The 57,671-nt window shown below is 66.4% G+C and carries 43 protein-coding genes (2 of these 43 cut by a window edge); 20 read left to right on the top strand and 23 right to left on the bottom strand.

Translation table 11 applies throughout. The annotated features are described in order from the left end of the window. Positions 1-1,517: the 3' portion of a PhnE/PtxC family ABC transporter permease gene (locus tag HOP59_RS08860; protein ID WP_234253614.1), read on the top strand. Its footprint begins 7 nt before the window's first position; 1,517 of the gene's 1,524 nt are visible here — the last part of the coding sequence; the start codon falls outside the window, past its left edge; its stop codon occupies positions 1,515-1,517. Between the two features lie 8 nt (positions 1,518-1,525). Here the strand turns inward: HOP59_RS08860 and HOP59_RS08855 are convergent, their stop codons facing one another. After that, on the bottom strand, positions 1,526-1,900 hold the full coding sequence (locus HOP59_RS08855; protein WP_234253613.1) for a RidA family protein: 375 nt from the start codon (positions 1,898-1,900) through the stop codon (positions 1,526-1,528). Between the two features lie 214 nt (positions 1,901-2,114). On the opposite strand from HOP59_RS08855, the gene modA reads away from it, so the two are divergent. The 3 genes from modA to modC are packed head-to-tail and all read left to right on the top strand — an operon-like array spanning position 2,115 to position 4,654. Further along, positions 2,115-2,891: a molybdate ABC transporter substrate-binding protein gene (gene modA / locus HOP59_RS08850; RefSeq protein WP_234253612.1), complete on the top strand. Its 777-nt coding sequence runs from the start codon at positions 2,115-2,117 to the stop codon at positions 2,889-2,891. A gap of 6 nt (positions 2,892-2,897) precedes the next feature. Next, positions 2,898-3,596: a molybdate ABC transporter permease subunit gene (modB, locus tag HOP59_RS08845; protein WP_234253610.1), complete on the top strand. Its 699-nt coding sequence runs from the start codon at positions 2,898-2,900 to the stop codon at positions 3,594-3,596. Beyond that, a complete protein-coding gene (gene modC, locus HOP59_RS08840) occupies positions 3,593-4,654 on the top strand; it encodes a molybdenum ABC transporter ATP-binding protein (RefSeq protein WP_234253608.1) in 1,062 nt (353 codons plus the stop codon). The genes modB and modC overlap by 4 nt, the downstream gene beginning before the upstream one ends. Positions 4,655-4,667: 13 nt before the next feature. Here modC and HOP59_RS08835 read toward each other — a convergent pair whose 3' ends face one another. From HOP59_RS08835 to HOP59_RS08810, 6 genes are all read right to left on the bottom strand, one after another. Then, the gene (locus tag HOP59_RS08835; RefSeq protein WP_234253606.1) at positions 4,668-5,036 is read right to left on the bottom strand and encodes a winged helix-turn-helix domain-containing protein; all 369 of its coding nucleotides are present in this window, start codon (positions 5,034-5,036) and stop codon (positions 4,668-4,670) included. 209 nt (positions 5,037-5,245) lie between these two features. After that, positions 5,246-6,100, bottom strand: a complete 855-nt coding sequence (locus tag HOP59_RS08830; RefSeq protein ID WP_234253605.1) for a universal stress protein — start codon at positions 6,098-6,100, stop codon at positions 5,246-5,248. An 18-nt stretch (positions 6,101-6,118) separates the two neighbouring features. Continuing rightward, a complete protein-coding gene (locus HOP59_RS08825; protein ID WP_234253603.1) occupies positions 6,119-7,609 on the bottom strand; it encodes a SulP family inorganic anion transporter in 1,491 nt (496 codons plus the stop codon). A gap of 344 nt (positions 7,610-7,953) precedes the next feature. Next, positions 7,954-8,850 (bottom strand): DMT family transporter, encoded by an 897-nt coding sequence (locus HOP59_RS08820; RefSeq protein WP_234253601.1) that lies wholly within the window; start codon positions 8,848-8,850, stop codon positions 7,954-7,956. Positions 8,851-8,915: 65 nt separating this feature from the next. Then, the gene (locus HOP59_RS08815; protein WP_010627105.1) at positions 8,916-9,716 is read right to left on the bottom strand and encodes a slipin family protein; all 801 of its coding nucleotides are present in this window, start codon (positions 9,714-9,716) and stop codon (positions 8,916-8,918) included. A gap of 45 nt (positions 9,717-9,761) precedes the next feature. After that, positions 9,762-11,261: an NfeD family protein gene (locus HOP59_RS08810; protein ID WP_234253600.1), complete on the bottom strand. Its 1,500-nt coding sequence runs from the start codon at positions 11,259-11,261 to the stop codon at positions 9,762-9,764. Between the two features lie 137 nt (positions 11,262-11,398). Here HOP59_RS08810 and HOP59_RS08805 point away from each other — a divergent pair, with 137 nt between their 5' ends. Genes HOP59_RS08805 through HOP59_RS08795 form a run of 3 tightly spaced genes read left to right on the top strand, consistent with a single transcriptional unit; the run spans position 11,399 to position 14,937 of the window. After that, on the top strand, positions 11,399-12,595 hold the full coding sequence (locus tag HOP59_RS08805; protein WP_234253599.1) for an ABC transporter substrate-binding protein: 1,197 nt from the start codon (positions 11,399-11,401) through the stop codon (positions 12,593-12,595). A gap of 15 nt (positions 12,596-12,610) precedes the next feature. After that, a complete protein-coding gene (locus tag HOP59_RS08800) occupies positions 12,611-14,305 on the top strand; it encodes an ABC transporter permease (protein WP_234253598.1) in 1,695 nt (564 codons plus the stop codon). Then, on the top strand, positions 14,302-14,937 hold the full coding sequence (locus tag HOP59_RS08795; RefSeq protein WP_234253597.1) for an ATP-binding cassette domain-containing protein: 636 nt from the start codon (positions 14,302-14,304) through the stop codon (positions 14,935-14,937). The genes HOP59_RS08800 and HOP59_RS08795 overlap by 4 nt, the downstream gene beginning before the upstream one ends. Positions 14,938-14,990: 53 nt before the next feature. Here the strand turns inward: HOP59_RS08795 and HOP59_RS08790 are convergent, their stop codons facing one another. Together HOP59_RS08790 and HOP59_RS08785 are read right to left on the bottom strand one after the other, a co-directional pair. Further along, a complete protein-coding gene (locus HOP59_RS08790) occupies positions 14,991-16,385 on the bottom strand; it encodes a hypothetical protein (RefSeq protein ID WP_234253595.1) in 1,395 nt (464 codons plus the stop codon). Positions 16,386-16,477: 92 nt separating this feature from the next. After that, positions 16,478-17,461, bottom strand: coding sequence for an SDR family oxidoreductase (locus HOP59_RS08785; RefSeq protein ID WP_234253593.1), 984 nt, complete (start codon positions 17,459-17,461; stop codon positions 16,478-16,480). 483 nt (positions 17,462-17,944) lie between these two features. Between HOP59_RS08785 and glgA the strand changes: the two genes are divergently transcribed. The 8 genes from glgA (at position 17,945) to HOP59_RS08745 (ending at position 32,950) form a co-directional block, all read left to right on the top strand. Next, a complete protein-coding gene (gene glgA, locus HOP59_RS08780; protein ID WP_234253592.1) occupies positions 17,945-19,561 on the top strand; it encodes a glycogen synthase GlgA in 1,617 nt (538 codons plus the stop codon). After that, on the top strand, positions 19,558-21,372 hold the full coding sequence (treZ, locus tag HOP59_RS08775) for a malto-oligosyltrehalose trehalohydrolase (RefSeq protein ID WP_234253591.1): 1,815 nt from the start codon (positions 19,558-19,560) through the stop codon (positions 21,370-21,372). The genes glgA and treZ overlap by 4 nt, the downstream gene beginning before the upstream one ends. Further along, positions 21,369-23,561, top strand: a complete 2,193-nt coding sequence (gene malQ / locus HOP59_RS08770) for a 4-alpha-glucanotransferase (protein WP_010627095.1) — start codon at positions 21,369-21,371, stop codon at positions 23,559-23,561. The genes treZ and malQ overlap by 4 nt, the downstream gene beginning before the upstream one ends. Next, complete coding sequence (gene treY, locus HOP59_RS08765; RefSeq protein WP_234253590.1) at positions 23,554-26,346, top strand: malto-oligosyltrehalose synthase; 2,793 nt, start codon at positions 23,554-23,556, stop codon at positions 26,344-26,346. Before malQ ends, treY begins: the two co-directional genes overlap by 8 nt. Before the next feature lies 1 nt (position 26,347). Then, positions 26,348-27,064 carry a DUF2934 domain-containing protein gene (locus HOP59_RS08760; RefSeq protein ID WP_010627092.1) on the top strand — a complete coding sequence of 239 codons (717 nt, stop codon included), beginning with the start codon at positions 26,348-26,350 and terminating at the stop codon, positions 27,062-27,064. Positions 27,065-27,143: 79 nt separating this feature from the next. Further along, positions 27,144-29,327: a glycogen debranching protein GlgX gene (gene glgX, locus HOP59_RS08755; protein ID WP_010627091.1), complete on the top strand. Its 2,184-nt coding sequence runs from the start codon at positions 27,144-27,146 to the stop codon at positions 29,325-29,327. 28 nt (positions 29,328-29,355) lie between these two features. Further along, on the top strand, positions 29,356-31,608 hold the full coding sequence (gene glgB, locus HOP59_RS08750; protein ID WP_234253589.1) for a 1,4-alpha-glucan branching protein GlgB: 2,253 nt from the start codon (positions 29,356-29,358) through the stop codon (positions 31,606-31,608). 43 nt (positions 31,609-31,651) lie between these two features. Then, a complete protein-coding gene (locus HOP59_RS08745) occupies positions 31,652-32,950 on the top strand; it encodes an MFS transporter (protein WP_010627089.1) in 1,299 nt (432 codons plus the stop codon). A 3-nt stretch (positions 32,951-32,953) separates the two neighbouring features. On the opposite strand, the gene HOP59_RS08740 is transcribed toward HOP59_RS08745, so the two are convergent. From HOP59_RS08740 to doeA, 12 genes are all read right to left on the bottom strand, one after another. Continuing rightward, positions 32,954-33,637, bottom strand: a complete 684-nt coding sequence (locus tag HOP59_RS08740; RefSeq protein WP_234253588.1) for a haloacid dehalogenase type II — start codon at positions 33,635-33,637, stop codon at positions 32,954-32,956. An 89-nt stretch (positions 33,638-33,726) separates the two neighbouring features. Then, positions 33,727-34,677 (bottom strand): cyclodeaminase, encoded by a 951-nt coding sequence (locus HOP59_RS08735; protein ID WP_010627087.1) that lies wholly within the window; start codon positions 34,675-34,677, stop codon positions 33,727-33,729. 27 nt (positions 34,678-34,704) lie between these two features. After that, on the bottom strand, positions 34,705-35,703 hold the full coding sequence (gene eutB, locus HOP59_RS08730; RefSeq protein WP_010627086.1) for a hydroxyectoine utilization dehydratase EutB: 999 nt from the start codon (positions 35,701-35,703) through the stop codon (positions 34,705-34,707). 154 nt (positions 35,704-35,857) lie between these two features. Continuing rightward, positions 35,858-37,282, bottom strand: a complete 1,425-nt coding sequence (locus tag HOP59_RS08725) for an aminotransferase (RefSeq protein ID WP_010627085.1) — start codon at positions 37,280-37,282, stop codon at positions 35,858-35,860. A 269-nt stretch (positions 37,283-37,551) separates the two neighbouring features. Continuing rightward, on the bottom strand, positions 37,552-39,051 hold the full coding sequence (locus HOP59_RS08720) for an NAD-dependent succinate-semialdehyde dehydrogenase (protein ID WP_010627084.1): 1,500 nt from the start codon (positions 39,049-39,051) through the stop codon (positions 37,552-37,554). A 190-nt stretch (positions 39,052-39,241) separates the two neighbouring features. Then, entirely contained in the window at positions 39,242-42,019 is a 2,778-nt protein-coding gene (locus tag HOP59_RS08715) for an aminotransferase class I/II-fold pyridoxal phosphate-dependent enzyme (protein WP_234253587.1), read from the bottom strand. A 67-nt stretch (positions 42,020-42,086) separates the two neighbouring features. Continuing rightward, the gene (locus HOP59_RS08710; RefSeq protein ID WP_035590399.1) at positions 42,087-43,070 is read right to left on the bottom strand and encodes a C45 family autoproteolytic acyltransferase/hydrolase; all 984 of its coding nucleotides are present in this window, start codon (positions 43,068-43,070) and stop codon (positions 42,087-42,089) included. 41 nt (positions 43,071-43,111) lie between these two features. Beyond that, positions 43,112-44,584, bottom strand: coding sequence for a biotin carboxylase (locus tag HOP59_RS08705; RefSeq protein WP_234253585.1), 1,473 nt, complete (start codon positions 44,582-44,584; stop codon positions 43,112-43,114). A 149-nt stretch (positions 44,585-44,733) separates the two neighbouring features. Continuing rightward, positions 44,734-45,603, bottom strand: a complete 870-nt coding sequence (locus HOP59_RS08700; RefSeq protein WP_010627080.1) for a carbon-nitrogen hydrolase family protein — start codon at positions 45,601-45,603, stop codon at positions 44,734-44,736. Between the two features lie 196 nt (positions 45,604-45,799). Then, a complete protein-coding gene (locus tag HOP59_RS08695; protein WP_234253583.1) occupies positions 45,800-46,276 on the bottom strand; it encodes an Lrp/AsnC family transcriptional regulator in 477 nt (158 codons plus the stop codon). A gap of 47 nt (positions 46,277-46,323) precedes the next feature. After that, positions 46,324-47,337 (bottom strand): N(2)-acetyl-L-2,4-diaminobutanoate deacetylase DoeB, encoded by a 1,014-nt coding sequence (doeB, locus tag HOP59_RS08690; RefSeq protein ID WP_010627078.1) that lies wholly within the window; start codon positions 47,335-47,337, stop codon positions 46,324-46,326. Positions 47,338-47,368: 31 nt separating this feature from the next. After that, a complete protein-coding gene (doeA, locus tag HOP59_RS08685; RefSeq protein ID WP_010627077.1) occupies positions 47,369-48,568 on the bottom strand; it encodes an ectoine hydrolase DoeA in 1,200 nt (399 codons plus the stop codon). A 214-nt stretch (positions 48,569-48,782) separates the two neighbouring features. Between doeA and ehuR the strand changes: the two genes are divergently transcribed. Both ehuR and HOP59_RS08675 read left to right on the top strand, forming a co-directional pair. Beyond that, the gene (gene ehuR, locus HOP59_RS08680; RefSeq protein WP_010627076.1) at positions 48,783-50,189 is read left to right on the top strand and encodes a MocR-like ectoine utilization transcription factor EhuR; all 1,407 of its coding nucleotides are present in this window, start codon (positions 48,783-48,785) and stop codon (positions 50,187-50,189) included. Positions 50,190-50,217: 28 nt separating this feature from the next. Further along, positions 50,218-51,153 carry a 2-hydroxyacid dehydrogenase gene (locus HOP59_RS08675; protein WP_010627075.1) on the top strand — a complete coding sequence of 312 codons (936 nt, stop codon included), beginning with the start codon at positions 50,218-50,220 and terminating at the stop codon, positions 51,151-51,153. A 52-nt stretch (positions 51,154-51,205) separates the two neighbouring features. Here the strand turns inward: HOP59_RS08675 and HOP59_RS23550 are convergent, their stop codons facing one another. Together HOP59_RS23550 and HOP59_RS08660 are read right to left on the bottom strand one after the other, a co-directional pair. Further along, entirely contained in the window at positions 51,206-52,837 is a 1,632-nt protein-coding gene (locus tag HOP59_RS23550) for a methyl-accepting chemotaxis protein (RefSeq protein WP_010627074.1), read from the bottom strand. A gap of 121 nt (positions 52,838-52,958) precedes the next feature. Further along, the gene (locus HOP59_RS08660) at positions 52,959-54,956 is read right to left on the bottom strand and encodes a methyl-accepting chemotaxis protein (protein ID WP_010627073.1); all 1,998 of its coding nucleotides are present in this window, start codon (positions 54,954-54,956) and stop codon (positions 52,959-52,961) included. A 371-nt stretch (positions 54,957-55,327) separates the two neighbouring features. Here HOP59_RS08660 and HOP59_RS08655 point away from each other — a divergent pair, with 371 nt between their 5' ends. The 3 genes from HOP59_RS08655 to HOP59_RS08645 all read left to right on the top strand — a co-directional run. Then, positions 55,328-56,011 (top strand): hypothetical protein, encoded by a 684-nt coding sequence (locus tag HOP59_RS08655; protein ID WP_010627072.1) that lies wholly within the window; start codon positions 55,328-55,330, stop codon positions 56,009-56,011. A gap of 84 nt (positions 56,012-56,095) precedes the next feature. Beyond that, positions 56,096-57,022: a LysO family transporter gene (locus HOP59_RS08650; RefSeq protein ID WP_010627071.1), complete on the top strand. Its 927-nt coding sequence runs from the start codon at positions 56,096-56,098 to the stop codon at positions 57,020-57,022. Between the two features lie 168 nt (positions 57,023-57,190). Beyond that, positions 57,191-57,671, top strand: partial view of an ABC transporter substrate-binding protein gene (locus HOP59_RS08645; protein WP_010627070.1) — the beginning only. It continues 785 nt past the right edge of the window; the window shows 481 of its 1,266 coding nt (coding positions 1-481); the start codon lies at positions 57,191-57,193; its stop codon lies beyond the right edge, outside the window.

Below are 57,671 nucleotides of genomic sequence, written 5' to 3'. Positions count from 1 at the left end.
ATAGTCTGGTCGACAGCCGTCCGCCCTCGGCACGCAGCTGGTGGCGCGGCGGCTCCCCCGGCCTGCGCCTGGCCCGTCACAGCCTGGGCCTGGTGGCGCTTGCCGTGCTGCTGGTGCCCTTCGCCGACCTGGCCATTCACACCCGCGACCCCTGGGGCGAACTCGGGCGCATGGCCGCCGGGCTGGCCTGGCCCGCCTGGAGCGCGCTGGAATCACCCTTCACGGCCCTGGGCCTGACCGTGGCGGTGGCCCTGTGGGGCACCCTGGCCGGGGTGGTGCTGGGCTTTCCCCTGGCGCTGCTGTTCGCCCGCTCACGCCTGGTGCGCGCCGGCTGCGCCTTCGTGCGCGCCATTCACGAGCTGTTCTGGGCACTGCTGTTCCTGCAGGTGTTCGGTCTCTCGGCACTCACCGCCCTGGCGGCGCTGGCGATTCCCTATGCCGGTATCTTCGCCAAGGTCTACGCCGAGATCCTCGAGCAGACGCCGCGCGCACCGCGCGACGCCCTGCCACCCGGCAGCGGACGGCTGGCACGCTTCGTCTACGCCGAGCTGCCGCTGGCCTGGTCCCAGCTCGCCGCCTATACCCGCTATCGCTTCGAGTGCGGCCTGCGCGCCAGCGTGCTGCTCGGCTTCGTCGGCCTGCCGACCCTGGGCTTCCATCTCGAGACTGCCTTTCGCGAGGGCCGCTATCACGAGGCGGGGGCGCTGCTGTGGCTGTTCTATCTGCTGATCGCCAGCCTGCCGTGGTGGGGCCACAAACGGCTGATCCCGCTGCTGCTGGTGGGGGGCGTCTGGCTGCTGGGGCCGTGGCCCAACGTGGACGGCGCGCTGCTGTGGCGCTTCGTCTCCGAGGATATCTGGCCGGCGGCGTTGCTGGCCGGCGACTGGGCGGGAGTGCTCGCCTGGCTGGCGCGGATCCCGGCGCTGGGACCGGCCATCGGCAATACCCTGCTACTGGGTCTGCTCGGCACCGTCGGCGCGCTCGCCGTGGCGCTGCTCCTGTGGCCGCTGGCAAGCCGGCACTTCGGCAATCGCGGCACGCGACTGGCCGGGCACGGCGTGCTGATCTTCCTGCGCTCGACACCGGAGCTGATGCTGGCGTTCGTCTTCCTGCTGCTGCTCGGCCCCTCGCTGCTGCCCGCCTGGCTGGCCCTGGCGCTGCACAACGGGGCCCTGATCGCCTTCCTGGTGGCACGCCACGCCGATGCCATCAACCCCGGCATGCCGGGCCTGCCGGCCAGCGGGCGCCTGGCCTACGAGCTGCTGCCGCGGGTCTACCCCGGGCTGCTGGCGCTGCTCTACTATCGCGCCGAGGTGATCCTGCGCGAAACGGCGATTCTCGGCATGCTGGGGGTGGCCACGCTGGGCTTCTATATCGAAGAGGGCTTCGACTACCTGATGTTCGACGTGGCCTTCTTCCTGCTGCTGGTCACCGCCGCGCTCAACATCGCCGTGGACGCCCTCTCGCGACGGCTGCGGCCGCGAGAAGCGCCGTTGGACGACCCCTGCGTGAGATAGGCGGGGCTTCAGTAGCTGTATTCGCCGCCGACGACTGCCGCCGTGACGGTGATCTCCACCTTGAGCTCATCGGCAGGCATGGGCGCGCAGACGCAGGTGCGCGCCGGGGCGTGGCCGGTGGGTACCCAGGCGTCCCACACCGCGTTCATGGCGGAGAAATCGCTGCCATCCTTGAGGTAGATCGTCGCCGTGAGCAGATGCTCGCGGTCGGAGCCGATCTCGGCCAGCAGCGCATCCACCCGCGCCAGCATGCTTTCGGTCTGCTCGGTGATGTCGCCGTGGCGCGCCTCGGGGCCGGCCACCTGACCGCACAGGTAAGCGATACCGTGATGGATCACGGCGCGGCTCATACGCGCCTTGGTGTCATGACGGACGATGGTCATCTGGTTCTCCTCGGAAGTTAAAGCCCGTCGATTCTACCGCATCCCCAGCGCTCAGCGTCGATGCCCCACCGGTATCCGCAGGGATACCTCCTGTGCGGTATATCCAGCCAACGTTATGCATGGCAGTATACGACGGATCGTTATATCCAGCGGGATATGACGATGACTCGCCCTCGCCGGACGAGCACAGAAGAACCCAACGGGGGAACGATCGATGAGCCGTGTTTTTCGTCTACTGGCCGGCGTGGCCGTCCTCGGCCTGAGCCTCACCATCGCAACGACCCTGGCCGACCCGCAGCCGACCCGTATTGCCGCCGCCTCGGACCTGCGCTTCGCCATGGACGAGATCCTGGAGAACTTCGCCGCCGATCATCCCGAGCATCCCATCGAGGTGCTCTATGGCTCCTCGGGGCGTTTTCGCAGCCAGATCGAGCATGGCGCTCCCTTCGATCTGTTCTTCTCGGCGGACATCGCCTACCCCCAGGCACTGAAAGAGGCCGGCCATGCCGCCGGCGAGGTGATCCCCTACGCCGAGGGCCGCATCGTGATTTGGAGCGACGGACTCGACGCCTCGTCGCTGACCCTGGACGACCTCGCCGACGAACGCTTCCGCCGCATCGCCATCGCCAACCCCCGCCATGCGCCCTATGGCGACCGGGCCCAGGAGGCCCTGCGTGCCAGCGGCCTGTGGGAGACGCTGGAGCGGCGGCTGGTGTTCGGCGAGAACATCGCCCACACCATGCAGCTGGTGCAGAGCGGTGCCGCCGAGGTGGGCATCATCGCCCTGTCGCTGGTCCGCCACCCGTCGATACTCGACCAGGGCGGCTACCATTTGATCGACGATTCCCTTCACGCACCGCTCACCCAGGGCTTCATCATCACCCGCCGCGCCGCCGACAACCCTACCGCCCGGCTGTTCGCCGACTACATGGGCTCGGCGGAAACCCGCAGCATCATGCGTGCCTATGGCTTCCAGCTACCCGATGAGTAAGGCGAGATGACCTGGTTCGGGATCGGCGAGGCCGACTGGATCGCGCTGCAGCTCACCTTCCGCCTGGCCCTGATCAGCACCGCCCTGTTGCTGGTGCTGTGCCTGCCGCTGGCCTGGTGGCTGGCCCATACCCAGCGCCGCATCAAGGTGGTGATCGAGGCGCTGGTCTCGCTGCCGCTGGTGCTGCCGCCCACGGTGATCGGCTTCTACCTGCTGATCCTGCTCGGCCCCCGCGGCGCCGTGGGCGGCACCCTGGAACGCCTGGGCGCGAGCCACCTGGCCTTTACCTTCACCGGGCTGGTGATCGGCTCGATGGTCTATTCGCTGCCCTTCGTGGTGCAGCCGCTGCAGAACGCCTTCCAGGCCATGGGGCGCCGCCCGCTGGAGGTAGCCGCCACCCTGCGGGCGGGGCCGCTGGATCGACTGGTGTCGGTGGTGCTGCCGCTGTCGCGCCAGGGCCTGCTCACCGCGGCGGTACTCTCCTTCGCCCATACCCTGGGCGAGTTCGGCGTGCTGCTGATGATCGGCGGCGGCATCCCCGGCCAGACCCAGGTCGCGTCCATCGCCATCTACAGCCACGTCGAGGCCATGGACTACGCCGCCGCTCACCGCCTGTCGCTGTTGCTGCTCGTGACGGCCTTCGTGATGCTGGTCTGCATCTATGCCCTCAACAAGCGCTTCAAGATCGTGGGAGTGGCGCCATGAGCCTGGCGTGCGAGTTTCGGCTGGAGCGCGGCGACTTCGTGCTGGACGCCCGGATGACCCTGCCCGAGCGCGGCGTCACCGCGCTGTTCGGCCGCTCCGGCTCGGGCAAGACCACCCTGCTGCGCTGTCTGGCCGGCCTCGAGAGAGCCAGGGGCTGGCTGACGGTGAACGACTGTCGCTGGCAGGATGATCAACGCTTCCTGCCGGTACATCGCCGCCCGCTGGGCTACGTGTTCCAGGAGGCGAGCCTGTTTCCCCACCTGCGGGTGCGCGACAACCTGCGCTACGGCTACCGGCGGGTACCGGCCGACCGACGCCGGGTCGACTTCGACGAGACGGTGCGACTGCTCGGCGTCGAGGCGCTGCTCGAGCGATACCCGCAAGCGCTCTCCGGCGGCCAGCGCCAGCGCGTGGCCATCGCCCGGGCCCTGCTCGCCAGCCCCCGGCTGCTGCTGATGGACGAGCCCATGGCGTCGCTGGACGCCACCAGCAAGGCGGAGATTCTGCCCTACCTGGAGCGGCTTCACGATCACCTGGAAATACCGCTGGTCTATGTCAGCCATGCTCTCGAGGAGGTGGCCCGGCTGGCGGATCACATGGTGCTGCTGGAAGCAGGCCGGGTGCTGGCCGCCGGCCCCTTGCAGGAGCTGCTGACCCGCAGCGACCTGCCGCTGGCCCATGCCGACAATGCCGCCGCGGTATTGGAAGCGCAGGTGCTGGAGTATGACGCCGGGCAGCAACTGGTCACGCTTGGCTGCGGCGACGTGCGACTGCGGGTCTCGCGGGAGCAGGCGCCAACGGGCTCGCGCCTGAGGCTCAGCGTCAGGGCCAACGACGTGGCGATCAGCCTGAGTCCCGCGCGGGATTCCAGCGTGCTCAACTGCCTGCCGGCGCGGGTCGCCGGGATCGACGACGACCCCCACCCCGGCCACCGGCTGGTGCATCTGAGCCTCGGCGACCAGACCCTGCTCGCGCGCATTCCCCGCGAGGCCGTGGAGCGCCTGGCACTCGCCCCCGGCATGGCAGTGCATGCCCAGGTGCGGGCGCGGGCGCTCTAGATTTAAAAGGCGATCAGCTGGACGGCGGCGAATCGGCGAACAGCGCAGTGAAGGCTTCCATCTCCTCGGCCACCGCCTCGCTGGCGATACGCTGCATACGCTGGTAGCGCTCCAGCACCTCCTCGCCCAGGGGCGTGATGCTGGCCCCACCGCCCCGCTTGCCGCCGGTAGCCGTGGCTACCAACGGCGCCTTGAAACACTGGTTCATGGTGTCCACCAGCATCCAGGCACGCCGATAGCTCATGCCCATCTCACGCGCAGCGGCACTGATCGACCCGGTGGCGGCAATGGCCTCGAGCAGTTGCGCCTTGCCCGGGCCGATGGCAATGGCAGGGCCCAACTGGATGCGCAGGCGGGGAATGGTCGGATCATGGGCGGCCACGATGCGCCTCCTTGGACTAGTCAGCCGGATGCTATCACTCCTTCCACCCCGCGGCATTTCGCCTTGTCTGCATTACCCAGCGTATGGATTCCGCGTTTCGCACACAAATTCGTCGGGAACGAATTTGAACAGCCTTTAGGCTGGCCCGAAGGGTAGCCGCCAGGGATGGCGGCTATAGCGCAGCGATTCGCTCGCGCAGGCATTTATTCTCAGCGAAGTAGCAGTACCGGCACCCTGGCCCGCCGCAGCATGGCGGTGGTAGTGCTGCCCACCAGCAGGTGGCGGATGCGCGAGTGGCCATAGGCGCCCATCACCAGCAGGTCGATGCCGTGCTCCTCCTTGTAGGCACGCAGGCTCTCCTCCACCTCGCCGGCACGAATCGCCCCTTCGGCCTCGTGGCCGGCCTCGCGCAGCGTGGCCAGCGCCCACTCCAGCTGCGAACGATTGTCGCCGGTCTCGGCACCGACGATTACCACGTGCACCGGAATCCCGTCGAACAGCGGGCTCTTGGCCAGCATCTCCACGCCCTTGCGGGTGGTCTTGCTGCCGTCGAAGGCGAGCATCACCCGCTGAGGTTGGGTGAAGGTTTCCGGCACCATCAGGATCGGCCTATGCAGCGTGCGCACCACCCGCTCCAGGTTGGAGCCCAGGTGCTCGCTGGCCTGGTGGGCGGTCTCGCCGCGCTTGCCCAACACCAGCAGGCGAATCTCGCTCTGCAGCTCGTCGAGAGTTTCCACCAGGGTGCCGTTGCGCTGGCGGGTGGCGGGCTCGGTCACGCCATTCTCGATGGTGCGCTCCTTGGCCGCCTTGAGCATCAGCCGACCCTGCTCCTGAGCCACCTTGGCGCGCTGCTCGTCGAGCTGAGCGAGTTCCTCGAGCAGATGCTCGCGGGAACCCAATCCAATATGGCCGGAGAGGTCCGCTTCGGCGGTCTGGGGATGGTTGTCCACCACGTGCAGAAAGGTCAGCGGCGCCCCGAGCGCCTGGCTGGCCCAGGCGGCGTAGTCGCACACCCCGGCGGAGAACTGCGAGCCGTCGATGGCGGCCATTACCTGTTCGGTCATTTCATGCTCCTCGTTTCCTTAGTGTCCGCCCATCAACTTTTCCACGGCCGCCGGATCATCGTGAATGGCATGGCGATCGACGATGGTGGCACTGGCCTCGTTGAGCCCGATCAGCTCCACCTCGGTGCCCTCACGACGAAACTTGATCACCACCCTGTCCAATGCCTGCACCGCCGTGATGTCCCAGAAGTGCGCGCGGGAGAGGTCGATGGTGACCTTCTCCACCGTCTCCTTGAAATCGAAGGCGCTGCCGAAGCGCTCGGAGGAGGCGAAAAACACCTGGCCCACTACATGATAGATTCGACGACTGCCAGCGTCGGCCTCTTCGGAGCCGATATAGAGAATGTTGCCGACCTTGTTGGCGAAAAACATCGCGGCCAGCAGCACGCCGACGAACACCCCGATGGCCAGGTTGTGGGTTCCCACGGTAACCGCCACGGTGGTCAGCATGACGACATTGGTGCTCAGCGGATGCTTCTTCAGGTCGCGAATCGAGGCCCAACTGAAGGTACCGATGGAGACCATGATCATCACCGCCACCAGCGCGGCCATGGGGATCAGCGACACCCAGTCGGAAAGGAATACCACCAGGATCAGCAGCAGCACACCGGCCACCAGCGTGGAGAGCCGCCCTCGCCCGCCCGACTTCACGTTGATCACCGACTGGCCGATCATCGCGCAGCCGGCCATGCCGCCCAGCAGGCCGGAGCCGATATTGGCGATACCCTGTCCCTTACACTCGCGGTTCTTGTCGCTCGGGGTATCGGTCAAATCGTCGACGATGGTGGCGGTCATCATCGACTCCAGCAGACCCACCACGGCGAGCATCACCGAGTAAGGCAGAATGATCCACAGCGTGTCGAGGGTCAGCGGCACGTCGGGCCACAGGAACACCGGCAGGGTATCGGGAAGCTCACCCATGTCGCCAACGGTGCGAATCTCCATGCCGGAGAGCAGGTAAACGGCGGTCAGCACCACGATGCACACCAGCGGCGAAGGAATCGACTTGCCCACCCTGGGCAGGTAGGGAAACAGGTAGATGATTGCCAGGCCGGCCGCGGTCATGGCGTAGACGTGCCAGGTCACACCAGTCAGTTCAGGCAACTGCGCCATGAAGATCAGGATGGCCAGGGCGTTGACGAAGCCGGTGACCACCGAGCGCGAGACGAAGCGCATCAGCTCGGCCAGTTTCAGGTAGCCGGCCACGATTTGCAGTACCCCGGTGAGCAGGGTGGCGGCCAGCAGGTACTCGAGGCCGTGTTCGCGCACCAAGGTGACCATCAGCAGCGCCATGGCGCCGGTGGCAGCGGAGATCATCCCAGGCCGGCCGCCGGTGAAGGCAATGATCACGGCGATACAGAAAGAGGCGTAGAGGCCGACCTTGGGGTCGACGCCGGCGATGATGGAAAAGGCGATTGCCTCGGGAATCAGGGCCAATGCGACCACGATGCCGGCGAGGGTATCGCCCTTGATGTTGGAGAACCATTCTTGCTTGGTGGATCGGAACATGCTTCGGTCCAGTCTGTGAGTCGTCATGCCAACCGGCGCATAGCGGATGGCGTCAGGTGTGATGACACATGTTTCCCACGGCGCGTCGAGAGGCGACCTGAGGGAGCACTGTGAATCGGTGAGATATGGGCAAGCGGCCCGGGACATCGAAGGATGTCGAGCGGTGGCGTGCCGATGGCGGCAGCACCCGAGAGGAGAGAAAGCGTTAGGGTGGCGTGACCAGCCCTGTGGAAGAATTCAGCACGTTGCGTTGCATCCGTGGTCGGTTGAGCGGGGCAAAGACGGTATGCCCCGAAACGAGCGGCGTATTCTATCAGTTCCGGCGCAATGCTGCACCCGGGCCCTTAGATCTGGGCCCTCAGCCGCCGCTCCAGCCGCCGTTCGTAAAGCCCCTTGGCCAGCAGCGTGCCCAGCACCAGGCCGCCGCCCAGCAGGGCAATGGGCGCCGGTCGTTCGGCCAGCAGCCACCATACCCACAGCGTGCCCACCACCACTTCCATCAGCATCAGCAGCCCCACCTCGGCGGCGGGCAGATAGAGCGGCCCCCGCTGGATCAGGGTGAAGCCCAGCGGCAGCAGTACCAGGCACAGCAGTATCAGCAACAGCAGGCTATCGGCCGACGGCAGCGCAATGCCGCCACCGGCCAACCCGAGCAACCCCGCCGTGGCGGCCACGATCAGCCCCGACAGCGTGAGCATCGGGCTCATGTCGACCCCGGGGCGGGTACGGCACAGGGTGAAGTTGGCCGCCAGCGCCGTGGCCGCCAGCAGGGCGAAGCCGTTACCCATCCATGAGCCGGCACCGGCATCGTCGAGCACGATCAGCGAGGTGCCGAACAGACAGATCCAGATGGCAAGCCAGGTGCGCCGAGGCAGACGCTCGCCGAGGAACAAGCGTGACAGGAGGGCAGCGATCAGCGGCGCTCCGGCCAGAATCATCAGCACGTTGCCACCCTTGGTGTACTGGTTGCCGAGCACGAAGCCATAGGTGGAGAGGCTGAACAGCACGGCCACGCCGATACCGGTCCAGCCGCAGCGACGATAGGCAGCGGCGGTGCCGGCACCGTGGCGGGCCAACATGATGAGGAGGAAGCCCAGCGCGGTGAGCAGCCCGCGCCACAGCAGGATCTCGCTGTCGGGCAGACCGATCAGCTTGATCAGCAGGGCGTCGGGGGAAATGATCAGCGCACCGCCGCCGGTCAGCAGCAGCCCCTGCTGGCGATGCGAAAGGGAGTGGATCAAGGCGACCTCGAAGTCCGTCGGATCGCCTCAGCATGCCACGTCCGCGCGGACGTGGCACGCTTCGCTCAGCCTTCGCCCAGATCGTCGGGCCGCGTGGCGTTGGTCTTGGCCTGGGCGGTGGACGCCTGCATGTGCCGGAACGCCTCCATGATGTCCATCGGCAGCGGGAAGACGATGGTCGAGGCGTTCTTGTTGCTCATGTCGCTCATGGTCTGCAGATAGCGCAGCTGCAGCGCGGCGGAGTTCTCGGCCATGACGTTGGCCGCTTCAACCAGCTTCTTCGAGGCCTGCAGCTCACCCTCGGCGTGGATCACCTTGGCGCGCCGCTCACGCTCGGCCTCGGCCTGGCGGGCGATGGCGCGGATCATGCTCTCGTTGAGGTCGACGTGCTTGATCTCGACGTTGGCCACCTTGATGCCCCACTCCTCGGTCTGAGCGTCGATGATCTCCTGGATGTCGTCGTTGAGCTTGTCGCGTTCGGAGAGCATCTCGTCGAGATCGTGCTTGCCGAGCACTGAACGCAGCGTGGTCTGGGCCAGCTGGCTGGTAGCCACGGCAAAGTTCTCGACCTGGATGATCGCCTTCTCGGGATCGACCACGCGAAAGTAGAGCACCGCGTTGACCTTCACCGTGACGTTGTCCTGGGAGATGACGTCCTGCTCCGGCACGTCCATGGTGATCACGCGCAGGTCCACCACGCTCATCTGCTGAATGCCGGGAATGACGATGATCAACCCCGGTCCCTTGACCGACTGGAAGCGACCGAGGAAGAAGATCACGCCGCGTTTGTACTCCGGCAGAATGCGGATCGACGCGGCGACCAGCATGAACAGCAGGACGACCGGAATGAGGTATTCGAGCATCATGGTAACTCTCCTGTGTTGCGCTTGGACTCGATGAATTCCGTTACTTTACCGAGCGGCTCGTGGCACGGGCTCGACGTGTAGCGTGAGGCCGTCGACCGCGACCACCCTGACCGCCTCTCCACGCCTCAGGGCTGCGGGGCTGCGCGCATTCCAGCGCTCCCCCCGCATGCGCACATGGCCTTCATGCTGGAAGTCCTCCAGAGCCACACCATGACAGCCTATCAGCTGCTCCTGGCCAGTGCGGGCCGGGCGTCGGCGCAGGCCGGTGAAGCGAATCATCACCCACAGCATGAGCACCGCCGCCACCAGGGCAACGCCGCCGATCATCGGCAAAGAGACGGCAAGCTGGTCGGTATCCATCAGCATCACCGAGCCGATCACGAACGCCGCGATCCCGCCCATACCGAGGATACCGAAGCTCGGCATCAACGCCTCGCCCACGATCAAGCCCAGTCCCACCAGCAGCAGGGCCAAGCCAGCGTAGTTGATCGGCAGCAGTTGGAAGGCGAACAGCGCGAGCAGCAGCGAGATGACGCCTATCGTGCCCGGCACCAGGGCCCCCGGATTGGAGAGCTCGAAGATCAACCCGTAGAAGCCGATGATCATCAGGAAGTAGGCCACGTTGGGGTTGGTGATCACCTGCAGGAACTGGGTGCGCCAGTCGGGATCGAAGCGCTCGACGGTGATGTCGGCGGTACTCAGAGTGCGCTCGCCGCGCTCCATGACCACCTCGCGACCGTCGATCTGCTCCAGCAGATGGTCGATGTCACGCGCCACCACGTCGATGACGTTGATTTCGAGCGCCTCGCGGGAGGTCAGGTTGACCGCTTCGCGTACCGCCTCCTCGGCCCAGTCGGCGTTGCGGCCATGGCGCTCGGCCAGCCCGCGAATGTAGTAGACGGCGTCCTCCAGCACCTTGCGCTCCATGGCGGTCTCGCCGCGCCGGCGCGTATCGGCGGGGGCGGGTGCGTCGCCTTCGGCCTCTGCCGCCTCGGCATCGTTGGTCTCGTTGGCCTCGTCAGCTTCCTGCTCCGCCTCGTCATTCTCCCGTGCGTTGCGCTCCTCGTTGGTCGCGTCCTCCTCTTCGTCGCGATCGTCCATGCCGGGAAAGCCGCCGCCCATCTGTACCGGCGTGGCCGAGCCGAGATGGGTCGAGGGCGCCATGGCGGCGACGTGGCTGCCGTAGAGCAGATAGGTGCCGGCGCTGGCGGCACGGGCGCCGCTGGGCGAGACGTAGATGGCCACGGGCACCGGCGAGGTGAGCATGGCGCGGATCATGCTGCGCATGGTGGCATCGAGCCCGCCCGGGGTATCCATCTGCACGATGACGAGTTCGGCGTTGCGCTCGGCCGCCTTGCGCAGCCCGCGTTCGAAGTAGTCGCCGGTGGCCGGCCCGATGGCTCCCTCCACCGTCATCACCAGGGCGATGCGCTCGTTCTCCTGAGCCTGACTCTGCCAGGCCAGCAGACCACCGCCGACAGCCAGGCACAGGAAGCTGAACCACAGCACAAGACGGTGAAACCAGGCGACACGGCGCACGCTCATGACAGACTTACCTCGCGTCGTGATATGGGTATGCTTGTAGGACCCCACTGGTGGTGTTTCAGTTTCTCCTTAAATCAGGTTAGCAGGCGAAGCCGAGAAAGCCGAACCCGCCACGAAGCCCATCCTGGAGTACGCCGATGCGCCGACTTGTCACTGCCATTGCCCTCTCGCTGCCCCTGGTACCGCCGGCGGCAGCCGACACATGGTCGCAGATACTCGACGAAGCACGCGGCCAGAGCGTCTACTGGCACGCCTGGGCTGGCGATACACGGGTCAACGACTATCTCGAATGGGTGAAGCTGCGCGTGCAAGATGAGCACGAGATCGAGCTGGTGCACGTCAAGATCGACGATACCGGTGCCGCCGTCTCCCGCGTGCTGGCCGAGCGCAGCGCCGGCAATCACGACGACGGCAGCATCGATCTGGTCTGGCTCAACGGCGAGAACTTCGCCGCCATGAAAGAGAACGACCTGCTGTACGGCCCCTTTGCCGAGCGGCTGCCCAACTTCGCGCTGACCTTTCCGGAACACAATCCCGAGGTGGTCACCGACTTCACGCTGCCCACGGAAGGCTATGAGTCGCCCTGGGGCAAGGCACAGATCACCTTCTATTACGACGCCGACGAAGTCGGAGACGAGCCGCCGCGCAGCATGGCGCAACTGCTCACCTGGGCCGAGGCCAACCCGGGACGCTTCACCTATCCCCGTATTCCCGACTTCCTCGGCAGCACCTTCCTCAAGCAGGCACTCATCGCCCTGGTCGACGATCGCGATGCCCTCTATGAGCCGGTGGCGCAGAGCGACTTCGAGGAGGTCACGGCGCCATTGTGGGAGTATCTCGACGCCCTTCACCCTCACCTGTGGCGCAGCGGGCGGCAGTTTCCCGCCAATGGCCCCGAGCTGCGGCGGCTGATGGCCGACGGCGAAGTCGCACTGGCCTTCACCTTCAATCCGGCGGAGCCGGCCGCCGCGGTGGCCGACTTCGAGCTGCCCGAAACGACCCGCAGCTACGTACTCGACGGCGGCACCCTGGGTAACGTGCACTTCGTTGCCATTCCGTTCAACTCGCCGCGCAGTGCCGCCGCCATGGTGGTCGCCGATTTCCTGCTCTCGCCCGAGGCCCAGGCGCGCAAGCAGGACATCTCGGTGTGGGGCGACCCCACCGTGCTCGACGTGACGCGGCTGGACGACGAGACCCGCGCGCTCTTCGAACAGGCCCACGACAACCCCGCCCTGCTGGCCCCGGAGGCGCTGACCGAGACCCTGCCGGAGCCGCACCCGAGCTGGATGACGGCGCTGCAGGACGCCTGGCAGGCGCGCTACGTCGGGCGCTAGAGGCAGTCGCTGCCGATGCTGCGCCTGGCTCCGTGGCTGATCGTCACTCTGCTGGTCGGCCCGATACTGGCCGGCCTGACCATGGCGCTGCTGCCTGCGTTCGGCTATATGCCGGCACTGGGCGGCCATGGCTTCAGCCTGGATCCCTGGCGGCAGCTCCTGGCCCAGCCGGGCCTGGCCCGCTCGGTGGGCGTGAGTTTCGCCAGCGGCCTGGTCACCACGGCCATCTCGCTGGCAGTGGTACTGCTGTTTCTGGCCGGTGTGTCGGGCAGCCGCCTGGACCGGTGGATCCGACGCCTGGTCGCGCCGCTGCTGTCGATCCCCCATGCCGCCGCGGCCTTCGGCCTGGCCTTCCTGATCGCGCCATCCGGCCTGCTGTCACGGCTGGTCTCGCCGGGGCTCACCGGCTGGGAGCGCCCGCCGGACGTGCTGATCGTTCAGGACCCCTGGGGGCTCTCGCTGATGGCCGGGTTGATCATCAAGGAGATCCCCTTCCTGCTGCTGATGTGCCTTGCCGCCCTGCCCCAGCTCGACCCGGAGCGACGCGTGGCCATGGCCCGCTCGCTCGGCTATCGCCCGACCACTGCCTGGCTCAAGGTGGTAGCCCCTTCGCTCTATCCGCTGATCCGGCTGCCGGTCTTTGCCGTCATCGCCTATGCCACTTCGGTGGTCGACGTGGCGCTGATTCTCGGCCCGACGCTGCCGCCGACGCTGGCGGTCTCGATTCTGGTCTGGTTCAACGACCCCGACCTGAGCCGGCGCTTCATGGCCTCGGCCGGCGCCGTGCTGCAGCTCGGCGTCACGGCCGCGGCGCTCATCGCCTGGTGGTGTCTGGAACGCCTGGTCGCCCGGCTGGGGCGGCACTGGCTCGCACGTGGCGGGCGCGGCAATGGCGACTCGCCGCTGCGCCTGGCGGGTAAGGGGCTGATCGGGCTGGCCACACTCACCGCCTTCGCCGGCATCGCCGGCCTGGCGCTGTATTCCATTGCCGGCTTCTGGCGCTTTCCCGATGCCCTGCCGCAGAGCCTCACCGCGGCGCACTGGCTGCGCGCCCTGCCCGCTCTTTCGGGGCCGGTCGCCACCACGGCGCTGATCGCCATCGGCGCTACGCTGATCGCCCTGGCGCTGACCCTGGCGGCACTGGAGAACGAGCAACGCACGGGCCGGCAGCCGGCACAGGGACGACTGCTCTCAGCGCTGACGCTGCTCTACCTGCCGCTGATCGTGCCGCAGATCGCCTTCCTGTTCGGGCTGGTGGTGGTGATGGAGTCGCTGGGCACGCGCCCCACCCCTGCGCTAGTGATCTTCGGCCACCTGCTGTTCGTGCTGCCCTACGTGTTCCTCTCCCTCGCGGAGAGCTACCGCCGCTTCGACCCGCGCTGGTCGCAGCTGGCGGTGAGTCTCGGTGCCTCGCGCAACGGCGCCTTCTGGCGGGTGCGGCTGCCGATGCTGCTGGCGCCGATGCTCACCGCCGCCGCCGTGGGCCTGGCCGTCAGTATCGGCCAGTATCTGCCCACCCTGCTGCTGGGTGCCGGGCGCGTGCCCACCGTGACCACCGAGGCGGTGTCGCTGGCCGCCGGTGGCAATCGTCGGGTGATCGGCGTATGGGCGATGGTTCAGGCCAGCCTGCCGCTGGTAGGCTTCATCATCGCCGTGGGCCTGCCACGGCTGCTGTGGGGCAATCGACGCGACATGAGGGGTTCACCATGAGCACAGGTCATCGCCTGGTGCTGGACGAGGTCCGCCTCGTCCTGGCAGGCAGCACACTGCTCGAACTCGATGCCGAGATCGGTCCCGGCGAGGTTTTCACCGTGATGGGACCGTCAGGATCGGGCAAGTCGACCCTGCTGGCTTACCTGGCCGGCTTCCTGGCACCGGCCTTCCAGGCCAGCGGCCGGGTACTGCTCGACGGGCACGACATCGCCAGCCTGCCGGCAGAGCGTCGCAGCATCGGCCTGCTGTTCCAGGACCCGCTGCTGTTCCCGCACCTCTCGGTGGCCGGCAACCTGCGCTTCGGCATGCCCCGCGCCATGCCCGACAAGGCGGCAAGGGTCGAGACGGCGCTGGCGCAGGTCGGCCTGGCCGGCTTCGGGCCACGCGACCCGGCCACTCTCTCCGGCGGCCAGAGAGCCCGAGTGGCGCTGATGCGCCTGCTACTCTCCGAACCGCGGGCCGTACTGCTCGACGAACCCTTCTCGAAGCTCGACCGGCAGCTGCGCCACGACATGCGCCGGCTGGTCTTCGACCGGCTGCGCGAGGCGGGCCTGCCCAGCCTGCTGGTGACCCACGACCACGAAGATGCCGAGGACGCCGGCGGCAGGGTGATCGAACTAGGACAATGAGTGGGGTCGGCCTGCCCCGCCCCTGAGCGGGCGAAGCAGGCCGGCTGACAGCCTCACGCCGCCAGCAGTTCGACGTCGTAGCGCTCACCGTGGCGTTCCATGTAGTCGGTCAATCGCGCCAGCGGCAGCGGACCCGGCAGCGGGTAGCGCGCCGGGATCTTCTGCTTGGTCTCGATGTAGTAGCGCCCCAGCGAGCCGAAATCCCGCGGGTGCAGCTCCTCGCTGACGCCGATGAACTGCCCCTGCTTGCGGGCCCGGTCCAGCACCTGGCGCCAGCGGTCGATCTGCGGGAATCCCACCCCCTCGACGCCGTTGTTGAACAGCATCAGATTGATCTCGTCGAAGGGATCGCGAGAGTCGAGGTAGGACTCGATAGTATCCACCGAAGGGTTCATGTTGAACTTCATCCAGAACGGCACCGAGCCCGTGCGCAGCGCCCAGTAGGGCTCGAGCATGATGAAGGACTCGACCAGCACACGATTGGACTTCATGCCGCGCTGGCGATACCAGTCGCGGTAGAAGTCGGCCACCATCGGGCTGAGGGAGTCAGGCTCGTCGTAGATCAATCGCTTGACCTGGTAGCCGTGCTGCGCGGCGAAGCGCAGGATGTCGTCCCGCAGCGCCGCCTCGAAGCCCCACTCCGCCTCGGGGCTCCTGCCATCCGGCTCCGGCGAGTCCCAGCGCCGCACCGGCGAATCGTAGCGCTCCAGGTACTCCTCGACCCGTTCGCTGCCGTGCAGGAACTCCTCTTCGGTGGCGCCCCCCAGCGCCCCGTGCTGGAAGAAGTGGCGCTCGCCGATCCGGGTCGTCGGCCAACTGCTGCGGCACTCGGTCACGATGATGGTGCCGCCCGGCTCGAGATTCGCCTCGAGAAAGCGCTCATAAGCCCGGCCCAGGGTCAGCCGCTTGACCCGGAAGTAGTCCATGTACTCCACCATCAGACGGTCCTGATTGGCATCGTGCATGTGGTGAAGCTGCAAGTCCGGATTGGCCTCGAGCAGCTTGGGAGCGTAGCGACGACCGAACTCCATGGCACCCTTTGGGTCGTCGTTGTCCCCCGTGAGGTGGCGCACCGGGATGAAGAAGGTCTGCGGCAGCCAGGGAATGTCGAAGGCGGCCGAGAGATGCGTCAGCGCGCCGCTGGCCGAGCCGACCATCACCGCCTGATAGCGCCGCTGGGGATAGCGGGCCGTGATCCACTCCGCCACCTTTTCGGCATCGATCTGATCGAGCTTGTCCGGGGCGTGCCCCTCGGTCACGCCGCCCACCGCGTAGACCTCTTCGCGAGCCGCCTGCGGCAGCTTGTTCGCCGCCTGCACCAGGTGACCCATGAGATGGCCCTTGCCCAGGCCGGGGTAGTCCTGACCGTGCAGGTAGTTGGAGGCGGCACGCAGCATACCGGTGGCGGAATCGAAATCGGCGATATAAGAAGGGGAACTGGGTCGCATGAGAAACTCCTGTCTTCAGCGATATGAAAAAAATCCCAAGGGAGCGACCTCCTGTCGCTCCCGGCAGCCAGGCTTGGCGGTGTGAAGCGGTGTCAGGCCTGACGATGATAGGCGTACAGCGCCAGCGGCAGCGCTACCGCCGCCAGCCCCAGCGCCAGCCCCATGCCGCTGCTGGTACCGCCATGTTCGCGTTCGATCCAGCCACCGCGGACGGCACCCTCTCCGTCGGAGTGGAACAGGTTGCCCGAGCCGGGCTCGATGGGTAGGTCCTGGGCGAAGTGATCGCTGTTCACCTTGCGCTCCATCATCTTTTCGCCAAGCGGCGGCGCCACGGTGCGAAGAGCCGCCATCATGCGCCCCGAGTTGCCGACGAAGTGCTCGCGCATCGGGTGCCTGGCCACGTGCACGATAGCAGCGGCCACCTTCTCCGGGGGGTAGACAGGCGTCATGGCCTTGACCGGCTGTCCCACGTAGTTGGCCGCACGCTGAAACAGCGGCGTATCGATGGAAGCAGGCAGAATAGTGGAGACGTGAATGTCCGGCGCATCGGCAAGCTCCATGCGCAGGCACTCCGACAGGCCGCGAATGCCCCATTTCGAGGTCACGTAGGCACTGGTGAAGGGTTGGCCGGAATGAGCCACCATCGAGGAGACGTTGATCAGCCGCCCGTGGCCCTGCTCGCGGAATTGGCGAATCGCCTCCCGCGCTCCGTTGACGCAGCCCATCAGGTTGGTCTGAATCACCTTTTCGAAGGCGTCACGCGGCGTTTCCTCCAGGCGCCCGAACAGCGTCACCGCAGCATTGTTGATCCAGACGTCGACGCGCCCGTAGCGCTCCACCGCCTTTTCGCACAACCGCTCGACCTGATCGGCCTCGCACACATCGGTGGGCACGACGATGCCACGACCGCCAAGACGCTCGCACTCCTGCAGCGTCTCCTGCAGTGCAGACTCTCGCCGGGATGCCAGCACCACGGAGGCTCCGCCCCGGGCAAAAGCATGTGCCGTGGCACGACCGATACCGCTCGAGGCACCGGTAATGACTACGATGGCGTCGTGTAACTCGCTGCGTTTCATGACCTACCTCCTTGGAAAATCAACGCATCTAGCGATTCATTGAGCGGCACGCTCATGCGCCAACCGCTACCACTTGGCAGAACGGCACAGGCATACAACCTGCATCAATTGGCAAAACAACCAGCTAACTTCACGCACATTAATTTACTTGAAAAGCCAAAAGACACGTCCTTGCTAAAGATCAATATGGCACAGACGAATTACTTTCTCTGTATCGGCGGGTGAGGAAGTTTTACTTCCCGTACCAGGAATCTCCCCCCATCAAAAGCCTCAACGAACCGCACCATGGCGGGACTTTCACAACCCAAGAAAACTTTACGCAAGTTATGTGCACCTTCGCCTTCACCAAGGTAGCTTTCATCGTCTATACCTATGCATTGACACTTGTTCATGCTCCGAAGAGGTCAATAAGGAAATGGCCCAACGGAGATAGCGCGCCGGCCACATGAAAAGTTGTCTTGCCACTACAGGGAGGGTTGTCATATGGGCAATGTGGCATTGAAGGGTATCGATTCCGATACGAAAGCGGTTCCTCGAAGTCGCGCGTTTACCGCACGTCTCGAGGAGTTCAGGCTCGACGATACCAGCAAGACCGGACGCGACGCAGCCCTGCCTCGGGCCAGGGGCGAAGGACGACATCCGTCACAGCGAATCCTCTTCGCCACCCCGGAAATAGCCGATTTCGTCAAGGTCGGCGGTCTGGGCGACGTCTCCTCGGCCCTGCCCCGGGCGTTGGCAGCTCACCACGACATTCGCATCCTGATGCCGGCCTACCGGGAAGTCCGCAACTCGGCGCTGAACATTCGTCGCGTCGGTCATTTGCCCGCCCACGCCGAGCTGCCGGCCTGCGAGCTTGGCGAGATGACCTGTGCCGACGGCATGGTGATCTACGTGCTGCTCTGCCCCGAGCTCTACGAGCGCGATGGCGGCCCCTATGGCACCGGCCCCGGGGGCTACGGCAGCGGTGGCTGGGAAGACAACGACATTCGCTTCGCCAGGCTGTCGCTGGCCGCCGCCCAGATCGCTGCCGGTCAGGCCGGACTCGACTGGCAGCCACAGTTGCTGCATCTCAACGACTGGACATGTGGCCTGGCCCCCGCCTACCTGGAGTGGATGGGACGCCAGGTCCCCAGTGTCTTCACCATCCATAACCTGGCCTACCAGGGGCTCTTCGACAGGTCGCGCTGTACGGCACTGGGCATTCCCGACAGCGCCTTCCATATCGAAGGGGTCGAGTATTACGGCAGGCTCTCCTTCATGAAGGCGGGCATCGTCTACGCCTCCCACGTGACCACGGTAAGCGCCACCTATGCGCAGGAAATCACCACGCCGGAGTTCGGCTGCGGCCTGGAGGGGCTGCTGTGCTGCAAGGCGCAGCAAGGGCGGCTTAGCGGTATTCCCAACGGTATCGACGACTCCTGGGATCCACGCACCGATGCTCACCTGGTTCAGGCCTTCTCGTCCAACGACTGGCGTGGCAAGCGTGCCAATGCTGACTACGTGCGCCACCGCTTCGGCCTGGCCCCCAGCGCCGGGCCGCTGTTCGCCATGGTCTCGCGCATGGTGCACCAGAAGGGTGTCGACCTGGTCATCGACGCGGCCCCCAGCATCGTCCAGGCAGGCGGCCAACTGGTCTTCATCGGCAGCGGCGAGCGTCGCGTGGAGGAGCAACTGGATCGGCTGGCGGAGCGCTACCCGGGGGCCGTGGCCGCCTACATCGGCTTCGATGAGTACGAGGCCCGCTGCATCTACGCCGGCAGCGACTTCCTGTTGATGCCGTCGCGCTTCGAGCCGTGCGGCCTGAGTCAGATGTACGCCCAGCGCTTCGGCTCGCTGCCCATCGCTCATCGTACCGGGGGGCTGGCCGATACCATCGAGGATGGCGTGACCGGGTTCCTGTTCGAAGGCGCCAATCTGGCCAGCTTCATGCTGGCGATCCAGCAGGCCTTCTCGGTCTATCACTCCACCGAGCTGTTCTATGCCATGCGCCGGGCCGCCATGACCGGGCGCTACCACTGGCGTCAGTCGATCGCGCCTTACACCCAGCTCTATCGGCGCATCTGCAACGAAGCAGGCGTGGAGGTGCGACAAGCCGGATGAACGCAGCCACTCGATTCGAATACACCTTTGGTGCCCAGGTGCTGGGCCCGCACTGGACCCGCTTCGCACTCTGGGCGCCAAGCGCCCACCGGGTCGAGCTCATGGTGGAAGGACAGGCGCCGCTCGACATGACCCAGGCCGGCGAAGGGCGCTTCGTCGGCGAGGCCGAGTGCGACCACGGCACCCGCTATCGCTATCGCGTGCATCTCGACGACGACACCGAGGGCATTCTGGTGCCCGACCCCGCCGCCCGCGCCCAGGCAGGCGGCATCGATGGGCCGAGCCTGGTCGTCGACCCCTTCCGGCACGCCTGGCGGCATGCCGACTGGAACGGGCGGCCCTGGCACGAGACGGTGCTCTACGAACTCCACCTGGGTACCCTGGGGGGACTGGAGGCGGCACGCCGTCAGCTGCCCTACCTGGCCGAGCTTGGCGTCACCGCGGTCGAGCTGATGCCGGTGGCGGCCTTTCCCGGCTCGCGCAACTGGGGCTACGACGGCGTGCTGCCCTACGCCGTGGACGAGGCCTACGGAGACCCGGATGCGCTCAAGGCTTTCATCGACGATGCTCACAGCCTGGGCCTGATGGTTTTCCTCGATGTGGTGTACAACCACTTCGGCCCCGACGGCAACTACCTGCCACGCTACGCCGAGGCTTTCTTCCGCCACGACCGTGACACCCCCTGGGGGCCGGCGATCGACTTCCGTCAGCCCATGGTGCGGCGCTTCTTCATCGAGAATGCGCTGATGTGGCTCGACGAGTACCGCCTCGACGGCCTGCGCCTCGATGCGGTGCACGCCATCGGCGAACGCGATTTTCTGGTCGAGCTGGCCGAGACGCTGCGCAGCCACCTCGACGCCAGCCGCCACGTGCACCTGGTGCTGGAGAACGAGCACAACGACGCCGAGCTGCTCGGGCCGGGCCGCTTCACCGCCCAGTGGAACGATGACTGGCACAACGTCATGCACGTGCTGCTCACCGGCGAGCGCGAGGGTTACTACGGCGAATTCGCCGACGAGCCGACGCAGAAGCTGGTGCGTTGCCTGAGCGAGGGCTTCGTCTATCAGGGTGAGCCCACCCGCGACGGCACACCGCGTGGCACCCCCAGCGCCCACCTGCCACCGAGCGTCTTCGTCGCCTTTCTGCAGAATCACGACCAGGTGGGTAACCGCGCCCTGGGCGAACGTCTGACCCGGCTCGCCGAGCCTCAGGCCCTCGAGGCCGCCATGCTGTTGCTGCTGCTCTCGCCCATGGTGCCGTTGCTGTTCATGGGCGAGGAGTGGGCCAGCGAGCGGCCGTTTCTGTTCTTCACCGATCATCGCGCCGAACTGGCCGAGGCCGTGCGCGAGGGTCGCCGCGCCGAGTTCGCCGCCTTCAGCACCTTCCAGGACCCGGCCAGGCGGGAAGCCATCCCCGACCCCAACGCCGAGGCGACCTTCGCGGCGTCACGCCCCGACTTCGACAGCCGGGAGACGCCGCCCCATGCCGACCGGCTGGCCTACGTTCGGCAACTGCTGGCGATTCGCCATGATGAGATCGTGCCGCGGCTCGACGGCGCTCGCGCCCTGGGCGCCGAGGCGCTGGGCGACAGGGCCGTCGTGGCCCGCTGGCAAATGAACGACGACAGCCAGCTGGTCATTGCCGTGAACCTCAGCGAGCGAGCGGTGGCGACCCAGGCCTTCGGCATCGGCCACCGCCTGCATGAAACCCGCGACGGCGTGGCGGTGGCCACCGAAAGCGGCAGCCTGCCGCCCAACTGCGCCGCCGCCTGGCTGCGCCCCGGCCCCGGCGACGAGGAGCTTTGCGCATGAGCGACGCACGCCTGGATGCGCTGGCCGAGGCCGCCGGCCTGATCGACGAATGGCAGGACAGCGAAGGGCACACCCGCCGGCTCGACGACGCCACCCGGCGGGAGCTGCTGGCACGCCTGGGTTACCCTGCCGGGAACGCCAGCGAGATCGACGCCAGCCTGCAACGCTTGCGTCCGCCCACTTCCTCTGCACAGTGGCCACCGCTGATCACCGCCGAGCAGAGCAGGAGTACGGCGCTGCCTTCTGCCCTCCCTGAAGGCACCGGCTACGTTCTCGTTCTGGAAAACGGCGAGCGTCGCGAGGGCCGGCTCACGCGGGCGGGCGAACTGCCCCCCGTCGAGACACCCGGCTACCATCGGCTGCAGATCGGCGACAGCGTGAGGACCCTGGCCGTGGCCCCGCCGCGCTGCTTCACGCTAGGCGACGCCTGCAACAGCGAGACACCGCGCCTGTGGGGCCTGGCCGCGCAGCTCCATGCCCTGCGTCGGCCCGGCGACGGCGGCATCGGCGACACCCTGGCGCTGGAGCGGCTGGTACGGCATGCCGCTGAGGCCGGCGCTGGAGCCGTGGCGATCAGCCCGACCCACGCCATGTTCAGCGCCGACGTGACGCGCTACAGCCCCTACGCCCCCTCCAGCCGGCTGCTCTACAACGTGCTGCATGCGGCGCCGGAAGCCCTGCTGGGCGAGGAGCCAGTGAAGCGCGCCATGGAGGTCAGTGGCGTGAACGATGCCCTGCCGCGGCTCGAAGCGGAGCCGCTGCTCGACTGGCCTGCCACGGCGAGTGCCAAGCTGTCCTGGCTGCGTGCTCTGTGCGACGACCTGATGCAGCGCGAGGATGCGCAGGCGGTCAGGCTGCGCCAGGCCCTGGCGGCCTTTCGTCAGCGCGGGGGCTCGGCGCTCGAACACCACTGCCGCTTCGAGGCCCTGCAGCACCGGCTCGGCATTCTCGACTGGCGCCAGTGGCCCCGGGAGCTGCACGAGCCGACCGGCCCGGAGGTGGCGCGCTTCGCCGAGGTGGACTCCCGCGACGTCGAGTTCCACGCCTTCCTGCAATGGCTAGTCAGCGAAGGTCTCGCCCGCGCCCAGGCCTCGGCCCGGGAGGCCGGTATGGCGGTGGGGCTGATCGGCGATCTGGCGGTAGGCGCCGACGCGGCGGGCAGCCAGGCCTGGAGCCGCCAGGCGGAGATGCTCGAAGGCCTGTCGATCGGTGCCCCGCCGGATGCCTTCAACGTACACGGCCAGGACTGGGGCCTAGCGCCCTTCTCGCCCCAGGGCCTGGTGCGCTCGGGTTTTCGCAGCTTCATCGACATGCTGCGGGCCGGCTTCGCCCATACCGGGGGGCTGCGCATCGACCACGTGATGGGCCTCATGCGCCTGTGGCTGGTGCCCCACGGCAAGGCCCCCACCGAAGGCGGCTACGTGCGCTATCCGTTCGACGATCTGCTGCGCCTGGTGGCACTGGAGTCCTGGCGTCACCGCGCCATCGTCATCGGCGAGGACCTGGGCACCGTTCCTCCCGGCTTTCGTCAGCGACTGGCACGCCACGGCATTCTCGGCATGCGCGTGCTGTGGTTCGAGCGCGATGCCGAAGGCGGGTTCCTGCCGCCGGCCCAGTGGTCCCGGGACGCCATTGCCACCAGCTCGACCCACGATCTGCCCACCCTGGCAGGCTGGTGGGCAGGGCGCGACATCGAGTGGCGCGACCGCCTGGGCCTGCTGAGCGAAGAGCAGGATGCTCGCAGCGAGCAAGCCGAGCGCCGCAGCGAGCGGGCACGCCTGGCTCGGGCTCTCGGCCTGCTCGATCCGCTGGCCTCTTCCATGGGGCTGGAAGCCACCGAACTGCCCGTTTCGCAGGTGCTGGATGCCGCTGTACAGCAGTTGGGGCTGACCCCGGCACCGCTCACGCTGCTGCCGGTGGAAGACGCCCTGGGGCTGGAGGAGCAAGCCAACCTGCCGGGCACCCTCGACGAGCACCCCAACTGGCGGCGGCGCCTGCCCGACGCCACCGCACGCCTGTTCGCCTCTACCGAGGTGAGAGATCGGCTGGAGCAACTGGCCATGGCCCGCCGTCATGCCGTGCAAGCGTCCTCTACCCAAGAACCCCCTATCCAAGAACCCCCTGTCCAGGAGCCCTCTGTCCAGGAGCCCTCTGTCCCAAAATCCCCGGGGGAGGCTATCGATGAGTGACATCCGCGCCACCGTTCGCCTGCAGTTCCACCGCGGCTTCACTTTGGACGATGCCGCCGAATGGGTCGGCTACTACGCCAGGCTCGGCATCAGTCATGTCTATGCCTCGCCGCTGCAAATGTCCCGCAGCGGCTCACCCCATGGCTATGACGGCATCGACCCTACCCGCATCGACCCCGAGCTCGGCGGCGAGGAGGCGCTGGAGCGGCTGGTGACGCGCCTGCGCGCCCACGGCATGGGCCTGATCCTGGATATCGTTCCCAACCACGTGGCGGTGGGCGGTTCGCAGAACCCCTGGTGGCAGGACGTGCTGGCGTGGGGCCAGGCGAGCCCCTTCGCCGGCTTCTTCGACATCGACTGGCACTCTCCCGATCCGCTGCTGAGCGGCAAGGTGCTGCTACCCTTCCTCGGCGGGCCCTATGCCGACGCCCTGCACGGCGGCGAGCTCGAACTGCGCCACGATCCGGAAACCTGCGCCTTCCACGTGGCCTATCACGAGCATCGCTTTCCTCTCGATCCGCGCTGTTACGGCGACATCCTGCGTCTGGCCGAGCACGATGTCCTCTGGGAACTGGCGCCACGCTTCGATGCCCTGCGCCAGCGCGACGATGCCTATACCGCCGTGGCCGAGTGTCGCCGCGAGCTGCGTCAGGCACTGGCGGAGCCGGCTGCCGCAGGCGCCCTGGAGCGTGCCCTGAGGCTGTTCGACGGCAGCACCCGCGGCGGCGCCATTCGCCTCCACGACCTGCTGGAGCAGCAGCACTACCGTCTGGCCTGGTGGCGAACCGGCGCCGACGAGATCAACTGGCGCCGCTTCTTCGACATCACCGAACTCGGCGGGCTGCGCATCGAGCAGCCCGAGGTGTTCGAAGCGGTGCATGCCCTGCCGCTACGCCTGGTGGAACAGGGCTGGGTCGACGGGCTGCGCATCGATCACATCGACGGCCTGGCCGACCCGCGCGGCTACTGCCGCCGTCTGCGGGCTCGCCTGGGCGAGATCCAGAAACGGCGTCCGCCGGACGCGGTACGCCACGTGGCGATCTTCGTCGAGAAGATCCTCGCCGCCGACGAGACCTTGCATCGCGACTGGGGGGTCGACGGTACCACCGGCTACGAGCTGATGAACGAGATCTCGGCCCTGCAGCACGACCCCGCCGGGGCTCAGCCGCTACGTGAGCTGTGGCGTCGCATCAGCGGCCGCAGCGACGACTTTCTGGATGAGGTGCGCCAGGCCCGCCGCGAGGTGCTGCATACCCTGCTCGTCAGCGAATTCGAGGCCTGCGTTCGTGCCCTGCACGCCATGGCTCGCCATCGCCTGGCGAGCCGCGACGTCACCCTGGCCGCCCTGCGTCGGGCGCTCGAGGCGCTGATCGTGCATTTCCCGGTCTACCGCACCTACGCCGACGATGGCGGCCGTCCGGAGCTCGACGCCAGCTTCTTCGATCAAGCCATGGCCGGCGCCCGCACGGCGCTGAGCCCGCCCGACGCCGCCGTGCTGGCCCGGCTCGAGCGCTGGTTGGGCGGCGAAGCCCCCGCCGACGCCGAAGACGCCGAGGAGCGCTGGCTGCGCCAGAGCGCCATCGTGCGCTTTCAGCAGCTCACCTCGCCGGTGGCCGCCAAGGCCGTGGAGGACACCGCCGGCTATCGCAGCGCGGCCCTGATCTCGCGTAACGACGTCGGCTTCGACGGCGAGCATTTCAGCCACTCGCCACGCCAGTTCCACGAAACCAACGCCTGGCGCGCACGCCACTTCCCCCACGGCCTGGTCGCCACCGCCACCCACGATCACAAGCGCGGTGAAGACGTGCGGGCGCGTCTTGCCGCGCTGAGTGAAAGTCCCGCCGACTTCGCCACCTGTGTCGAACGCTGGCGCGATCTCGCCGCCCCGTTGCGCCAGGTGCTGCCCTCGGGTGCCACCCCCAGCCCCGGCGACGAACTGATCCTCTACCAGCTGCTGCTCGGCGCCTGGCCGCCGACGCTCTCACGTCACGACGACGACGGCATGCATGAATTTGCCGAACGCCTGGCTCAGTGGCAGCAGAAAGCCGTGCGCGAAGCCAAGCTGCGCACGCACTGGCTGTGGCCCGACGAGGCCTACGAGAGCGCCTGCCGCGATTACCTGCTGGGGCTTCTGGCCAGCCCCGAGTTGTGCCGCGAGATCGAGGCGGCGGCCCGCGAGCTCGACCTGCCGGGCGCGCTCAACGGCCTGGTTCAGACGGCGCTGAGGCTGACCGTGCCCGGCATCCCCGACCTCTATCAGGGCTGCGAATATTGGGATTACAGCTTGGTCGATCCCGACAACCGCCGCCCGGTCGATCACGCCGCACGGTTGGCGACGCTCGACCGGCAGCAAGCGCTCGGCGAGGCGCTGTCCGACTGGCGCCACGGCGCCGTCAAGCAGGCGTTGATCACACGCCTGCTTGCGCTGCGCCACGAGCGGCGCGAGCTTTTCGTCCATGGCGACTATCGGCCGCTGGCCACCGCCGGCGCGCATGAGGAGCGGCTGATCGCCTTTCTGCGCAGCCACGCCGATCGGCAACTGCTGGTCGTCGTGCCGCGGCTGTCAGCAGGGCTGCTGACGGACGCCGACCGCCCCCTGGTGCCGCCGACGCAGTGGGGCGACAGCGGCATCTGCCTGCCCCAAGGGGCACGTGGCGCTTGGCAAAGCGCGCTGACCGGTACCACCCTGACAGTAACGACGGAGACTGTCGCTGCCGGGGAATTGCTGAAGGATTTCCCCGTCGGCGTCTACCTACGAGACACGCACAGGCAAAGGGAGAGCTAGGATGGCTGACGAAGAGCGCGTACGGAACCTGGCCTACGAAATCTGGGAGTCGGAAGGACGACCCGAAGGGCAGCAGCAGCGCCACTGGGACATGGCGCTGAAGATCGTCGCCGCGGAGCAGGCGGCGGGCATGGACGCCGAACTCGAGGAGGTCGGCGAGCCGGTTGACGAGCCACCCATTCTCGAGGACGACCTACCGCTGGAGGATGACGAAAGGGGCATCGATGAGAACCGGCTGCCGCTGGAGCCCCCCGACGGTGAACCCGACTTCGACGAACTGCCCTACCGCGACGACCGCGACGTGGCCCAGGACGTCCCGGTGCAGGATCGCGGCAGCCCCGGCCCGGCCCCGGACGAGCCCGAACCTACCGCGGCCTCGACCCGCCCGCTGCCGGCCGAGGAGGCGACCAGTACCGGTACCCAGGATCAGGGGGTCGCCAATCGTGGCGGCGAAGAGGCCAGGGAAACCTCGGCGGAGCCCGGCCCGGGGCCCATGGAGCCGCTACCACCGGGGTCCGCTACGGCCAGGCGTACACGCAAGCCGCGCCGCGAGAGCGATGGCCTGACCCAGCCCGACGGCACCGACACTTCCCAAGTGTCGGGCAAGACGGCCAAGGGACGAGGCAAGACGACCGGTGAGAGCAAGCCCAAGGCGGCAGCCGATTCGCCCGCGGGCAAGAAGGCCGCAGCGGGCAGCCGCAGCAAATCGCGCAAGTAAGCAGCGCATGCGCAGATGGCGAGAGGCGTAGCACGACACAGGGCAGCAAGACGCCCACCGCGATCAAGGACGACGAACGATGAACACGAGGCAGGAGCCGCAAGAGATCGACCCCGCCGTGGCGATCGATGAACAACCCGGGGTGATCCGGAGTTCGCGCGTGCGCGAGGGCTGGCCTTTCCCGCTGGGCGCGACCTGGGATGGGCTGGGCGTCAATTTCGCTCTCTTTTCCGCCCATGCCACCCGGGTCGAGCTATGCCTGTTCGACGCGAGCGGCACCCATGAGGTGGAGCGCATCGAGCTGCCGGAGTACACCGACGAGGTGTGGCACGGCTACCTGCCCGATGCCCGCCCGGGCCAGCTCTATGCCTACCGGGTCCACGGCCCCTATGAGCCCGAGTCGGGGCATCGCTTCAACCCACACAAGCTGCTGCTCGATCCCTACGCCAAGCAGCTCGTGGGCGAGCTGGTGTGGGACGAAGCGCTGTTCGGCTACACCATCGGCCATGCCGACGGCGATCTCAGTTTCGATACCCGCGACAGCGCCCCCTTCATGCCCCGCTGCCGGGTGATCGACCCCGCCTTCACCTGGGGCCGCTCCCGTGGCGTTCAGCAGCCCTGGGAGCGCACCGTGGTCTACGAGACCCACGTGCGCGGCTATACCATGCGTCACCCGGCGGTGCCCGAAGCGCTGCGCGGCACCTTCTCGGGGCTGATGGTCAACGAAGTGGTCGACTACATCCGCTCGCTCGGCGTGTCGTCGGTGGAGCTGCTGCCGATCCACGCCTTCGTCGACGACCAGCACCTGCTCGAGCGCGGGCTGCGCAACTACTGGGGCTACAGCACCCTGGGCTTCTTCGCCCCCCATTCGCGCTATCTCTCCGGCAGCAACATCAATGAGTTCAAGCAGATGGTGGCCTGTTATCACGCCGCCGATCTCGAGGTGATCCTCGACGTGGTGTACAACCACACCGCCGAGGGCAACCATCTCGGCCCCACCCTCTCCTTCAAGGGCATCGACAACGCCTCCTACTATCGCCTGCTGCCCGACGAACCGCGCTACTACATCGACGATACCGGCACCGGCAACACGCTCAACCTGAGCCATCCCCGGGTACTGCAGATGGTCACCGACTCGCTGCGCTACTGGGCCACCGAAATGCGCGTCGACGGTTTTCGCTTCGACCTGGCGACCATCCTCGGCCGCGAGCCCCACGGCTTCGACGAAGGCGGCGGCTTTCTCGACTCCTGCCGCCAGGACCCGGTGCTGAGCCAGGTGAAGCTGATCGCCGAGCCTTGGGACTGCGGCCCCGGCGGCTACCAGGTGGGCGGCTTCCCGCCCGGCTGGGCGGAGTGGAACGACCGCTTCCGCGACACCAGCCGTGCCTTCTGGCGCGGCGACGAGGGCCAGCTCGCCGAGTTCGCCTCGCGGTTGATGGGCTCGGCCGACCTGTTCGACCGCCGCGGCCGCCGCCCTTTCGCCTCGGTCAACTTCGTCACCGCCCATGACGGTTTCACCCTGCACGACCTGGTCGCCTACGACGACAAGCACAACCAGGCCAACGGCGAGGAGAACCGCGACGGCCACGACCACAACCTCTCCTGGAACCACGGCGAAGAGGGACCCACCGACGACCCGGACGTCCACTCGCTGCGCCTGCGCCAGATTCGCAACTTCCTCGCCACGCTGCTGTTCTCCCAGGGCACGCCGATGCTGCTGGCCGGCGACGAGCTGCTGCGCACCCAGCGCGGCAACAACAACGCCTACTGTCAGGACAACGAGCTGAGCTGGCTTGACTGGAACCTGGAGGGCGACGCCCACGACCTGATCGATTACCTGCGCCGGCTGATCGCCCTGCGCCTGCGCTATCCCATTTTGCGCCGCGGCCGCTTTCTCTCCGGCGAGTACAACGAGGAGATGGGACTCAGGGAGGTCACCTGGTTGGCTGCCGACGGTAGCGAGATGGACGTGCAGCGTTGGGAGGATCCACAAGCGCGCTGTCTCGGCCTGCTGCTCGACGGCCGCGCCCGCCCCTCGGGCATTCGCCGCGCAGGCGACGACCGCTCGCTGCTGATCCTGTTCAACGCCAGCCCCGAACCGATCGCCTTCTGCCTGCCCGACGTACCCCGCGGCAACGGCTGGGTGTGCCGGCTCGATACGCGTGACAGCACACCGCCCGATGCCGGCCTGCGCGCCTTCGGCGAGGAGTACGCCATGCTCGGACGCTCGCTGGTCATGCTCGAACTGGAGCAGGCGCCATGAACACGACCACCTCTCGACGGAAGGGCACATGACGGAACTGATGGCCTGTAGTGATGATTGGGAAACGAAGCCGAGTGACCGGCAACCGAGCGCTGCCAGCGCCGCCCTGCCCCGCCGTGATGCCGAGGCGCTGGCAAGCGGCCGCCATCCCGACCCCTTCGCAGTGCTGGGGCTGCACGCGCAGGGAGATGGGTACGCACTCAGGGTCTACGTTCCCGGCGCCCAGGGCGTGGACGTCCTGCGGCGTGACAGCGAGCGTATCGAGGGCCGCCTTACCGAACTCGGCACAGCGGGGCTGTTCGTCATCGCGCTGAGCGAGATCTTCCCCTACCGGCTGCGCATCCACTGGCCCGACGGCGTTCAGGAGACGGAAGACCCATACAGCTTCGGCCTCCTGCTCGGCGACATCGACCTGCACCTGATCGGCGAGGGCACCCATCGCGACCTCGGCCGCTGCCTGGGCGCCCAACTCATGGAGATCGACGGCGTGGCGGGCGTGCGCTTCGCCGTGTGGGCGCCCAACGCCCGGCGTGTCTCGGTCATCGGCGCCTTCAACGGCTGGGACGGCCGTCGCCACCCCATGCGCCTGCGCCACCAGGCCGGCGTGTGGGAGCTGTTCGTGCCGCGTCTGCAGTCGGGCGAAGCCTACAAATACGAACTGGTGGACGCCCATGAGCACGTCGTGCAAAAAGCCGATCCCGTAGCGCTGGCCAGCGAACTGCCGCCCGGCACCGCCTCGAAAGTGGCCGATATCGAGAATTTCGAGTGGCACGACGAGGCCTGGCTCGCCCGGCGCGGCGAGACGCTCGCCCCCGACCGGCCGATCGCCATCTACGAAGTGCACGCTGCCTCGTGGCGCAAGCACGGCGGCAACGAGGGCGAACTCTACGACTGGCGGGAGCTGGCCGAGCAGTTGATCCCCTATGTGAGCGAGATGGGCTTCACCCACATCGAGCTGCTGCCGATCATGGAGCACCCCTTCGGCGGCTCCTGGGGTTATCAGCCGCTGGGGCTGTTTGCGCCTACCGCACGCCACGGTTCGCCGGCGGATTTCGCTTTCTTCGTCGATGCCTGCCACCGGGCGGGGCTCGGCGTGATCCTCGACTGGGTGCCGGCCCATTTCCCCACCGACGCCCACGGCCTGGCGCGTTTCGACGGCACCGCCCTGTACGAGTACGAGCATCCTCATGAGGGCTTCCATCAGGACTGGAACACCTACATCTACAACCTGGGCCGGCGCGAGGTGCACGGCTTCATGCTCTCTTCCGCCCTGCACTGGCTCAGGCACTATCACATCGACGCCCTGCGCGTGGATGCGGTGGCCTCGATGATCTACCGCAACTACTCGCGGCGCGACGGCGAGTGGATTCCCAACCGCCATGGCGGTCACGAGAATCTCGAAGCGCTCGACTTCCTGCGCCACCTCAACCAGGTGGTGGCCGAAGAGGTGCCCGACGCCGCCGTCATCGCCGAGGAGTCGACCGCCTGGCCCGGCGTGACCCGGTCGGTACCCGAGGGTGGGCTGGGCTTTGCCTACAAGTGGAACCTCGGCTGGATGCACGACACCCTGAGCTACATGGCGGAGGATCCTCTCTACCGCTGCCATGGTCACCACAACATGACCTTTCCTCAGGTCTATGCATACTCCGAGCGCTTCATGCTGCCGATCTCCCATGACGAGGTGGTCCACGGCAAGCGCGCGCTGCTCGACAAGATGCCCGGCGACGAGTGGCAGAAGTTCGCCAATCTGCGCGCCTATCTCGCCACGCTGTGGACCCAGCCGGGCAAGAAGCTGCTGTTCATGGGCTGCGAGTTCGGCCAGTGGCGCGAATGGGATCACGACCGCGAACTCGACTGGTGGCTGCTCGACGAGCCGCGCCACGCCGGGGTCCGGCTACTGGTGGGGGATCTCAACCGGCTGTATCGCGAACAGCCGGCATTGCACCAGGGCGACTGCGACCCGGCCGGCTTCGTCTGGGTCATCGGCAACGACCACGCCAACAGCGCGTTCGCCTGGCTGCGCTGCGATGCCCACGCAGAGCCGCTGCTGGTAGTGGCCAACATGACCCCCGTGCCGCGGCACGAGTACCGGGTCGGCGTGCCGCGAGCCGGCGCCTGGGAAGAGATCTTCAACAGCGATGCGGCGTGCTACGGCGGTTCGAACCTGGGCAACCTGGGCCGCCTCGAGGCCAACGAACAACCGCTGCACGGTCAGCCGGCGAGCCTGGAGCTGACCCTGCCGCCGCTGGCGGTGATCATTCTGCGGCCGCTAGCGAGGTAGGGAACACACTCACGACTTCAACACGGAAGTAAGGAGAGATGGCATGCTGGCCATGCTGCAACCGGTCCGTTCGATTCTCTGGAGCGTCGCCCTGCTGCTGCTGGGCAACGGCCTGATCAATACGCTGCTGACGCTGCGCGGCACCGACGAGGGATTCTCGTCCACCATGGTGGGCGTGATCATGTCGGCCTACTTCGTCGGCTTCACCTGCGGTACCTGGGTCAGCAGCCGCTTGATTCGGCGCGCCGGGCACATTCGCACCTTCGCCTTCTGCGCCGCGCTGTGCGCCTCGGGCGCGCTGCTGCACATCATCTTCGTCGACCCCTGGGTGTGGATCGTGCTGCGCTTCTTCTACGGCCTGGCCTTCGTCACCCTGATGACGGTGATCGAGAGCTGGCTCAACGGCCAGGCGGCCAGCCACGAGCGCGGCCGCGTGTTCGCCACCTACATGCTGGTGAACCTCGGGGCGATTGCCGCCGCCCAGCAGATCCTGCGCCTGGACACGCCCGGCGGTTTCCTGCTCTTCGCCGTGACGGCCATCCTGATCAGTTGGGCACTGCTGCCGATCACCATGACCCGGCGCCAGCAACCCACCGTGCCCGAAAACGCCAAGAGCAGCCTCAAGGCACTGATCGGCTTCGCGCCGCTATCGGTCACGGCCTCGGTGCTGTCGGGGCTGGCCATGGGCGCCTTCTGGGGTATGGCGCCGCTCTATGCCCGCCAGTTGGGCTGGAGCGCCGGCGACGTGGGTACGCTGATGAGTGTGACCATCCTGGGCGGCGCGCTGCTGCAGCTGCCCATCGGCCGCTTCTCCGACAAGCACGACCGCTCTCGGGTGCTGACCTGGGTGGTGATCGCCGCCGCGGCGCTGGCCGCGATGATGCCGTTCGCCCCCAACCAGACCGCGCTGCTGGGGCTGTTCTTCCTGTGGGGCGGCTTCTCCTTCGCCATCTACCCGCTGGCGGTGGCGCAGTTGATCGACCAGCTACATCCCGAAGAGGTGGTTTCGGCCTCGGCCGACATGCTGGTGACCCAGGGGGCGGGCAGCGCCTTGGCGCCGATTCTCGCCGGGGCGCTGATGGGCGTGCTGGGGCCCCAGGCGCTGCCCTTCTACATTGCCGCGGTGCTGGCCGTGCTGGGTGCCTATGCGCTCTATCGTCGCCGCCACGTCTCCGATCTGGTCTATGGCCATCCCGCCCACTTCGAGCCGATGACCCAGACCAGCCCGCTGGCGTTGGAGATGCTCTTCGACGACTCCCAGCCCGACCTGTTCGACGACCCCAGCTTCTACGAGGAGCACGAGCGCAAGCGGCTGATCGAGGCGTACCAGCAGCGGGACTAGTCCTCAGCTCAGGCGATCAGAGAGCGCCTCCAGGTCGGTGACGGTCAGGTCCGGCTCGATGCCCCAGGGGTCGAAGGGGGCATCGAGGCTGCGCCGCACCCAGGCGGCATGCAGTCCGGCATGCCGCGCGCCGATCACGTCGAAGGGGTTGCTCGAGATCAGCCAGGTGTCGCCGGGAGCCACGTCGAGGCGGTTGCGCAGATGAGCGTAGACGGCGGGGTCGGGCTTGAAGCGCTTGACCTCGTCGACGCTGATCACCGCCTCGAAGCACCCGCCTATTCCGGCCTGTTCGAGCAGGCCGCTGACCGCCTCGAAGGTGCCGTTGGAGAAGGCCACGCAGCGCATGCCGCTAGCCGTCAGTCGCTTCAGCGCACCGGCGGCCTCGGCAAAGGCCGGTAGGCGCCTGTATACCGACATCAGGTGGTCCTTGTCGACGTCCGACAGCTGCGTCTGCAGGGCGCGGTCGGTGAAATCCAGCGCTTCTCGGGTGCACTGCCCGAAGGTTACGTAGGCCCCCATCAGGCCGCGGCGAAAGCTGTACTCCAGTTGCTTGTCGCGCCAACGCCGCGAGAACTCGGGGGCCAGCTCCGCCCTGCCGCTCCTGCCGAGCCGCTCTTCCAGTTCGGCGACCACGCCATGGGTATCGATCAGGGTACCGTAGACATCGAAGGCGAGTACCGTTGCCATCCGCTGCGCTCCTCGTTGCGTTTCGTCACCCCAAGCATGGGGGCTGCCCCGCCGTGGCTCAAGGCGTGGTAGCGGTGGCACCCTGCTGCTTACCCCGCCAGCCGAGTGAGGGCGAAGTTGGCGATGGCGGTGTCCTGCACGCCGGTGCCGGTCAGGTCGCACACGGTGATGGTCGCCTCGGAATTCCGCAGCCGCTCCCCCCGTTCGATCACCCGGCCCAGCTCGTATACCTGGAATGGCGGCTCGCGCCCCGCGTTGGCACAGACCTTGAGTTCCCCGTTGTGCTCGCTCTGCGCCCGGCTGTCGCAGACGAAGGCGTCGGCCCGGGTCAGCACCGATTCGTCCAGCTCGCGCTTGTCGGGGCTGTCCGAGCCCATGGCGGTGACGTGCACGCTCTCGGGCAGGTCGCTGGCGAAGAGCAGCGGCTCCCGCGACGGCGTCGTCGTCACGATGATATCGGCCTGGGCACAGGCGGCATGCACGCTGTCGCGCACGGTGACGGTAAGGCCTTGGCTGCGCATGTATTCGGCGTACTCTTCGGCCGCTTCACGGCGGCGTGCCCAGACGTCCAGGGTATCGACGTTACGCACCAGGCGCAGTGCCTCGACCTGCCGCCGCGCCTGTTCGCCGGCACCAATCACTCCGACCCGGCGGCTGTCCTCGCGGGAAAGGTGCTTGGCGGCGATGGCTCCGGCCAAAGCGGTACGCACCATGGTTAGATAGCCCTCGTCGAACAGCACCGCCTCGACCTGGCCGGTCTCGGCGGAGAACAGCATCATCAAGCCGCTCAGGCTCGGCAGGCCGCGCTTGGGATTGTCGAAGGCGCCGCTGCTGACCTTGATCGCATAACGTTGCCACCCCTTGATGTGGGCGGTCTTGACGTCGACTTCGCTGTTGAACTCCTCCATGGCCATCGACAGGATCGGCGGCTGCACCACTTCGCCGCGCCCCAGCGCGGCGAAGCCCGCCTCCACCTGGTGCAGCGCCTCGTCGTCGATGCCCACCACCGCTTCGATTTCGTCACGTCGATAGAGCTTCATGTTTCCTCCTTGAACACTGCAAAGACCTCAGCCATGGGCAAGCTGGCGCGCTTTGTCGAGCGTCTCCAGCGCCACGCCGTTGCCGGAAAGAATCAGCGCCACCCGCTGGCCGCGCACCTCGAGCCCATGCTCCACCATGGCCGCGAGCCCCACCGCGGCGGCGCCTTCTACCAGAAGCTTCTCGTGCTCGAGGATGTCGACCATGGCCTGGGCGATGGCCGCTTCCGAGACCTGAAAGTGGTCATCCATCACCTCGCGCACCAGGCTGAACGTGCAGCGATTGTCGAGGCCGATGCCGCCGCCCAGCGAGTCGGCCAGACTCTCCACTTCCTCGACCGCCACGGGACGCCCCGCCTGAAGGCTCTGCCACATGGCCGCGCCACGGGAGAGGCTAACGCCGGTGATGCGGGTCTCGGGGCGGATGGCCTTCACCGCCGCGCCGATGCCCCCCAGCAGCCCGCCGCCGGAGAGTCCGACGATCACCCGGTCGAGATCCGGCGCATCCTCCATCAGCTCCAGGCCGATGGTGCCCTGGCCGGCCGCGATCAGCGGGTCGTCGAAAGGCGGAATCAGGGTCATGCTGCGCTCGCGGATCAGGCGCTCGACCTCGCCGAAGGCCTCGTCCTGGCTCTCTCCCACGCGCCTGACCTCGGCGCCCAGCGCCTCGATGGCGGCCACCTTGTTGGCCGGCACCAGGCGTGACAGGCAGACCGTCGCGGCAATGCCGAGCTTCGATGCGGCATAGGCGACGGCACGGCCGTGGTTGCCGGTGGAGGCGGTGACCACGCCGGCCTCCAGAGCATTGCGACCGTGACGCTCGATCAGCGCGGCGATCATGTTGACGGCACCGCGCAGCTTGAAGGCGCCGGTGGGCTGAAGGGTTTCCAGCTTGAGCAGGATATCGGCGTCGAAACGCCGCGACAGGGCAGGCGAACGGACCAGTGGCGTACGCAGCGCCTGTCCGGCGATACGGCGACGCGCCTGGTAAACGGCAGCGAGGGTAACCCCGTGAGCAGAGGTCGACATGGCAGATCCAGTTGTGTGGCTCGTGGCGAGAGGCTTGGCGCTTTCAGCCTAGAAGAGAAGGACAGGCCCAGCCAAACGAAGCGCCGCGGGCATTACCCGCGGCGCTCGTGGTCAGACATACTGGTCGCTTGCCGATTCGACTCGGCAGTACGGCTCAGCTCACCGACATGGCGGCCTTGACCACGCCTTCGCGCACCAGCTCGTCGGTGACCTTGTTCACCGCGCGCTCGGCACGGGCGACGATCTCGTCGACCTCGGCGCGGGTCGCCACTAGCGGCGGCGCGAAGCCGAGAATGTCGCCCTGGGGCATGGCGCGGGCGATCAGGTTCTCGTCCAACGCCGCCGCGGCGATGCGCGGGCCTACCTTGTGCGCGGCATCGAAGTGCGCACGCTTGGCCGGATCGATGGAGAATTCCAGCGCCGCCAGCATGCCCACGCCGCGCACGTTGCCGACGATGGGGTGCTCGCCGAAGGCGGCCTGCATCTGCTGCTGCAGGTAGGCACCGGTTTCGGCGGCGTTCCGGGTCAGCCCCTCACGCTCGATGATCGCCAGGTTGGCCAGCGCCGCGGCGCAGCCCAGCGCGTGACCGGAGTAGGTCCAGCCGTGGCCAATGGGGCCGTACTGGCCGGTGCCCTGCTCCAGCACGCTCCATACGCGGTCGCCGACGATCACGCCGGAGAGCGGCTGATAGGCGCTGGTCAGGCCCTTGGCGACGGTGATCAGGTCGGGCTTGATGCCGTAGTGGTGGCTGCCGAAGTCGGCGCCGATACGACCGAAGCCGCAAACCACTTCGTCGGCGATCAGCAGCACGTCGTACTTGGCCAGTACCGCCTGGATCGCCTCCCAGTAACCTTCCGGCGGCGGCACGATGCCGCCGGTGCCGAGCACCGGCTCGCCGATGAAGGCGGCTACGGTGTCGGGGCCTTCGGCCAGGATCATCTCTTCCAGCTTCTGGGCACAGAACTGGGAGAACTCGCGCTCGCTCATGCCTTCCTGCTCGGCGGCGCGGTGGTAGTAGTACGGCGCCTCGGTGTGCAGGATGCCGGCCAGCGGCAGGTCGAACTGGTCGTGAAACGCCTTGAGGCCGGTCAGCGAGCCGGTGGCCAGGCCAGAGCCGTGGTAGCCGCGCTGGCGCGAGATGACCTTCTTCTTCTGCGGGCGACCGAGCACGTTGTTGTAGTAGCGCACGATCTTGAGCTGGGTCTCGTTGGCGTCACTGCCACCCAGGCCGTAGTAGACCTTGGACATGCCGGGGCCGGCGAGCTCGATGATCTTCTCGGAGAGCGCGATCTGCGGCTCGTTGGAGTGGCCCACGTAGGTGTGATAGTAGGAGAGCTCCAGCGCCTGCTGGTAGATCGCCTCGGCCACCTCGGTGCGGCCGTAGCCGATGTTGACGCAGTACAGCCCGGCGAAGCCGTCGATGAACTCGCGGCCGTCCTTGTCGACGATGTGGATGCCCTTGCCGCCGGTGATCACCCGGCCCGGCGCGTCGCCATGGGCGAAATCGCGCAGGTGGGTGGAGGCGTGGAAGGTGACCTTGCGGTCGCGCTCGATCAGATCGCGGTGCTGCTGGTTCATTATGCTCTCTCTATATCAAAGGCCCCGCCGCAGCGGGGAGATGTTCGATTCGTTATGACGTCGCTGGCCCAGCGCCAGGGCAGGCCAGCGAGCGATATCTACCCAAGGGCGCTGACGCAAGTGCAGCGGCGCGCGGCGATCGACATGGATGTCGATCGAGGACCGGCAAGAGGGACCTTGATCCGGTCCGACGCGCAAGCCGCAAACGCAGCGTCAGGGTTTCGCCCTTGGGCATCGCGAGATGGGATGCGCTGGTGCCTCCTCTCGCTTCAGCTCCCCGATACGGAGCCCAAAGCCCCCAGGCAGTAATACTTGGTCTCGAGATATTCGTCGATCCCGGTGATGCCGCCCTCGCGGCCCAGCCCCGACTGCTTGACGCCGCCGAAAGGCACCGGCGGGCCGGTCATCTTCACCGAGTTGACGCTGACCATGCCGTACTCCAGCGCCCGCAACAGCTTCCAGATGCGGCGGATGTCGTGGGTGTAGACATAGGCCGCCAGGCCGTACTCGGTGTCGTTGGCCATCTCGATCACTTCATCGTCGTCACGGTAGGCGGTCACACCGGCCACCGGGGCGAAGTTCTCCTCGCGCCATACCTTCATCTGCGGCGTCACACCAGTGAGCAGCACGGGCATGAAGAAGTTCTCTCCCGGCGCCTGGGTCTGGTCGCCGGCCACCAGGGTCGCGCCGCGGGAGATGGCGTCGTCGACGATGGCCGCCGCCTTGTCCACCGCCTGGCGATGGATCAGCGGCCCCAGGTCGACCTCGCTCTCCATGCCGTTGCCCACGGTCAATGCCGCCATGCGCTCGGCGAAGTGTTCGACGAACTCGTCGTGGATCGACTCGTGCACCAGGATACGGTTGGCCGCCAGGCAGTCTTGACCCGCGGTCTGGAACTTGGCCGCCACCGCGGCAAAGGCCGCCTCCTTGGGGTCCATGTCGGGGCCGACGATGAATGGTGCATTGCCGCCGAGCTCCAGCGACACGCGCTTCACCGTCTGGGCGCTCTGCTCGAGCAGCAAGCGGCCGACCCGGGTGGAACCAGTGAAGGATAGCGCCTTGACCCGCTCTTCGGCACACAGAATTTTCGAAACCTCGGCGGGCTCGCCCAGTACCACGTTGAACACCCCTGCCGGAATCCCGGCGCGCTCGGCCAGCTCGGCCAGGGCCAACGCCGAGAACGGCGTCTCGCCGGCCGGCTTGACCACCACGCTGCAGCCGGCGGCCAGGGCAGCGGCAGCCTTGCGGGTGATCATCGCCAGCGGGAAGTTCCACGGCGTGATCAGCGCGGCGATGCCCACCGGCTCCTTGAGCGTGCCCAGGGCGGCATTGGGGATGTGGCTGGGAATGGTCTCGCCGAAGGTGCGCTTGCCCTCCTCGGCGAACCAGCGCACGAAGCTGGCGCCGTACTCCACCTCGCCGCGGGCATCTGGCAGCGGCTTGCCCTGCTCCAGGGTCATGATGATCGCGAGGTCCTCGCGGTGAGCCTGCAGCAGGTCGTGCCAGGCCATGAGCCGCTCGGCGCGCTCGTCGGCACGCAGCGCGCGCCAGTGCACGAAGGCGGCATCGGCGGCGTCCACCGCTTCGCGGATCTGGTGCGATTCGAGCCAGGGGATGTAGCCGATGACCTCGCCGGTGGCGGGGTCGAACACCGTCTCCTCACGGCCGCCGTCGCCGTGGGTCCACTTGCCGTTCACATAGGCGTGCTGACGGAACAGACGCGGATCATCGAGCATGGTGGACAGTGTATTGGTCAACTTCATGTTCATGTGGCACCTCCCCTGACACCGGCCCCTCGCTCACGGGCCGGCTGTGGCAAAAACGGCAGAGCAGCCGGCGGCTGCTCGATGGGTACAGGGTAAGGGCAAACCCGGGGCAGGACTTTTCGTTAACCAGCAGGGCAAGTGCGCTTTTTTTTGTCCTCCAGAACTAAGTTGCGTTTTTTTCTGCGCGCAGCGCTCAGATCTCCGGCGGCGCGGCCAGCGCTTCTTCGGTGAACACGATCAGGCCCAGCTCCGGCCGGTAACCGTGGATCTCCTTGACGTCGAGCGCCTGCAGGAAATAAAGGATCTCCTCGCTGACCACCTGCCCCGGCACCAGCACCGGGAAGCCCGGCGGGTAGGGAATCACGAAGCTGGCCGAGACCACGTCGCGACCGGCACGCATCTCGGCCTGGAGCTCGCCGTTGTCGAAGCGCAGATACTCGGTGTTCTCCTCGTCGTAGCTCAAGAAGTATGCGCGGCGAATGTCGCCCTCCGGTGTCTCGCTGCGCTGACGGAAGGCGTCGTGGAAGCGGCTGAAGTCGGGCAGCGGCGGCAGCTCCTGAGTCAGCGAATGCACCCGGTGCTCGATGATCTTGCGCTCGGGCCGGCTGCTCTCCTCCCAGCGGTACTCGAACTCCTTGGCCAGCTTGATCAACACGTCGAGCAGGTAGGCGATGGAGCCGCGAGTCGTGCCGATGTTGGTCATGAACAGCACGGTGTTGCGCGAGGTCTTGTTGATCTGAATGCCGTATTTGTTCATCAGGTATTCGTTCTTGAAGGCATCGCCGTCGACCCCAGTGTTGCCGATGGCAATGGTCACCCGGGTGGGGTCGACCACGAACTCGTCCCGCGCCCAGGCCTCCTCCATCTGGTTCCAGCCGGTCACCGGGTCGAAATAGGACTCGACCCCCGATTCACGATACTCGACGGGCACCATGTCGCTGTTCTTGAGTACCCGGAAGTACTTCTGCAGCTGCGGATGGGTGTAGAGCTGCTCGCGTAGCGACAGCGCCGCCTCTACCTGGGCATGAACCAGCTCGAAGCCCTCCATCTCGGCCTGCATGCGCCCGACGTCCAGCGACGCCACAATCTGATAGTTGGGCGAGGTGGAGGTATGCGTCATGTAGGCCTCGTGGAACGGCGCCTCGACCTTCTGACGGAAGTCCTGGTCCCAGACATGGATCATCGAGCCCTGGCGCAGCGAGGTCAGGGTCTTGTGGGTGGAGTGGGTGGCATAGGCGCGGATGCGCACCGCCTCCGGATCGGGCAGCAGCCGGCGCTCGAGCCAGGTGGCGTCGTCGTCGGGGTCGAGCGTATCGAACTCCGCCTTCCACGCCGCATACTCCTCGCGGTAGGCCTCGCTGCGGTAGCGGTCGCGCAGGGTGCGCGCGGCGTGCATGGCGGTGCGCGGCCGATAGGTGGGATTGAAGGTGGCGAAGGCGAACCACGCCTCGTCCCACAGGAACACCAGGTCGGGCTTGATCGCCAGGCACTCCTCCATCACCCGGCGCACGTTGTAGACCACGCCGTCGAAGGTGCAGTTGGTCAGCAGCAGCATCTTGACCCGGTCGAGCTGGCCGGCGCGCTTGTACTCCAGCAGCGTCTTCTTGATCTCGCGCAGCGGCACTGCGCCGTACATCGAGTAATCATTGAGCGGGTAGGAGTCCAGGTAGCTGACGTGGGCGCCCGCCAGCACCATGCCGTAGTGGTGCGACTTGTGGCAGTCGCGGTCGATCAGCACGATGTCGCGGGGCTTGACCAGCGCCTGCACCACGATCTTGTTGGCCGTCGAGGTGCCGTTGGTGACGAAGAAGCTCTGCCGCGCACCGAAGGCCCGGGCGGCGTACTCCTGGGCCTTCTTGATCGGCCCATAGGGCTGCAGCAGTGAATCGAGGCCGCCCGAGGTGGCCGAGGTCTCTGCAAGGAAGATGTTGATGCCGTAGAAATCGATCATGTGCCCCGCCCAGTGCGAGCGGGTCACCGACTTGCCCCGCGAGATGGGCATGGCGTGGAACACCCCGGTGGGCTTCTTGCTGTATTCGCGCAGGGCATCGAAGAACGGCGTGCGATAGCGGCTGTCGATAGCACGCAGGATGGTATGGTGCTGCTCGATGTAGTCGGTTTCGCGATAGAAGATGCGGTTGAAGTGGCGGATGTCGCGGCTCGCCGTGGCCTCGACGTCGCCGCTGGTGACCAGGAACTGGTCGATCTCGGGACGCAGCTCGTGGATCATCGAGCTGAGCAGGATGCTGCGTTCGGCCTCGGTCTGGTGTTCCAGCTCCTTCTCCGACAGGCCTTCCAGATAGTTGCGCAGCGCACTGAGGTTGTACTTGGACTTGTAGGGAAACTCGTAGCGGATCAGGCAGGCCTGGATGTTGGGGTTGACCAGCACCGCGATCAGGGCGTCCTCGAAGCTGCGTACGGTGACCACGTCGTAGACGAAGCGGTCCTCGGGCCGGCGCAGGCTGTGGAACGCCTCGCGCACCACTTCCTCTTCCTGGGACGAGAGGTTGTCGACGATCAGCAGCTCGAAATAGGGCTGGGCCGAACTGTTGGAGGCCGGGTGCCCATGGCGCAGCTGCGCCAGCGCATCCATGGTCTCGAGATCCTCGGCACTGGCATCGGTTTCGGAGAGGTCGACATGACGCCGCCGATAGGATTCGCTGATCAGCGCCCGCACCAACCGCTTGACCACCTTCTCCAGCAGCGCGTACTCCTCGCGGTCGAACAGCCCCCAGAGATGGCGGAAGTCCTCCTTGGAGGGGAAGGCGTGATAGTCCTCGATGATCTCGAGCCGCGTCAGCTTGACGTCGATCGCCTTGATCAGGTTGCGTGCACGGCTCTCGTCGTTGAGCCGCACCAACTGCCCCAGGTCGCGCTTGAGCGCATTCCAGGTGTCGGCGCGAAGCTGGGAGATCTTGTGGTAGAAGCCCAGCGCGGTATAGGGCGTTTCGGTATGGCTGCTCTCGTTCATGGCGACACCCTTTCCATCGTTGTTCGTTGTCTTTCTCTCAGCGCTAGCTCACGGCCGACAGTGCCGACTATCTCGGGCCGTAACGGACCCGCAATTGCTGTTCGGGAAAATGATCGAAGGCCAGTTCCAGGCGCTGCTGCGGCCAGCGATAGCTGACCCGCCCCGACTGCGGCCAGTACGCGGCGGTGTAGATGGTGCCAAGCCCGCGTGCGTAGTCGCGACGAAACAGCGGCGGCGCGGCGAAGGCGTCGAGCAGGCGCGCCTCGCTGGTAGCCGGGTCGTCCACCAGGATCGACAGCTGGCGCTCGCGAATCAGGGTTTCCGAGGCCAGCGCATGGGCGTACCACTCGATCTTCTTCTGGTGGTTGGTGGCCACCGCCACCCGGCGGATGCTGGCCCGCTGGTCGGGAGCGATCATCGCCGTGACGTAGCGTCCCGCAGCATCGGTCAGGGTGATGTTGTAGGCCATATGGCTGGGCACTCGGGCAAGTACCTCGGCGGCCTGGGGCACGCTGTCGCAGAACTCCAGCAGATAGCGCAGGATGATCGGCGCGCCGAAGCCCTCGCCCACCGCCTTGCGTCCACCGAAGGCCAGCGATACGGCCAGGCCCGCCTCGTTCATGCCATCCAGCACGCCCCACAGGCAGTCGGTCATGGCGATCACGCCGCGTCCGTTCCAACGGGTGTACAGCACGCTGCCCTCGCACAGCTCCGGCGGGTAGTCGTAGTTGCGCGCCAGTATCGGCGCGCCATCGCGCACCAGCACCGCCTGGGAACAGCCGGTGATGTACGGCGGCGGCTGGTAGAGGCTGAGAAAACGCGCCGCCAGATCGCCGCCACCGGCCAGCTCGCACAGCGCCCGGTAGGTCTCCAGCAGCTCCGGCATGTGCCGACGCAGGGCGTTGTAGCAGCTCAGGTAACCCGGCCGCTCACGCTCCCCCTCGGCCAGGTACCACGCCTCGTAGGCTGGCCAGTGGTAGTCGAACAGAGACCGCCACTTGGGCCCCGGCACCTCCTCCTGCAGGGTACGAAAGACCAGCGCTTTCTCCATCTCCCCTCGCCGCGCCTGGTGATGCCGCTCGACTTCTCCGTTCATAGGATCTTGAAGTTGCCGCCGCCGATGGCGTGACTCACGGCGACCTCTTCCACCGCCGGGTCCTGCAGCGGCTCGCCGGCATACTCCCCGCGAATGCCCTCGATCCAGGCCTTGGCCCGCTCGGTGAGCTGGAAGTCGTCGTCCATCAGACGGCCCCGGGTGATCAGGATGCCCAGGTCGGCGCCCTCGTAGCGGAAGTCGCCCGGTCCGCTGATGCGCAGGAAGAAGGCCTCGCGCTCATTCTCGGCGGCATGCGGGTGGTAGCTGTAATGGTCGTAGGCCATGCGGCTGTCAGCGCCCAGCGTCCACACCCCGGTGCGTGGCGCCTGGGTGAGCAGATCGACGCTCTCGTCGGTGTGCTTGATCACCAGTTGGCTCCAGCTGTCGACGCTGTCGGGGTGCGACCAGCGCTCGTTGATCTCCTCGATGTCGAGATCGAACTCGACGTCAGAGAACTCCAGCAGATGGAACAGGAACAGCGGGATGTCGGAGTGGGCGAAAGCGGCCACGTTGGTCAGCGAGCTGGCGCCGGTGACCCGAGGATTGAGTTCGCCCAGGTAAACCTCGCCGTTGTCCATGTCGATCAGGAAGTCGAGCTCGAAGTAGCCGCGGTAGCCCTCTTCGCGCAGGGCCTCGCCGAACTTGAAGGTGTACTCGCGGGCCTTGTCGCGGATCTCCTGGCTGAAGGCGCCAGCGAACATCTCGTTGCCGCACCAGCCGCCCTTGTAGGGGGTCAACGACTTGAAACCCACCAGTTCGGTCATCAACGGCCCCACCACGGTGCCACAGCGGGTGGCGCAGGCCTCGATGGCCGAACCACGGCAATTGATGCGCTTCATGATCTTGACCTCGGGCTCGGCCTCGATCTCCTCGGCGTGCTTGTAGTAGTCGTCTTCGCTGGCGATGAAGAAGGTGGTGTGGCCGGAGTCGCCGTAGGCGGTCTGCACCACCAGGTCGTCGCCCAGCTCACCGCTGACCTCGAGCAGCTCCTGGTAGCTGCCGACCCTGGCCAGCACGTTGGGCACGCTGGGTACCCCGGCCTTGTTGCCGATCCGCACCGTCTCGATCTTGTTGTCCATGCGCGAGCGCAGCTCGGCCGGTGGGAAGGCGACCCGCAGACCGAGCTGCCGGCAGATCTCCTCGGTGTGCTCGTCGAACATCAGGAAGGCGGCGACCCCGGCATCGTCGCCGCTGGCGCGCGACTGGATGAAGTCGATCACCTCCTTGTGCTCGAGCAGGTAGTTGTTGATGTCCTCGATGCTCTCGAAGTCCCGCGGGAATTTTTCCTTGGGCACGAAGACGTTGCGCTGCTGGCCGTCGAAGCAGTCGATGTAGTTGATGTGGCGGAAATTGCCCACCCAGTCGCCGATACCGAGCAGGTTGAAGTTGGTCGCCGATATGAAGTAGACCGGTTCCTTATTGTTGCGAAAATGGCGGCGAACGTCGGCAATGTTATTGATCTTGTTCATTGTTTTCGCTCCAACGATGACGGAAGGGATAGCATCGGCGCGGCCTGTACCGGCGGCCGATGCCGTTGCGGAGCCGCGTGGCGGGAAGCTCCGCTGTAACAGTTGTATCAGGCGCAACAGGAACTCCCGCATGACGACCTCCTGTAGGGTCAGTACTCCTCTATATCGGTGCGTTGCGGTTTGGCCAGCGGCCCCAGGCTGGCAAGAAACGGCGAGGGGCCATGCTCGAAGCGGTAGATCGAGAAATCCACTTGGCGGTCGCGGAAGCTCTTCAGCGGCTGACCCAGGCCGCGCAAACCGGTTTCACGCTCGCGCCGCACCCGGCCGAAATCGACCTCGATGGGCATGATCTCCTCGCCGCCGCCAGCTTGATGAATCACGTCGCCAGAAGGCCCCACCACGATGGAGCGACCGTTGCCGAGGGCGCCGGCGCCGTTGATGTCGAAGAAGTAGCACTGGTTGACCGCGGCGTTGGCACGGGCGATGGAAAGCTCGATATCGCGGTCGATGGTATCGGTCATGGTGGGGTGGAGGATCACCTCGGCGCCCATGGCTGCCAGGGTCCGGGTGGTCTCGGGGAACCACATGTCGTAGCAGATCGACACACCGAAACGACCGACATTGGGCACGTCGAAGACGACGAACTCCATGCCGCTCTCCACGCCGGCCTCGTAGGGGCGGAAGGGGAACATCTTGCGGTAACGCGCCACCACCTGCCCACTCGGATCGATCACCGACAGGGTGTTGTAGATACCGCTTTCGGTACGTTCGAACATGGATCCGGGAATCAGCCAAATACGGTACTGCTCGGCGAGCTGGCAGAAGAACTGCTCGACATGGCTGGGTAACGGGTGGGCGTGGTGTGGCGAGGCGCCGAGCGGCATCAGCTCACTGAACAGAACCATTTGCACCTGGGGAAAGCGGCTCATCAGCGCGTCGACCCGGTGGCGCATGGCCTCGGTATTGTCACCGTGATGCAGGGCCTGCATCTGCACCCCGGCAATGGTGAAGTAGGACATGGGCATCTCTCTACGTCAGGCGATCTTGTCTCAGGGCGCTAACCAACTCGTCCGGCACCGCGATGACATGCCGGAAGATCGCCCGGCTGAGTGAGCCGTAGGCTCACTCTCGCTTTAAGCTTATGCCATGATTCTACTCAGAGTATCAACGTTGAGTTCGCGTTGGATGCCGCGCCGCCAGCGGCCCTAGTCTAAATCAACTGAGAAAGTCGCCCCGCTCCAGTCCCGGTGCAGGACGTTTGACCGCCTTGGTCACAATGTAGGTGAAATAACGCTCGATGCCGACATCCGAGGTGAGCCAGGCGTCGATCAGGCGCTGGTAGGCATCGACGGAGTCGGCCTCGACCTTCATCAGGTAGTCGACCCCGCCGCCCACGGCCACGCATTCGGTGACCTCGGAGGTTTCGTGAACCAGCGCCTCGAAGCGGGCGAAGCTCTCGGCATTGTGCTGCTTGAGCTCGATCTGCACCCACACCGGGGTGCGCTTGACCAGCGCATCGGGGTTGAGGCGTGCGGCGTAACCCTCGATGATGCCGGCCTTCTCCAGCCGCCGCACCCGCTCCCAACACGGGCTGACCGAGAGGTTGATGGCCTCGGCCAGCTTCGACTTGGTGATGCGTCCGTCGCGGGACAGGATCTCGAGAATCTTAAGGTCGTATCGATCGAGCTTCATCGTTCTCTCTTGTCATGTTGCTCTTGTCATTGGCAGAGCGGCACGAATCAGCCGAGGGTATCGACGACGTCGGCGATCACGGCAATGGTGTCGCCCATGTTGACCAGCGCGGGGAAGCGCCGCGCCGCCAGGATGCCGTCGCGACCGGCGTGGTACTCGACCGGCGTCGCGCCGCTGCGGGTCATGTCGTAAACGCGGGCGATCACCTGGCCCTTCTCCACCCTGTCGCCCAGCGCCAGGGTCAGCTCGAGCAGACCCGTATGTTCGCTCTGCACGTAGCAGCTGGCGTCGGGCATATCGAGATAGATCTGCGGCTCGGCAGGCATCTCCACCTCGCCCTGGAGCAGGCCGAAATAGATCAGGAAATTGCGCACGCCGCGCTCGGTGAGGGCCAGGCTCTCGGGGGTCGAGGTGCCGCCGCCGCCCAGCTCGGTGGCGACGAAGACCTTGCCCTGACTCTCCACCGCGGTATCGAACAGCGCCGCGGCATCGAGTTCGAACATCATCATGGCGTAGGGGGCACCGAACGCCTTGGCGCCCTCCAGGGCCTGGCGCTGCTGCTCGGGGTCGTCGAGCACGTGGGAGGCACCGAAGGGAATGATGTCCAGGGTGCGACCGCCGGAGTGCAGGTCGAGCACTACGTCGCACATCGGCGTAATGACCCGGGTGAAGTAGTCGGCGATCTTCTCGGTCACCGTGCCGTCGGGGTCGCCGGGAAAGCTGCGGTTGAGGTTGCCGCCATCCATCGGCGAGGTGCGCTTGCCGGCCATGGCCGCCGGCATGTTCATCATCGGCACGATGATCACGCGACCGCTCACGTCCTCGGCACGCAGCGAGCTCGACAGCTTCATCAGCGCGGTGATGCCCTCGTACTCGTCACCGTGGTTGCCACCGGTCAGCAGCGCCGTGGGGCCCTCCCCGTTCTTGACCACGGTCACCGGAATCATCACCGCCCCCCAGGCCGACTCGTCGGTGGAGATCGGCAGCTTGAGGAAGCCGTGCTGGACGCCGTCGGCGTCGAAGTCCACGGTGGCGCTGATCGGGCTGGGTCGCTTGCTCATCTTGCTCTCCTTGACTTGACGAACGCTGGCCTTACTTGACGAAAAGCTGGCGCGGAAAATTGGCCAGCGCTTCGCAGCCGGTCTCGGTGATCAGAATGCTCTCGGTTATCTCGAGCCCCCAGTCGTCCTGCCACAGGCCCGGCATGAAGTGGAAGGTCATGCCCGGTTCGAGAATGGTCTCGTCCGAGGGACGTAGGCTCATGGTGCGCTCGCCCCAATCGGGCGGATAGCTGATGCCGATGGGGTAGCCGCAGCGGGCGCCGCCGCGGTCGAAGCCGTACTTGTCCATCGCTGCACCCAGGGCCATGGCGATATCGGCAGTACGGTTGCCGGGCTTGGCCACGGCCAGGCCGTTCTCGATGCCCTCGAGCAGGGCCGACTCGGCGCGCACGAAGTCCTGCGGCGGCCGGCCCAGAAACACCGTGCGTGACAGGGGCGCATGGTAACGCTTGAACACCCCGGCAATCTCGAAGAAGGTCCCTTCCCCCTTGCGAAACGGCGTGTCGTCCCAGGTCAGATGGGGCGCCGCCGCATCCTTGCCGGTGGGCAGCATGGGCACGATGGCGGGGTAGTCACCGCCGTGCACCTTGCCGTTCTCGTCGACCCAGCCCTCGATACCGACACGGTAGATCTCCGAGACCAGCTTGCTCTTGGGCAGGCCGGGCTCGATCACTTCGAGAATGCGTGAGTGCATACCCTCGACGATCTTGCCCGCCACCCGCATGTAGGCAATCTCCTGGGGCGACTTGATCGCACGGCACCAGTTGACCAGCGAGTTGGCATCCATGAAGCGTGCATGGGGCAGTTCGCGCAGCAGACTCTGGTAGGCCTTGGCTGAAAAGTAGTAGTTGTCCATCTCCAGCCCCACCACGCCCTGATGCCAGCCGCGATCGGGCATGATCGACTGGGCCAGGTAATCCATGGGGTGCATGTCCGGATTCTGGACGTAGTAGTCAGGGTAGTAGGTGATGTTGTCCGGATCGATCCAGCAGGTGCGCAGCGCCCCGTTGGCGTCCATGCGCCGGCCGTACCACACCGGTTCGCCCTCCAGCCCCACCAGCACGCACTGGTGCACGTAGAAGGACCAGCCATCATAGCCCGTCAGCCAGGCCATGTTGGACGGATCGCTGATCACCAGCACGTCGATCCCTCGACTGGCCATTTCGGCCCGCACCTTCCATAGCCGGCTGGCATATTCCTCACGAGTGAAGGACAGGGATACCTGAGTCATGGGCCACTCGCCATAAAATCACCAAGAACCGGCCCTCTCCGCTACATGAAGAAGGCCGGGCCATCGGATAGTCGGTCATCGCGGTCAGGGGTGAAAGGACCGGCCCAAAATTGTCATGATCGATTTTGACGGAAAACATGACAATCCCAGTTCAATGCCGCTAAGCTGATAGTAGCATCCCCCCTTGGCTGGCGGTCAAAGGCTTTATTGAATCATGACGATTGATCTGACCCCGTACCTGACGGATACGGGCCCCAAGTACCTGGCCATCGCTCGTGCTCTCTCGGAAGCGGTGCGTCAGGGGGAGCTGGTGCCCGGTACCCGGCTGCCGCCTCACCGCCAACTGGCCGAGAGCCTGGGGGTCAGCGTCCAGACCGTCTCGCGCGCCTATGCTCAGGCGGAGAGAATGGGGCTGGTGCAGGCCCGGGTGGGCAGCGGCACCTGGATCAACGCGCTGGACGATGCCAAGGAGTCGGCCTATCTGCGTGGCCACGAAGCACGTCAGGAGAATCCGCTGATCGATCTGTCGATCGCCCACCCGGTATGCCCGCCGAGCCATCATCTGCGCTTTCGCCATACCCTGGCCGAGCTGGCCGAGCTGGCCAGCCCCGACGTGATCGGCGCCTGCCGCCCCATCGCCGGCCTCACGCATCAGCGCGAGCGCGCCAGCGCCTGGCTGCAATCGCGCCTGCACGTACCCGGCGAGATGGACGACCGCATTCTCTGCAACGGCGCCGCCCACGGCCTGATGCTGGCGATTTCCAGCGTGGTGCAGCACGGCGACCTGGTGCTGACCGAAGCACTGACCGATCACGGCCTGATCGCGCTCTCGCGCACGCTGGGCTTCCAGTTGCGCGGCATCGCCATCGACCACGAGGGCATCGTGCCGGAAGCGCTTGAGCTGGCCTGCCAGCGCTTCAAGCCGCGCGCGCTCTACCTGACCCCGACCCAGCTCAATCCCACCGGGGCGACCATGAGCGAGGCGCGCCGCGACGCCGTGGCCGAGGTGCTGGCGCGGCACCGGGTTTGGCTGATCGAGGACGACGTGCATGCGCTGCTGGAAGCCCCGGGATTAACCCCCGTCGCGGCACGCATTCCGCAGCTGAGCTTCCACGTCACCAGCCTGACCAAGGTCACCGTGCCGGGGCTGCGTGCCGGCTACCTCACCGTGCCGCGCGGCCAGCTGCACCATGTGCTGCCGCGCATGCGTGCGACCACCTGGATGGCAACGCCGCTGATCTTCGAGATCGCCGACCGCTGGCTTGCCGATGGCACCGTCGAGACCCTGGCCGCCGAACAGCGTAGCCTGCTGGGCGAGCGCCAGCAGCTTGCCCAGCGCCTGCTCGGCCATCATGCGCTGGAGTCGCGCCCCACCAGCCTGCACGTTTGGATTTCGCTGCCCGACGCCTGGCGCGCCGAGGAATTGCAGCAGCAGGCGGAGCAGGAGGGGCTGGCGATCACCACGGCGGTGCCGTTCATGGTGGAGCAGACTCCGCCGCCCAGGCGCATCCGGGTGAGCCTGGGTGCCGAGCAGGACATTGCCCGCCTGGAAGAGGGGCTCAAGCGCTTGGCCGTGCTGCTCGACGAGGCGCCGCCGCCCATGATGCAGATCGTGTACTGAGAGATCGTCTACCGAGTAAGGAGCCGTCATGCGCATACTGCTTCACATCGACGACATCGAGGCCTGGCGCGATGCGCTGGCCGAACGCCTGCCCGATGCCGAGATCGTCACCGCTGACGACCCCGCCGAGCGACGCCGCGACGCCGACTACCTGGCGGTGTGGAAACCCTCCGAGGCGCTGCTCGCCGAGCAGACCCGCGCCCGCGGCATCGTCAACCTGGGAGCGGGCGTCGATTCCCTGCTGAACAATCCGGCGCTGCCCGAAGGGGTACCCATCGTCAAACTGCGCGATGCCGGCATGGCCGAGCTGATCGGCGACTACGTGCGTTACGGGGTGCTGCACTTTCAGCGCGACTTCGACCGCTACCGCCGCCAGCAGGCGCAAGGGGAGTGGCACGAGCACAGCGTTGCCGACAAGCGCGACTGGCCGGTGGGCGTGCTCGGCCTCGGTGCCATCGGCGCCAAGGTGGCCGCCATGGTCGCCGCCGACGGTTTCCCCGTGCATGGCTGGAGCCGCTCGCCCAAGTCGCTCGACGGCATCGTCTGCCACCACGGCGACGAGGGGCTGATCGAGCTGCTCGGGCAGGTTCGCACCCTGGTGCTGCTACTGCCCGGCACCCATTCCACCCGCCATATCATCGATGCCCGCGCCCTGGCCGCCCTGCCCGAGGGTGCCAACCTGATCAACCCCGGCCGCGGCAGCCTGATCGACGAGGCGGCGCTGCTCGAAGCGCTGGGTGAAGGTGAACAGGAAGGCCGGCTGCGTGGCGCCATCCTCGACGCCTTCCCCGAGGAGCCGCTGCCCGAATCGAGCCCGCTGTGGCGGCATCCGCGCATCTGGGTAACGCCGCACATGGCCGGGCCGACGCCGCTGGGCGAGGCCGTCGACCAGGTGGCCGAGGCGATCCGCGCCTTCGAGGCCGGCGACGAAGTGGAGAGCGTCGACCCCGAAGCGGGTTATTGAGCGGGCGCGTGTCGCGTGGCCGCGGCACGCGCCCAGGTCAGACAGGAAGGGGTCAGGCGATCTCGGCCTGCGGGCGCGGATCGTGCACCAGGGCGGGCTGCCAGGCCGGCGCAGCGGCGACGCCTTGCTGCGGCGCTTCGATGCGGAACCACATGACCTCTTTCACCAGCAATTCCACTTGCTGGCGAAGCGTCGCCGCCTCGTCGGCCGCCCGCTCCACCAGGGCAGCATTCTGCTGAGTCACTTGATCCATCTGACCGACCGCGGTGTTGACCTGCTCGATGCCGATGCGCTGTTCGCCGGACGCCGAGGCGATTTCCTCCATCAGATCGGTCACCCGGGTGACGGCTGCGACGACCTCACGGATGGTGCTGCCCGTTCTTTCGACGAGCTCCGCTCCCTGACCGACCTGCTGGTGGGACGACTCGATCAAGGTCCGAATCTCACGCGAGGCCTCGGCGCTGCGGCTGGCCAGAGTTCGCACCTCACCCGCCACCACGGCGAATCCTCTGCCCTGCTCACCGGCCCGCGCCGCCTCCACGGAAGCATTGAGCGCCAGGATGCTGGTCTGGAAGGCAATCGAGTCGATTACCTCGATGATGTCTTTTACACGCCCGGCGCTCTGAGCGATCCCCTGCATCGTGGCGACCACGTTGGCCATCATCTCCCCGCCCTGGTGTGCCGTTCGTCTGGCTTCCAGGGCCAGTTGGTTGGCTACGTTGGCGTTCTCGGCGTTCTGGCCCACCGTCTGCGTCAGCTGCTCCATGCTGGCCGCGGTCTCCTCGATCGACGCGGCCTGCTGCTCCGTGCGGGCCGAAAGGTCCTGGTTGCCCATCACGATCTGATCGACGCCGGCATTGATCCGCTCGGTGCCGCCATGCACATTGACCAGCGAGGCCACGAGACGCTGACGCATGCTCTCGATACCCGCCAGCAGACTGGACTGGTCGCCGGCCTTGAGCGCCAGCGCCTGGGTCAGGTCGCCGTCCGCGATTCGCCGCACTATCTCCTGGGCATGGTGCGGCTCGCCGCCGAGACTCCTTAGCACGTCACGGATGATCCAGCCCATGGCAAGGGTCAGCAGGATGCCGATGCCCAGCAGCAGCATGCCCAGCTCGATCAGGCTCGCCCAGAAGGCGGCGTTGATGTCATCCATGTAGACGCCTGCTGCCAGGTCCCAATTCCAGCCGGGCACCCGCTGCACGTAGCTCATCTTGGGCACCTCTTCGGAGCCGGCCTGGCTGCGCTGAGACATATAGCCGACGAAACCGCCCGTCTGAGGATTGCGGTCCGCCGTCGCCTTCAGTTCCCGATAAAGGTACAGCCCGCTCTTGTCCTGGAAGTCGCGCATGGAATCGCCCAAGGCACGACGGGGATGAGCCACGATACGAATGTCGCTGTCGAAGGCGAAAATGTAACCATCCTCACCGAAGCTCAGGTTCGCCAGGCTTTCGATGGCCCTGGCCTGGGCTTCCGCTTGCGTCAGTTCACCGCGTTCGGCGCGTGAGGCAAGGCTCGCCACCATGTCCCGTGCGCTGCCGACGAAATACTCGAGGCTCGCGATCCGCTCATTCAGCAAACCCTCGCGCTTGTCGTAGGCCGTCCACCCCACCAATACCAGCATCCCCACCCACATCAAGCCCAATGTCGCCCACAGCTTGGTACTTGTCGCCCAGTTGCGCATCGTCTCTGTTTCCTTGGATTCGTCTATCACTTAGTCGTAATACGGGGAGAACCGAAAGCACGTCTGGCGCTTTCGGTTCGGTTCTTGAACGGGCTTCATTGGCCCGTTCTGGTTGTTTGGTTCAAACCGGCAGCAGCCGGCTTTCCATGGAATGGTGTTCGAGCCTTGCGCGGGCATCGTTTCCGCCCTGCTCAAGCTGTTCGAGATGCTCGCTGACACGGAAACGGGCGATCAGCCTGGCCATCTCTCCGGCCTGATCGTCCAGTGAACGGCTCGCGGTGGCGACCTGCTCGACCAGCGCCGCGTTCTGCTGGGTGGTAGCCTCGAGCTGGGCCACGGCCTGGTTGATCTGTTCGATACCCGCCGACTGCTCGCCGCCGGCCGAGGAAATCTCCGCCACCAGGTCGGAGACCTGGCGCACGTCTCGGGAGATGGCGGCCAACGCCTCGGAGGTGCGACCCACCAGGCCGTTGCCCGCCTCCACCCGTTGGGTGGTGTTGTCGACCAACTGACGAATGCGTTCTGCCTCCTCGGCGCTGCGACTGGCCAGCTTGCGTACCTCGCCGGCCACCACGGCGAAGCCGCGCCCGTGCTCACCGGCGCGGGCGGCTTCCACCGAGGCATTGAGCGCCAGCAGGTTGGTCTGAAAGGCGATGCCGTCAATGGCCGCGACGATGGCGGTAATCTGGCGGTTGGCCTCGGAGATCTGCTGCATGGCCTGGCGCGCCTCCTCGGCCACCCGGCTGGCCTGTTCGGCCTGGCTTACCGCCTGCTCCGTCATACTGCTGGCCTGGCGCGCGTTGTCGGCCGACTGACGCACGGTGGAAGTCATCTGCTCCATGCTGGTGGCGGTTTCCACCAGCGAGGCGGACTGCTCCTCGGTACGGCTGGCCAGATCCTCGTTGCCCTGGGCGATCTCGCCGCTGGCCGAGCCCACCCCGCGGGCGCCCTGCTGAATCGAAGCCACCAGGGCTTCCATGCTGTCCGTGGAGTGATTGAAGGCGGCATAGAGCCGCGACAACTCATCGCTGCCGGGCACTGCCAGCCGCTGGGTCAGATCGCCGCCGCGCGACTCGATCTGGGCTAGCGCCCGGCGCAGCGGCACGACCATGCTGCGCACCAGCAGGATGGAAAGCACGACGGAGACCAGAATGGCCGCCATGGCCAGACCGGCGAACGTCCATAACCCAATGCGAGCCTCGCTTGCCAGGCCATGGGCACGGACCTGTACATAGTCGGCCAGCGCCAGCTCCACTGCGCGCAGCCGCTCCAGCTTGCCGGTCTGGGCGTCAAACCAGCGTTCCGCGCGAATGCCATAGCCGCCGTCGATGCCTTGACGCATGGCGATCTGGCGCATCATGGTCAGTTCACCATTGGCCTCATGCTCGCCGGTGGCGGCACGATACCGAGCCCACATCTCGGCGTCGGCCTGGATGAGGAAGCTCTCCTCGAACGCCTCCTCTTCGCCGAGCAGGCGGAGAAAGCGGAAATAGACATCCTGCGACATGCGGTTGGCGGCGAAAGCGCTGGCCAGCAGCGCCCGCTCTATACCCGCCGTCTCCTTGATCTCGAGCAGGGAGTAATAGGCACCCAAGGCACGGGAGAGCTCTCCGGCATTACTCAGCGAACTCAGCCGCCCCACGTTTTCGGCCAGCCGTGAATTAATCTCGGTGTAGTAGTCCAGCGCATCCAGATCACGCATGCGCAAGGTGTCGACCGCCTGACGGGTGGTGCTCAGTTCGGCCAGCAGCGCATTGATCTCCTCACGCCGCAAGTCGATTTCGCTATCGCCGCTGGTGCCTATCCCATCCCAAGCTCTGTGATAGTCAGCCAGCTGATCGTCTACCCGGCTGCGCTGGGCGGCCAGTCGCTCGCCGAAGGCCTCACCGCGGCTGCCGATGAAACCGACCGACAAACCACGTTCCACCTGCAGCTCATGTATCAGGCCACCGAGCTGCACCGACAATTCGGTGATGCGATCGACCTGCTGCATGTTGTTGGCCATATGGTGTCTGTCCATGATGCCGCTCGCGGCCAGCCAGACGATGATGCAAAGGGGCAGCGCCAGCACAAGCATGAACTTGCGGGAAACTGGAGTGCGGTGAAGGAGGTTTTTCATCTGTTGGAACCCTGCCAAGCTCGAAGATATCGGAAGTCGTGACGTGGCTGGCGTAGCGTGCCGTTGTAGTTGTGATATCCGTCGGCCATCGTGGCGCTGCCTGTCGGCGCGCGAAGTCTTCTTCGGCCGGGCAGCGGGAATCTTGAGCCTCGCTCGCGTCGACTCGCTCGATTCATTGACGAGCGTCACACCTGCGTTCAATAGCTGCGCCGCCCTCTCGTCTCGGCTTGCCATGGCGGCTTGAGTTTGCGTTGGCCACCTCAGAGAACTTCGACATCATGGACGAAACCGTGGAATAACCGTGCATCACGGAACCCGGCGGGCTGGCGAGGTTCACAGCTACTGTCGCCCAACAGCCATGCGGTCTTGCCATGAATCGATCCTCACGAGCCCTGGCTCGCCTGACTCTTTCCGTTCTGCTGCTGGCCTGGCTTCCGGTCAAGGCCGTGGCGGCCGCACCCCAGCCCGACGCCCAGCTGCAGCCGTTCAGCGCCAGCTATCGTCTGGAGGTGAGGGGCTGGCCCAACGCCACCATCGAACACCAACTGACCCGAGAGAGCGGCCACTGGCAGAGCCGCATGCAGGCCGCCATCGCCGTGGCCCGGGGCAACGAACGCAGCCGTTTCATCGTCACGCCCGAGGGCGTGCATTCGGTGAACTACGCCAGCGGCTACTCGCTGTTCGGCGTGGGCGGGAACTATCGCCTGGGCAGCAGCGAACTGGCCGAGCTGCCGGACCGCCAGGCCGCCCTGATCGAACTCTCGCGGCGCGCCCTGAACGGCGGCTGCGAGAGCGATAGATGCCGCCTGGTCTACCAGGATCACCGCGGCCGCGAGGAGACCCTCGACTACCGCCTGCTGGGCACCGATGTAGTGAAGCTGCCCGCTGGCGAGTTCCAGGCGCTCAAGGTCGAGGTCAGCGAGCCGGACACACCGGAGCGCAGGATGGTGTTCCACTTCCACCCCGAGTATCCCGGCTTGCTGCTGGCGGTGGATTACCAGCGCGACGGCGAGCGCCGCAGCCGGCTCACCCTGACCTCACTCAGGACAGACTGAGCACGAGACCCGGCGCCGGGCGCAAAAGCCTGGTAGAGTTGGCGGTTTTCGCCGCCCTGAGCGGCCGGGCTGAAGGAAGTCGTCATGCTGTCGGGGCTATTGATCGTGCTGTTGCCGCTGGTGCTGGGCTATCTGGTGCCGGTGCGAAGTCCCGACGTCCTGGCCGTCATCAATCGCGGCGTCAGCGCCTCGGTCTACGTCATTCTGCTGCTGATGGGCATCAGCCTGGCGGGGCTCGATGAGCTGGGCCGCGAGCTGTCACGTATGGGCGGGCAGGCACTGACGCTGTTCACGGTGATCACCGCCTGCAACCTGCTGGCGCTGGGGTGGCTGTCACATCGTCTGGCCCTGCGCATGGGGCCGTCTCCGGTGGTGGCCGATGCGCCCACCACTAAACTGGCCGCACTGGTCGGTTCCCTGGCCCTGGTGGCGGTGGTGGCAGGCGGCGTGCTGATCGGCCTGGCGCTTGCCTGGCTGGGCGGCGATGCCATCTTCCAGCATGCCGAGCTGATGGCCGAATGGGTGCTCTACGTGCTGCTGGCACTGATCGGCTGTCAGTTGCGCAACTCCGGCATGCCACTGCGGCAGATCCTGCTCAACCGCCACGGGCTGGCCATTGCCATGACCCTGGCCGTGAGCTCCCTCATCGGCGGCTTGCTCGCCGCTCCCCTGCTGTCGCTGAGCTGGAACGAGGGCCTGGCGCTGGCATCGGGCTTCGGCTGGTATTCGCTCTCGGCGATACTGGTCGGCGATCAGCTCGGCCCCGTGTTCGGCGGGGTGGCTTTCTTCAACGACCTCAGTCGCGAGCTGCTGGCCTTCATCCTGATCCCGCTGTTCATCAAGCGCTACGCGCCACTGGCCATCGGTTACGGCGGCGCTACCTCCATGGATTTCACCCTGCCGGTGATCCAGCAGCACGGCGGCGTGGCCTGCGTGCCCATCGCCGTGGTCAGCGGTTTCATCCTCTCGCTGCTGTCGCCGCCACTGATCCTGTTCTTCCTGTCGCTGTAAGAAGCGGGAGCTATGCTCAGGAAGCAACGGCAAGCGCCAAGCCCACTGTTAGCCGAAAGTCTAGGTTGAACTCTCCAGGCAGACACGGCTAACTGAGCGGCGAACGATCTTAATCGTTTAAGATTCCTCAGCCGCCATTGATAACAACAAGCCGACAAGGATACCAGCATGTACAAGAAGACGTTGCTTTCCACCCTCGTCGTTGCCGGAGCCGCCAGCCTCAGCCACGCCCAGGCCGCCGACCTGACCATCTCCTGCGGTGCCGTGGGTGCCGAGCTGCAGCTCTGCCAACAGGGTGTGCGGGCATGGGAAGAGAAGACCGGCTACAGCGTCGACGTGGTCTCGACGCCCAACTCCTCCACCGAACGCCTGTCGCTCTACCAGCAGATTCTCTCCGCCAACTCCACCGACATCGACATCATGCAGATCGACGTCGTATGGCCGGGCCTGCTGGCCAACCACCTGCTCGACCTGCGTGAAGTGCTGGGCGAGAACGCCGGCGAAGGACACTTCTCCGCCATCGTCGAGAACAACACCATCGACGACCGCCTGGTGGCGATGCCCTGGTTCACCGATGCCGGCGTGCTCTACTACCGTGCCGACCTGCTCGAGCAGTACGGCTTCGAGGCGCCGGAAACCTGGGAAGAGC

Source organism: Billgrantia aerodenitrificans, assembly GCF_021404405.1.
Classification (GTDB): Bacteria; Pseudomonadota; Gammaproteobacteria; order Pseudomonadales; family Halomonadaceae; genus Halomonas; species Halomonas aerodenitrificans.
Note: the sequence above shows the minus strand (reverse complement) of the source record. Positions and strands in the feature narration are given on the sequence as shown.

Coding starts and splice junctions, on each gene's coding strand:
- HOP59_RS08710 (WP_035590399.1), bottom strand. CDS start 43,070: ATGGAGAAAGCGCTGGTCTTTCGTACCCTGCAGGAGGAGGTGCCGGGG.
- HOP59_RS08760 (WP_010627092.1), top strand. CDS start 26,348: ATGGCTGACGAAGAGCGCGTACGGAACCTGGCCTACGAAATCTGGGAG.
- treZ (WP_234253591.1), top strand. CDS start 19,558: ATGAACGCAGCCACTCGATTCGAATACACCTTTGGTGCCCAGGTGCTG.
- glgX (WP_010627091.1), top strand. CDS start 27,144: ATGAACACGAGGCAGGAGCCGCAAGAGATCGACCCCGCCGTGGCGATC.
- modC (WP_234253608.1), top strand. CDS start 3,593: ATGAGCCTGGCGTGCGAGTTTCGGCTGGAGCGCGGCGACTTCGTGCTG.
- doeB (WP_010627078.1), bottom strand. CDS start 47,337: ATGAGCAAGCGACCCAGCCCGATCAGCGCCACCGTGGACTTCGACGCC.
- HOP59_RS08785 (WP_234253593.1), bottom strand. CDS start 17,461: ATGAAACGCAGCGAGTTACACGACGCCATCGTAGTCATTACCGGTGCC.
- HOP59_RS08805 (WP_234253599.1), top strand. CDS start 11,399: ATGCGCCGACTTGTCACTGCCATTGCCCTCTCGCTGCCCCTGGTACCG.
- modA (WP_234253612.1), top strand. CDS start 2,115: ATGAGCCGTGTTTTTCGTCTACTGGCCGGCGTGGCCGTCCTCGGCCTG.
- HOP59_RS08675 (WP_010627075.1), top strand. CDS start 50,218: ATGCGCATACTGCTTCACATCGACGACATCGAGGCCTGGCGCGATGCG.
- HOP59_RS08725 (WP_010627085.1), bottom strand. CDS start 37,282: ATGAACCAGCAGCACCGCGATCTGATCGAGCGCGACCGCAAGGTCACC.
- HOP59_RS08810 (WP_234253600.1), bottom strand. CDS start 11,261: ATGAGCGTGCGCCGTGTCGCCTGGTTTCACCGTCTTGTGCTGTGGTTC.
- HOP59_RS08650 (WP_010627071.1), top strand. CDS start 56,096: ATGCTGTCGGGGCTATTGATCGTGCTGTTGCCGCTGGTGCTGGGCTAT.
- HOP59_RS08830 (WP_234253605.1), bottom strand. CDS start 6,100: ATGACCGAACAGGTAATGGCCGCCATCGACGGCTCGCAGTTCTCCGCC.
- eutB (WP_010627086.1), bottom strand. CDS start 35,703: ATGTCGACCTCTGCTCACGGGGTTACCCTCGCTGCCGTTTACCAGGCG.
- ehuR (WP_010627076.1), top strand. CDS start 48,783: ATGACGATTGATCTGACCCCGTACCTGACGGATACGGGCCCCAAGTAC.
- HOP59_RS08735 (WP_010627087.1), bottom strand. CDS start 34,677: ATGAAGCTCTATCGACGTGACGAAATCGAAGCGGTGGTGGGCATCGAC.
- HOP59_RS08720 (WP_010627084.1), bottom strand. CDS start 39,051: ATGAACATGAAGTTGACCAATACACTGTCCACCATGCTCGATGATCCG.
- HOP59_RS08795 (WP_234253597.1), top strand. CDS start 14,302: ATGAGCACAGGTCATCGCCTGGTGCTGGACGAGGTCCGCCTCGTCCTG.
- HOP59_RS08705 (WP_234253585.1), bottom strand. CDS start 44,584: ATGAACAAGATCAATAACATTGCCGACGTTCGCCGCCATTTTCGCAAC.
- HOP59_RS08815 (WP_010627105.1), bottom strand. CDS start 9,716: ATGATGCTCGAATACCTCATTCCGGTCGTCCTGCTGTTCATGCTGGTC.
- glgB (WP_234253589.1), top strand. CDS start 29,356: ATGACGGAACTGATGGCCTGTAGTGATGATTGGGAAACGAAGCCGAGT.
- treY (WP_234253590.1), top strand. CDS start 23,554: ATGAGTGACATCCGCGCCACCGTTCGCCTGCAGTTCCACCGCGGCTTC.
- HOP59_RS08825 (WP_234253603.1), bottom strand. CDS start 7,609: ATGTTCCGATCCACCAAGCAAGAATGGTTCTCCAACATCAAGGGCGAT.
- HOP59_RS08695 (WP_234253583.1), bottom strand. CDS start 46,276: ATGAAGCTCGATCGATACGACCTTAAGATTCTCGAGATCCTGTCCCGC.
- HOP59_RS08855 (WP_234253613.1), bottom strand. CDS start 1,900: ATGACCATCGTCCGTCATGACACCAAGGCGCGTATGAGCCGCGCCGTG.
- HOP59_RS08740 (WP_234253588.1), bottom strand. CDS start 33,637: ATGGCAACGGTACTCGCCTTCGATGTCTACGGTACCCTGATCGATACC.
- HOP59_RS08660 (WP_010627073.1), bottom strand. CDS start 54,956: ATGAAAAACCTCCTTCACCGCACTCCAGTTTCCCGCAAGTTCATGCTT.
- HOP59_RS08790 (WP_234253595.1), bottom strand. CDS start 16,385: ATGCGACCCAGTTCCCCTTCTTATATCGCCGATTTCGATTCCGCCACC.
- HOP59_RS08715 (WP_234253587.1), bottom strand. CDS start 42,019: ATGAACGAGAGCAGCCATACCGAAACGCCCTATACCGCGCTGGGCTTC.
- HOP59_RS08655 (WP_010627072.1), top strand. CDS start 55,328: ATGAATCGATCCTCACGAGCCCTGGCTCGCCTGACTCTTTCCGTTCTG.
- modB (WP_234253610.1), top strand. CDS start 2,898: ATGACCTGGTTCGGGATCGGCGAGGCCGACTGGATCGCGCTGCAGCTC.
- malQ (WP_010627095.1), top strand. CDS start 21,369: ATGAGCGACGCACGCCTGGATGCGCTGGCCGAGGCCGCCGGCCTGATC.
- HOP59_RS23550 (WP_010627074.1), bottom strand. CDS start 52,837: ATGCGCAACTGGGCGACAAGTACCAAGCTGTGGGCGACATTGGGCTTG.
- HOP59_RS08800 (WP_234253598.1), top strand. CDS start 12,611: ATGCTGCGCCTGGCTCCGTGGCTGATCGTCACTCTGCTGGTCGGCCCG.
- HOP59_RS08700 (WP_010627080.1), bottom strand. CDS start 45,603: ATGTCCTACTTCACCATTGCCGGGGTGCAGATGCAGGCCCTGCATCAC.
- HOP59_RS08745 (WP_010627089.1), top strand. CDS start 31,652: ATGCTGGCCATGCTGCAACCGGTCCGTTCGATTCTCTGGAGCGTCGCC.
- glgA (WP_234253592.1), top strand. CDS start 17,945: ATGGGCAATGTGGCATTGAAGGGTATCGATTCCGATACGAAAGCGGTT.
- doeA (WP_010627077.1), bottom strand. CDS start 48,568: ATGACTCAGGTATCCCTGTCCTTCACTCGTGAGGAATATGCCAGCCGG.